We start from the raw sequence: 56,725 nt of genomic DNA on the forward strand, positions 1-56,725 counted from the left end.
CGTCAAACTGAAGGCGGCAGGCAACGTGGAAGAGGCCATGCGCCTGCTTGATACGGTGTTCGTGCCGGCGGCTGCGACCTACCAGAAGCTCATGCGCGAATTGGTCGACATCCAGCGCAAGGCCATCGATGATACCGCCAAGGAAATCGACAACATCGCCGCCCAGAGCCGCATCCTGATCCTGGTGCTGGAGGGCCTGATCCTGTTGCTGGGCATCGTGCTGGCGCGCGCCTTGACGCTGGGCATCACCAAGCCCCTGCAAACGGCGGTGGTGGTGTCGCGCAAGGTGGCCGAAGGCGACCTGGCCACCGAGGTACAGGTCAAGTCAAGCGACGAGACCGGGCAGTTGCTGCAATCCCTGAAGGACATGAATGACAGCCTGCGCGGCATCGTCACCAATGTGCGCTCGGGTACCGACACCATCAGCACGGCCTCGGCCGAGATCGCCGCCGGCAACCTGGACCTCTCCAGCCGCACCGAGCAGCAGGCCAGTTCGCTGGAAGAGACCGCGTCGGCCATGGAAGAACTGATTTCCACCGTGCGCCAGAATGCCGACAATGCCCGCCAGGCGGCGCAGCTGGCGCAATCGGCCTCCAGCGTGGCCGAGCAGGGCGGTGGCGTGGTCAACCAGGTGGTCGATACCATGGGCGCCATCAATGCGTCCTCGCGCAAGATCGTGGACATCATCAGCGTGATCGATGGCATCGCCTTCCAGACCAACATCCTGGCGCTCAACGCCGCGGTGGAAGCCGCGCGTGCCGGTGAACAGGGACGCGGTTTTGCGGTGGTCGCTTCGGAAGTGCGCTCGCTGGCCCAGCGCTCGGCGTCTGCCGCCAAGGAGATCAAGGAGCTGATCAATGACTCGGTGGAAAAAGTCGGCGACGGCAGCCGCCTGGTCGAGCAGGCCGGCGCCACCATGCAGGAAGTAGTCAGCAGCGTGCGCCACGTTACCGACATCGTCGCCGAGATCAGCGCGGCCAGTGCCGAGCAGACCAGCGGCATCGAGCAGATCAACCTGGCCATCACCCAGATGGATCAGGTGACCCAGCAGAATGCAGCGCTGGTGGAGCAGGCGGCTGCGGCTGCCGCTTCCATGCAGAACCAGGCGGGACGGCTGGCGCAGATGGTCAGCGTGTTCCGGGTCAGTGAAGGGGAAGCCGTGGTGCGCCGGGAGATCGATGTGACCCCGGCCAGCCCGACGCTGCCGCACTGAGCCTGCTTCAGCGCAGGCCCGCGCCGGGCTGCTTCCAGTAGTCCGGCTGCGCATAGGCGTGCCGCAGGAAATCCACGAAGGCGCGAATGCGCAGCGGCAGGTGCCGCCGCTGTGCAAACACCGCGTAGATGGAAGGTGCCGGGGCGGCGAATTTGTCCAGTACCGTCACCAGTTCGCCCGCCTCGATGGCCGCGCCCACTTCCCACATCGAGCGCCAGGCCAGGCCGCGCCCGGCCAGCGCCCAGTTGTGCAGCACCTCCCCGTCATTGCAGACCATGTTGCCCCCGACCTTGTAGACGCTCACCTTGCCTGATTGCTTGAGGGTCCAGCCGCGCTGGCTGCCTTCGCTGCTCATGGCCAGGCAGTTGTGGCGCGCCAGCTCATCAGGACTGGCCGGCGTGCCATGACGGCGCAGGTAGGACGGGGCGGCCACGATCACGCGATGGTTCTCGGCCAGCTTCACGCTCACGAGGTTGGAGTCCGTCAGGGTGGCGATGCGGATGGCCACGTCGATGCCTTCACCGATCACGTCGGCAATACGATCATTCAGGTTCAGGGTGAGCGTGACATCGCGGTGCTCGGCCAGGAAGGAAGGCACCAGTGGTGCCACGTGCTGGCGGCCAAAGCCGGCCGGGGCCGAGATCAGCAATTGCCCGCTGGCACGGGCGCTGCGTTCGGACACCGCCGATTCGGCATCTTCCAGGTCGGCCAGGATGCGCTGGCAGTCCTCCAGGAAGGCCGCGCCCTCGTTGGTGAGCACGATCTTGCGCGTGGTTCGCTGCAGCAGTTTGACACCCAGGCGCTCCTCCAGCGCATCGAGGCGCCGGCCTATCATGGCCGGGGCGATGCCTTCCGCACGGGCGGCCGCCGACAGGCTGCCACGGGCGGCTACCTCGGCAAAGGTCGAAATCTGCTTGAACTGATCCATGCTGTCACCCTCCCCACGCCTTTCTATCGGCGGCAAAGCCGCGCCGCAACTGGCGCGGCGCGATGCGGCCATTATCGGCTCACTTGTGACTAAAACGCAAAGATAAATTGATAAAAGCTTTCACTCATATCGATTTGGTTTAAATATACTGCGTACATAAAGTGTCTGATGCGATGCAAAAAGCTGCACGCTCTCAGGCACAATCATGAAAACAAGATCACCCAGTCCATTTTTCTTTTTGAGGAGTCCAGCATGACGCAACTGAAGCTGCCCACCGGCATGGAAATCTCCGGCGAGATCAAGCCGGGTTACGAGAACGTCCTGACCTTTGAAGCCCTGTCGCTGGTCGCCAAGCTCTCGCGCGCCTTCGAAAGCCGCCGCCAGGAACTGCTGGCCGCCCGTGCCGAGCGCGTCAAGCGCCTGGACGCCGGCGAGCGCCCCGACTTCCTGAAGGAAACCGAATCCATCCGCACCGGCGACTGGAAGATCGCCCCCATTCCCGAGGCCCTGAAGTGCCGCCGCGTGGAAATCACCGGCCCGGTCGAGCGCAAGATGGTCATCAACGCCTTCAACTCGGGCGCCGACAGCTACATGACCGACTTCGAGGATTCCAACTCCCCGGTCTGGGACAACCAGATCAGCGGCCAGATCAACCTGTATGACGCCATCCGCCGCACCATCTCGCTGGAATCGAACGGCAAGAGCTACAAGCTCAACGACAAGATCGCCACCCTGGTGGTGCGTCCGCGCGGCTGGCACCTGGATGAAAAGCACGTCACCATCGACGGCAAGCGCATCTCCGGCGGCATCTTCGACTTCGCCCTGTTCCTGTTCCACAACGCCAAGGAACAGCTGGCGCGCGGCGCCGGTCCGTACTTCTATCTGCCCAAGATGGAATCGCACCTCGAAGCCCGCCTGTGGAACGACATCTTCGTGATGGCCCAGAACGAAATCGGCCTGCCGCAAGGCACCATCAAGGCCACCGTGCTGATCGAGACCATCACCGCCGCCTTCGAGATGGAAGAAATCCTCTACGAACTGCGCGAGCACAGCGCTGGCCTGAATGCCGGCCGCTGGGACTACATCTTCTCCTGCATCAAGAAGTTCAAGAACGACAAGGACTTCTGCCTGGCCGATCGCGCCAAGGTCACCATGACCTCGCCTTTCATGCGCGCCTACGCGCTGCTGCTGCTGAAGACCTGCCACAAGCGCGGCGCGCCGGCCATCGGCGGCATGAGCGCGCTGATCCCGATCAAGAACGATCCGGAAAAGAACGCCATCGCCATGCAGGGCATCATCAACGACAAGCGCCGCGATGCGACCGACGGTTACGACGGCGGCTGGGTGGCCCACCCGGGCCTGGTCGAAGCCTCCATGAAGGAATTCGTGGCCGTGCTGGGCGACAAGCCCAACCAGTTCGAGAAGCAGCGTCCGGACGTCGAAGTGAAGGCGGCTGACCTGCTGAACTTCCAGCCGGAAACCCCGATCACCGAAGCCGGCCTGCGCTACAACATCAACGTCGGCATCCATTACCTGGGTGCCTGGCTGGCCGGCAACGGCTGCGTGCCCATCCACAACCTGATGGAAGATGCGGCCACCGCCGAAATCAGCCGTGCGCAGGTGTGGCAGTGGATCCGCAGCGCCAAGGGCAACCTGGAAGACGGCCGCAAGGTCACCGCTGACATGGTGCGCGCGATGATCCCGGAAGAGCTGGCCAAGGTGAAGCAAGTGGCAGGCGATGGCCCGACCTACGACCGCGCCGCCAAGATCTTTGAAGAAATGTCCACTTCCGAGACCTTCGCCGAGTTCCTGACGCTGCCGCTGTACGAAGAAATCTGATTCAGATCCGCTTCAGTTGAAATGAAAATCCCCGCCACTCGCAAGAGGGCGGGGATTTTTTTGTGCCCATCGCTTCACGTTGCGAAAGTACGAAAGCAAGAAAGTGAAGGACGAAAAAAATCCCCGACGAGTCGGGGATTTTTTATCAGCTTGAAAAGCTTAAGCAGCCGGAACGATGTTCGAAGCTTGCTTGCCCTTCGGGCCGGTGGTCACTTCGAAGGAAACGCGTTGGTTTTCCTTCAGGGACTTGAAGCCATTCGATTGAATAGCCGAGAAGTGAGCGAACAGATCTTCGCCACCTTCATCGGGAGTGATGAAACCAAAACCCTTTGCATCGTTGAACCACTTGACGGTACCAGTTGCCATTACGGACTCCTAAATTTAATTGATTGGGGCTTGCGCCCGGCTCTTTATCGTTACTCGGGAGGAATGACAGCGAAGAACCGCACTACCAGCTCGAATCCTAACGACGCGACGATTATACTCATTAAATCGAGAATGCAAGCCATTTTCGGCACGAAAGTTCAATTAAAAGTTTTAATGGTTTTTTTCGGTGCTTTAGATTTCCATGCATGCCGGGAAATGGTGCAATCCGTCGCCCGCAATCCCTTGTCTGGTGCGGCTTTCAGCGTGTCGGTCGATGTCCTACGAGGTCCTGTCCGTCAGTTTCTGACAGGCCGTTTCAGCCGTTTTGGCGGTGGATCAGCACAACCGCTTCGGTGGCAATCCCTTCTTCACGGCCCAAAAATCCCATTTTTTCGTTGGTTTTCGCCTTGATATTGACTTGCCCCTCGGTAATGCCGAGGTCGGCCGCAACGTTGGCGACCATGACCGGGATATGCGGTGCCATCTTGGGCGCCTGCGCGATGATGGTGGCATCCACGTTGCCCACGGCGTAGCCGGCGGCAGCCAGCCGCTTGGCGGCTTCGCGCAGCAGCACGCGCGAGTCGGCGCCCTTGAATTGCGGGTCGGTATCGGGGAAATGGCGGCCGATGTCGCCCAGCGCGGCAGCGCCGAAGAGCGCGTCGGTGATGGCGTGCAACAGTGCATCTGCATCCGAATGACCCAGCAGGCCCTTTTTGTGCGGGATGGTGACGCCGCCCAGGATCAGCGGGCGGCCTTCCACCAGGGCGTGGCAGTCATAGCCCTGGCCGATACGGAAGGGGAAGGGTGAAGAAGCGTTCATGCGTGCGGACCTTTCAGGAAGAATTCGGCCAGCGCGGCGTCCTGCGCCAGCGTGACCTTCAGATTGCGGGGGCTGCCCTCGACCAGGCGCGGACGCAAGCCCAGCATCTCGATGGCACTGGCGTCGTCGGTGATCTCGCCCAGGCGGCCTTGGGCTTGTGCCTGCTGCAAGGCGCGCTGCAGCAGGGCATAGGGAAACATCTGCGGGGTCTGCGCCGCCCAGAGGCCGGCGCGCGGGACGGTCTCCTGCGAGCGGGCAGGGGTGCCGCCATCGCCGCGCTTCAAGGTGTCGACGACCGGCACGGCCAACAGGCCACCGACTTCGTCGCCTGCCAGCGCATCGAGAAGACGATCCAGCAGCGCCGCATCCAACCCGGGACGGGCGGCATCATGGACCAGCACCCGGTCGGCGTCGGCGACCTGGTCACGGATGGCGTTGAGGCCATTGAACACGCTGTCCTGGCGCGTTGGTCCGCCGACCCGCAGGATGCTCACGCGTTGCAACAAATCCTGCGTCATCAGGGAGTCAATCCAGCCATCTTCGGCACTGACCACTACATAGGTATGCGCAATGCGTGCATGGGCCGCGAAGGTCTGCAGCGCGTGCAGCAGCATGGGCAGGCCTGCCAGCGGCATATATTGCTTGGGGATCTGGCCGCCCATGCGCGCGCCCACGCCTGCGGCGGGGATGAGCGCAACGTGGCGGGGCGGGGAAGACGCGGACTGCGAAGGGTTCATGCCATGCACCTGGCCCGGCGCCCGCCTGGCGGCGGCTTGCGATGGGGCCTTCGTTTATAATGGGAGGCTGAATTCTAATGCCAATCCCTTGCAAGCGACCGGCATTTTGCGGCGCTGCCAGCACGGCCGCCGCCACCGGGCCTGCGCCGTTGCTCTACTCGAATCAAGTCCAAACCAAGCCGATCCTCCCGATCCTGATGTCTTTTGACCCGAAAAAAAGCCTGCCCAAGGCAGGTGTGCGTTTCCAGCCTCCCGCCGTGCACGGTTCCGCCGATGCCTATCTGCTGGCCCAGGCCGCGCTGGCCCTGAAGGCCGAAGGCCGCATGCTGGCCGTGGTGGTGGCCGGGGCCACCGATGCCCAGCGCCTGCTGGCTGAAATCCCCTGGTTCCAGCCCAAGGACGGCGAGCGCCTGCGCTGCCACCTGCTGCCGGACTGGGAAACTCTGCCCTACGACGCCTTCTCGCCGCACCAGGACCTGGTCTCCGAACGCCTGGCCACGCTCTATGAAGTGCAGTCCGGCCAGTGCGACCTGCTGATCGTGCCGGCCACCACGGCCTTGTTGCGCATGGCACCGCCGCAGTTCCTGGCGGCTTATACCTTCTTCTTCAAGCAGGGTGAAAAACTCGACGAGGGCAAGCTGAAGTCCCAGCTCACCCTGGCCGGTTACACCCACGTGGGCCAGGTGATGTCGCCGGGCGAATATTCGGTGCGTGGCGGCCTGATCGACATCTTCCCCATGGGCTCGGTGCTGCCGTACCGGCTGGACCTGTTCGGCGACACCATCGAGACCATCCGCACCTTCGACGCCGATACCCAGCGCTCGCTCTATCCGGTGCCCGAAGTCCGCCTGCTGCCGGGCCGCGAATTCCCCATGGACGAGGCCTCGCGCCTGGCCTTCCGCAATCGCTGGCGCGAAGTGTTCGAGGGCGATCCCTCGCGCTCGGCCATCTACAAGGACATCGGCAACGGCATCGCCTCGGCGGGCATCGAATACTACCTCCCGCTGTTCTTCGAAGAGACGGCTACGCTCTTCCAGTACCTGCCGGCCAATGCCATGTTCGCCACCGTCGGCGACATCGAACAGGCCATCAAACGCTTCTGGAGCGATACCCGCTCGCGTTGGACCTTCCTTCATGCCGACCGTGAGCGCCCGGTGCTGGAGCCGCGCGCCATCTACCTGGACGATGAAGATTTCTTCACCCTGCTGAAACCCCACGCCCGCTGGGTGCTCAAGACCGATGATGCGCCTTCGGCCATCTCGGCTCCGCTACCCAACATCGCCGTCAACCGCCGTGCGGAAGATCCGCTGGTCAACCTGCGCAGCTTCCTGCTCAAGGGCGCCGAGCGCGTGCTGATCTGTGCCGAGAGCAATGGCCGGCGTGAAACCCTGCAGCAATATTTTGCGGAATACGACCTGCATCCGGCGCTGTGCGACGACTGGAACGGTTTCCTTTCCAGCACTGAGCCGCTGATGCTGGGCGTGGCCCCGCTGCACGCAGGTTTCGTCACCGCCGCTGGCCTGGCGCTGATCACCGAGACTGAGCTGTACGCCGGCAGCGGCCGCCGCGCCGGCAGCCGCAAGCAGCAGGCCGCCACCGATGTGGAATACATGGTGCGCGACCTGTCGGAACTGAAGATCGGTGACCCGGTGGTCCACAGCAGCCACGGCATCGGCCGCTACATGGGCCTGGTCAGCATGGACCTGGGGGAGGGCGAGACCGAGTTCCTGCACCTGGAATATGCCAAGGAGACCAAGCTCTACGTGCCGGTGTCGCAACTGCACGTGATCTCGCGTTACTCCGGCGCCTCGCCGGAAGATGCGCCGCTGCATGCGCTGGGCTCGGGCCAGTGGGAAAAGGCCAAACGCAAGGCCGCCCAGCAGGTGCGGGATACCGCCGCCGAACTGCTGAACCTGTACGCCCGCCGAGCGCTGCGCCAGGGCCATGCCTTCCAGTATTCGGCGCATGACTATGAAGCCTTCGCCGACAGTTTCGGTTTCGAGGAAACGGCCGACCAGGCCGCCGCCATCAATGCCGTCATCAAGGACATGACCGGCGGCAAGCCCATGGACCGCCTCATCTGCGGCGATGTCGGCTTCGGCAAGACCGAAGTGGCCTTGCGTGCCGCCTTCGTGGCGGTGATGGGCGGCAAGCAGGTCGCCATCCTGGCACCGACTACGCTGCTGGCCGAACAGCATGCCGCCACCTTCGCGGACCGCTTCGCCAACTGGCCGGTCAAGATTGCCGAACTGTCGCGCTTCCGCACCGGCAAGGAAGTCTCGCAAGCCATCAAGGGCCTGGGCGATGGCACCATCGATATCGTCATCGGTACCCACAAGCTGCTCTCCGATGAGGTGAAGTTCTCGCGCCTGGGCCTGGTCATCATCGATGAAGAACATCGTTTCGGTGTGCGCCAGAAGGAAGCCCTGAAGTCGCTGCGCGCCGAGGTGGATGTCTTGACGCTGACCGCCACGCCGATCCCGCGGACCCTGGGCATGGCGCTGGAAGGCCTGCGCGATTTCTCGGTGATCGCCACCGCGCCGCAGAAGCGCCTGGCCATCAAGACCTTCGTGCGCGCCGAGCAGGAATCGACCATCCGCGAAGCCTGCCTGCGCGAGTTGAAGCGCGGCGGCCAGGTCTACTTCCTGCACAACGAAGTGGAAACCATTGCCAACCGCAAGGCCGCGCTGGAGCAGCTGTTGCCGGAAGCCCGCATCGGTGTGGCGCACGGCCAGATGCACGAGCGCGACCTGGAAAAGGTGATGCGTGATTTCGTGGCGCAGCGCTTCAACATCCTGCTCTGTACCACCATCATCGAGACCGGCATCGACGTGCCGACCGCCAACACCATCATCATGCATCGCGCCGACAAGTTCGGCCTGGCGCAGCTGCACCAGTTGCGTGGCCGGGTCGGCCGTTCGCACCACCAGGCCTATGCCTACCTGCTGGTGCAGGATGTGCAGGGCTTGTCCAAGCAGGCGCAGCGCCGGCTGGAAGCCATCCAGCAGATGGAGGAACTGGGCAGCGGCTTCTATCTCGCCATGCACGACCTGGAAATCCGTGGTGCCGGCGAGGTGCTGGGCGATCACCAGTCGGGCGAGATCCACGAGATCGGTTTCCAGATGTATTCGGACATGTTGAACGAGGCCGTGCGCGCCCTGAAGGATGGCCGCGAACCGGACCTGGCGGCGCCGCTCTCGACCACCACCGAGATCAACCTGCATGCCCCCGCCTTGCTGCCCAATGACTTCTGCGGCGATGTGCATGAACGCCTCTCGCTCTACAAGCGCTTCGCCAACTGCGAGAAGGCCGACGCCATCGATGCCTTGCAGGAAGAACTGATCGACCGCTTCGGCAAGCTGCCTGATGCCGCCAAGGCCTTGATCGAAACGCACCGCCTGCGCATTGCCGCCAAGCCGCTGGGCATCATCAAGATCGATGCGCATTCGGAAGCGGCGCTGTTGCAGTTCGTTCCCAATCCGCCGATCGACGCCATGCGCATCATCGAGCTGGTGCAGAAGAACCGCCAGGTCAAGCTCAATGGCCCGGACAAGCTGCGCATCACGGCCAGCATGCCGGACCTCAATGCCCGCGTGCAGCAGGTCAAGGCGACCATGAAGGCGCTTACCGGCTGAACCGCTTCCCGGCCGCGCATTACCGAATCCCACCGCATCCATGAATCAACAGAACAACATGAACCTGATCCTGCAAGCCCCCAAGCACCACGCTGTTTCTTCTTCGGCCATCGAGACCATTGCGGAGTTGGCCGGTGGCCGCGCCGAACGCATCAGTGATAGCCACGTACCGGAGGCCGACGCCTGGCGCGTGGCTGGCGTAAGCCAGAGCGATGCACTCAAGGCCAGCATCGATGCGGCCTGCCTGCAGGCACGCCTGGACTATGCCTTCATCGAAGAGGGCCGCAAGCTGTCCGATTTCCGCCTGGTGGCGATGGACATGGATTCCACCCTCATCACCATCGAATGCATCGATGAGATCGCCGACATGCAGGGTTTGAAGCCGCAGGTGGCCGAGATCACCGAAGCCGCCATGCGCGGCGAGATCGAGTTCAACGAAAGCCTGACCCGCCGCGTGGCATTGCTCAAGGGCCTGGATGCGGGTGCGCTGCAGCGGGTCTACGATGAACGCCTGCAGCTGTCCTTGGGCGCGGAAAACATGCTCAAGGCAGTGCAGGCCGCAGGCCTGAAGACGCTGCTGGTCTCGGGCGGCTTCACTTTCTTTACCGACCGCATGAAGGCACGCCTGAACCTGGACTACACCCACGCCAACACCCTGGAAGTGGCCGACGGCAAGCTCACCGGCAAGGTGGTCGGCGGCATCGTCAATGCCGAGGAGAAGCGTTCGACGGTGGAGCGTATCTGCCGCGAGATTGGCGCCGAACCGGGCCAGGCCATCGTCATGGGTGATGGTGCGAATGACCTGCGCATGATGGGCATCGCGGGCCTGTCGGTGGCCTTCCGCGCCAAGCCGGTGGTGCGTGCCCAGGCCAGTGTGGGCTTGAATTTCGTGGGACTGGACGGCATCTTGAATCTGCTGGCCTGACCTCGGGGCCGGTTTCCCCTCACTTCAGGAGACACGATGAACCAGGAACTGGTATTCGATCCGCAGACCCAGACCGGCCGAGACCTGGTCTGGTGGCTCTATCTGGCACATGCCGCCTGCCTGGTATTTTCGCTGGGCATGCTGTCCTGGCTGCCCCTGATCGTCAATTACCTCAAGCGCGGCGACGTGCGCGAGACCTTCCTCTACACGCACCATCGCTGGCAGATCCGTTCCTTCTGGTGGTACCTGTTCTGGCTGTTCGCCGGCGGCGTGCTGTGGGCGACGGTGATCGGCATTCCCGTGGCGATCCTGGTGTTCTCGCTGGCCTGGATCTGGAAAGCCTACCGGCTCATCAAGGGCTTCCTCGACCTGCAGGACAACAAGCCCATGCCGGTCTGATGCGGCACTTGGATGCTTCCTGCGCTCAAACGGCACCTTCGGGTGCCGTTTTTGTTTCCTTCGGGCAAAGAAAGCTTGCGCAAGGGATAATAGTGATATTGAAAGATTTCAATGATAATCTCGAAGTATTACTAGATAGCATTAGAGCTAGAACCCAGCGAACTTTCGTTCACGCGCGCCCCTCTGCGAGCGCCGGGGCGGGGACGCTCACTCCAAAGGGGGAAACCTGCGCATGAAGAACTGGACGATCAAGCAACGCATCCTCGGGAGCTTCGGGCTCATCCTGCTGCTCATGGCCGTCATGGCCGGGATTTCAGCGGTCAACCTGGGGCGCATCGAGAAGAGCGCGACGGCCCTCCGCGAGGACTCCACCCCAGGCCTTTACTACAGTACCCAGATCAACGCCGCCTGGTATGAAAACCTGCTGATGACCCAGCAGATCATCCAGATCGATACCAGCGAGGCCGAGCGCCAGGCCGACCTGGCCCTGCTGCGCCGCAACGCCGAGCGCCTGGACCGCCTCCAGGAAGATTACGACAAGACCATCTTCAGCGATGGCGACCGCAAGCTCTTCGAGCAATTCAAGGAAACGCGGCAAAAGTATCGCGCCATCGTCAGCGAAGTCTTGAAGATGGACTTCAGCCAGCGCGCCCCCATCGACAAGATCGTCAATGACCAGATCCGTCCGCAATGGCGCATCGGCTACCAGTTGACGCAGCGCATGGTCGACACCAACAAGGCCATTGCCGAAGACGCCGCCCAGCGTATCGGCGACGCCGTCAACTCGGCCCAGTTCACCCTGATGACGGCGCTCATGGCCGCGCTGCTGGTGGCGCTGGTGTGTGGTTTCTTCCTGATGCGCGCCATCAACGAACCGCTGCAGAAGCTCATGGGCCTGCTCGACATCATGCGTTCGGGCGACTTCTCGCGCCGCGTGGCGCTGGACCGCAACGATGAATTCGGCATCCTCGGCAATGGTTTTGACCGCATGACCGATGAACTGACCGCGCTGGTCTCGCAGGCACAGAAGTCCTCGGCGCGCGTGGCCACGTCGGTCACCGAGATCGCCGCCACCGCCCGCCAGCAACAGGCCACCGCCGCCGAAACGGCCGCCACCACCACCGAGATCGGCGCCACCTCGCGCGAGATCCACGCGACCTCGCGTGACCTGGTGCGCACCATGAATGAAGTGTCGGTGGTCTCCGAACAGACTTCGGCGCTGGCCGGCAGCGGCCAGGCGGGCTTGACCCGCATGGGCGACACCATGCAGAACGTGATGGACGCGGCCGGTTCGGTCAGCGCCAAACTGGCCATCCTCAACGAGAAGGCGGGCAACATCAACCAGGTCGTCACCACCATTACCAAGGTGGCCGACCAGACCAACCTGCTGTCGCTGAACGCCGCCATCGAGGCCGAGAAGGCCGGCGAGCATGGTCGTGGCTTCTCGGTAGTGGCCACCGAGATCCGCCGGCTGGCCGACCAGACTGCCGTGGCCACCTACGACATCGAAGTCATGGTCAAGGAAATCCAGTCGGCCGTGGCGGCCGGCGTGATGGGCATGGACAAGTTCTCCGACCAGGTCCGGCGCGGCATGCAGGATGTGCAGACTGCCGGCAGCCAGCTCTCGCAGATCATTGCGCAGGTGCAGGCGCTGGCACCGCGCTTCCAGATCGTCAACGAAGGCATGCAGGCCCAGGCCAGCAGCGCCGAGCAGATCAACCAGGCGCTGGTGCAGCTCTCCGAGGCGGCCCAGCAGACGGTGGAGTCGCTGCAGCAATCGAGCCAGGCCATCGACGAACTCAATGTGGTCTCCAATGAATTGCGCAATGGTGTTTCGCGCTTCAAGGTGACGGACTGAGCACCGGACCGGTCCAGCCCAGCGTGCTCATGAGCCAGTCCCTGCATCTGCTGTTCTCCCTCGGGGAAGAGCGCTACGCCTTGCCCACCACTGCGGTGGCGATGGTGCTGCCGCTGACGCCCTGCAAATCGCTGCCCGGGGCACCCGCATGGGTGGCTGGCCTGCTGCCGCACGGCCGCAGCCACGTTCCCGTGATCGACCTGTCCATGCTGGCATTGGGGCGACCCGCCCCCGCCCGGGCGAGCACCCGCCTGGTGCTGGTGCATTACCAGGGCAGCCTGGCGGCACCGGTGTTGCTGGGCCTGATCCTGGAGCAGGCGACCGATACCCTGCGCATCGACCCGGCCGACTTCGCACCTGCGGCCATCCGCAATGACGGCGCACCTTACCTCGGGCCGGTCCTGCCCTACCAGGGCGGCCTGCTGCAGCGGGTGGAAGTGGGGGAACTGCTCGATCCGGCCGCATGCGCCTTGCTCTATCCCGAGGTGCCGGCATGAAGACCCTGCCGCTGATCGCCGACAAGCTCAAGGCCGCCATGGGACTGGACATCGCCACCGTTGGCAGCAGCCTCATCGAGCGCGTGGTGCGCGAGCGCATGGCCGCGCTGGCCATCGACGACGATGGCCTCTATCTGGCACGCCTGCAAGCGTCGGCGGAGGAACTGCAGGCCCTGATCGAACTGGCCGTGGTGCCGGAGACCTGGTTCTTCCGTGACCGCGAAGCCATCCTGGCCACAGCCCGCCTGGCGCGCGAACGGCTGGCGGCTCAGCCGGGCCATCCGGTGCGCATCCTGAGCGTGCCGTGCTCTACCGGTGAAGAGCCGTATTCGCTGGCCATGGCCCTGCTGGAGGCGGGCGTGATGCCGTCACAGTTCGTCATCGAAGCCTACGACATCCGTACCCGCTCTCTGGAGATCGCTGCCGCCGGGGTCTACGGCCGCAATTCCTTCCGGGGCCAGGACCTTGGATTCAGGGCTCGCCATTTCCTGCCCCTGGAGCAAGGCTGGCAATTGAGTGAAGCGATCCGCCAGCAAGTGCGCTTTGCCCCCGGCAATCTGCTGGCCCCGGATTTCTTGCGGCAGGCAGCGCCCTACGATTTCATTTTCTGCCGCAATGTGCTGATCTACTTCGAACGCGACGTGCAGCGCCAGGTCGTGACCCTGCTGGAGAGCCTCATGCAGGCCGGCAGCGTGATCTTCGTCGGTCCGGCCGAAGGCGGCATCCTGCTCAGTCCACGTCTGGAGTCGGCCGGCATTGCCCTGGCCTTCGGCTTTCGCAAGCGGGTGGCGGCCGAGCGGCCAGCCTGGCATCGCGCGATGCTGGCGGCGCCGCTGCCACCCTTGGCGCAGCCCGGTGCGCCGGGCGCGCCGCGTCCGCTCACGCCGCCGGCCTTCGCCACGGCAGGCGTGCAGCCCTTCGCAGCCCCTGCGGCGGCGCCGCTTTGCGCAAGCCGCCAGCCCTTGCTGGAGCGTGCGCGAGTGCTGGCCGATGAGGGGCAGCTCGCGCAGGCTGCCGGCTTGTGCGAGCAAGCCATGGCCGAGCAGGGACCCAGTGCCGAAGCCTTTTACCTGCAAGGCCTGATCCACGATGCCGGGGGAGACATCGAACAGGCCCAGCGCTGCTATCGCAAGGTGCTTTATCTGGCACCCCGTCACCACGCCGCTTTGCTGCAACTGGCCGCGTTGCTGCAGGCCCAGGGCGACGCGGCGGGTGCCGATCGCCTGCGCCAGCGTGCTGGCCGTGTGACGGCGAGCGAGGAGCCGCATCATGGCTGAACTGAGCGTGACATCATCCGGCACGACGCTGGAGGCCTGCTGGAGCCGCATCGGTACCAAGGGCGATGGCAGCTGCCCCGAGCTGGCGCATCACATCCGCTGCCTGAACTGCCCGACCTTTGCCCGCGCGGCATTGCTTCAGCTTGATCGCGTGGAGGCCTCCGATGAAGTGGCGCAGCGATGGCTGCACGCGGGGATGGCGATGGAAGAGGTGCAAGAAGATCAGGCGACACTGGCCTCGGCGCTGGTGGTGCGCATCGCCGGCGAATGGCTGGCCATTGCCACGTCGGTGGTGCAGGAAGTGACCGGGGCGCGGCCGCTGCACAGCCTGCCGCACCAGCGCAACAGCGCCATCGCCGGCGTGCTCAATATTCGCGGTGCATTGCGCATCTGTGTGTCGCTGGCGCAGCTGTTCCAGCTGCCGGCCCAGACATCGGCTCAGCATCTGCTGGTGGCGGCCCATGAAGGGCAGGTGCTGGTGTTCCCGGTGGAAGAGGTGGCCGGTGTGCACCGCTACCGGCATGACAGCCTGGCCCCGGTACCGACCACCCTGGCGCAGGCGGCCATCCAGTACACACGCGGCATGGTGGAGTGGCGCGGCCGTCCCATCGGCTTGCTTGACCATGAATTGCTGTTCTACGTACTCAACCGGAGCATGACATGAGTACGCCCGATCTCAGCCAGATGTCCATGCTGGACCTGTTCCGCTTCGAGGCGGAAAGCCAGATCTCCCAGCTCAATACCAGCCTGCTGGCCCTCGAACAGCAGCCGACGGCCGCCGAACACCTGGAAGCCTGCATGCGCGCCGGCCACTCGCTCAAGGGCGCAGCGCGCATCGTCGGCCTGGAAGCCGCGGTCAAGGTGGCCCACGTGCTGGAGGACTGCTTCGTGCTGGCGCAGCAGGGCAAGCTGCTGCTGGAGAAGAAACATATCGATGTGCTGCTGCACGGGGCCGACCTGCTGGGACGGATCGCCTCGCCACCGGACGGCGACGAGGCTTGGGCCGACCACGCCGGCAGTGCCGAGGTGCAGGCTTTCCTGCAAGCCTTGCCGGCCGTGATGAGTGGTGCAGACGCCCCTCCCTGGCCGGTACCGACGGCCGCAATGCAGGAGGCCCGCGCCGCCGAGGCGGCCCCGCAGCCGGCACCGCCTGCGCCGTCGGCCGCAGCCACGGAGCCGGCGCAGCCTGTCGCAACGGCACCCATCGCCAGCCAGGCTGCCGCCGCGCGCGCCGTGCGCGTGAGTGCGGACAGCCTGGACCGCCTCTTGAGCCTGACCGGTGAATCGCTGGTGGAGTCGCGCCGCCTGAAACCCTTCTCTGCCAGCATGTTGCGCATGAAGCGCGTGCAGCGCGAAGCCGTGCAGGCGCTGGACCTGCTGCAACAGAAATTGTCGTCCAGCCAGCTCGATGAATTTGCCCAGACCACGCTGGCCGAACTGCGTGCACTGATGCAAACCAACCAGCAACTGCTGGGTGAGCAATTGATTGCACTCGACGCCTTCGACCGGCGTTCGGTCAATCTCTCGCAACAGCTCTATGACGAGGCCCTGGCCTGCCGGATGCGGCCCTTTGCCGACGGCACTGGCGGCTTTGCGCGCATGGTGCGCGACGTCGGCCATGCGCTGGGCAAGTCGGTGCGGCTGGAGATCAGCGGCAACACCACGCAGATCGATCGCGACATCCTGGAGAAACTGGAAGCACCGCTGGGCCACCTGCTGCGCAATGCGGTCGACCATGGCATCGAGGACGCCGCTGCGCGCCGTGCCGCAGGAAAGCCGGAGCAGGGCGTGGTGCGACTGGAGGCGCGCCACAGTGCGGGCATGCTGATGATCGAGGTCGCCGATGACGGTGGCGGCATCGACCTGGACCGGCTACGCCGCACCGTAGTCGAGCGCGGCTTGTCTACCGAAGACATGGCCGCGCGCCTGTCCGACGCCGAATTGCTGGACTTCCTGCTCTTGCCCAGCTTCAGCCTGCGCGACACCGTCACCGAGATTTCCGGGCGCGGCGTTGGCCTGGACGTGGTGGCGGACATGCTCAAGCAAGTGCGCGGCACGATCCGTATCACCACGCGCAAAGGGCAGGGCAGCCGCTTCCTGCTGCAGTTGCCGCTGACGCTGTCGGTGATCCGCAGCCTGTTGGTGGAGATCGCCGGTGAACCTTATGCGTTTCCGCTGGCCTACGTGAATCGGACCTTGCGTTTGCCGGCCGAGGACTTGCAGACCCTGGAGGGCTATCAGCACTTCAGCCACGCAGGCCGCCAGGTTGGCCTGGTCAGCGCACACCAGGTGCTGCAGCGCGGCCAGTGGCGCGCGCGGGATGGCAGCGTGTGCGTGGTGGTCATTGGCGAAGAGGAACACAGCTACGGTATCGCGGTCGATGCTTTCCTGGGCGAGCGCATGCTGGTGGTGCAACCGCTGGATGCGCGCCTGGGCAAGATCCCCGACATCCTGGCCGGGGCGCTGATGGAAGATGGCGCGCCCTTGCTGATCCTGGACGTGGCCGATCTGCTGCGCACCGTGGAAAAGCTGACCGCTTCCGGGCGCCTGCAGACGGTCGGCCAGGACAGCGCCGACCAGGCCGCCGTGACCGTGCGCAAGAAAGTGCTGGTGGTCGACGATTCGCTGACCGTGCGCGAGCTGGAACGCAAGTTGCTGGCCAACCGGGGCTACCAGGTCACGGTGGCCGTCGATGGCATGGATGGCTGGAACGCCGTGCGTGCCGAGCATTTCGACCTGGTCATCACCGATATCGACATGCCGCGCATGGATGGCATCGAGCTGGTCACCCTCATACGCGGCGCGCCGCAATTGCAGGCGTTGCCGGTGATGATCGTGTCCTACAAGGATCGTGAAGAAGATCGGCAGCGTGGCCTGGCGGCCGGCGCCGATCATTATTTCACCAAGAGCAGTTTCCATGACGAAAGCCTGTTGCAGGCCGTCACGGATTTGATTGGAGAGGCCACAACGTGAAGATCGGCATCGTCAACGACACCCCCATGATGGTGGAAGTGCTGCGCCGGGTGATTGCCGAATCCGCCCGCCATGAACTGATCTGGATCGCCCGCGACGGTGAGCAGGCCGTGCAGATGTGCGCCTGGCAATTGCCGGACGTGGTGCTGATGGATCTGCTCATGCCCAAGATGGATGGCGTGGAAGCCACGCGCCGCATCATGCAGGACACCCCTTGCCCCATCCTGGTGGTGACCTCCGACATGGATACCAGCGCCGCCAAGATCTATGAAGCCATGGGTCATGGAGCCCTCGACGCCACCCAGACCCCGGCGCTCATCGGTGCGGCCGGCAAGCGCGATGCGGCGGCACTGATCGAGAAGATCGACAACCTCGGGCGTTTGAGTCCCGACGACATGGCCGCGCCGGTACGCCGCCCGGTACGCCCGCTGGCGCCGGCCGCCCATGGCGACCTGCCCCCGCTGGTGGCCATCGGCGCATCGGCTGGCGGTCCGGCGGCGCTCTCGACGCTGCTCAAGCAGGTGCCAAGCGAATTTGCGGGCAGCATCGTGATCGTGCAACACATCGATGCTGCCTTTGCGCCCGGCATGGCCCAATGGCTGCAGCAGCAGTCGGCCTTGCGCGTGCGCCTGGCGGTCGAAGGTGACCTGCCGCGCCGGGGAGAAGTCCTGCTGGCGGGCAGCAACCATCATCTCGTGTTCAAGGAAGGCAGCCGCCTGGGTTACGTCGACGGCGCGCCCACCGACGTCTACCGGCCCTCGGTCGACGCCTTCTTCCACAGCATCGTGCGGCACTGGGAAGGCAAGGCTACCGGCGTACTGCTCACCGGCATGGGCCGCGATGGCGCAGCGGGCTTGAAAGCCCTGCGTGAGAACGGCTATCACACCCTGGCGCAGGACCAGAAAAGCTGCGCCGTCTATGGCATGCCCAAGGCGGCCGTGGCGCTCAACGCCGCCGTCGAGGTCCTGCCGGTCAGTGCCATGGCGGCACGGCTGCAGGCGCTGCTGGCTGCAGCCTGACCCCATTGAAATGAAGGAAAGCATGATGAGTTCGGTGCAAGCAACCGACACCACGGCCAGCGCCCCGGCGTTGCCCGCGGACGACTACAAGATCATGGTATTGCTGGTGGATGACCAGGCCATGGTTGGCGAGGCGATCCGCCGCGCCCTGGCCAAGGAAGACAATATCGATTTCCACTTCTGCACCCGCGCTGATGAAGCCCTGGCCGTGGCCGAGAAGACCCGCCCCACGGTGATCCTGCAGGACCTGGTCATGCCCGGCGTGGATGGCATGACCCTGGTGCGTCAGTATCGTGCCAGCCCGGTGCTGGCCAATGTGCCGATCATCGTGCTGTCCTCCCGCGACGATGCCGAGATCAAGCGTGATGCCTTTGCCGGGGGCGCCAATGACTACATGGTCAAGCTGCCGGACGTGATCGAACTGGTGGCGCGGCTGCGCTATCACTCCCGCTCCTACATCAACCTGCTGCAGCGCGACGCCGCCTATCGCGCCCTGCGCGAGAGCCAGCAGCAGTTGCAGAAAACCAATTTCGAACTGCAGCGCCTCACCAATACCGACGGCTTGACCGGCATTGCCAACCGCCGCTATTTCGATGACTACCTGGGCGCGGAATGGCGCCGTGCGCGGCGTGACGGATTGCACCTGGCGCTGCTGCTGATCGATGTGGATTTCTTCAAGCTCTACAACGACAACTACGGCCACGTGGCCGGTGACGCCGTGCTGCGCCAGGTGGCACAGACCCTGGACAACAGCATCCAGCGTCCGGCCGACCTGTCGGCGCGCTTTGGCGGCGAAGAATTTGCCATGATCCTGCCGCGCACGCCGCTGGAGGGGGCGCAAGCCCTGGGCCAGAAACTGTGCCAGTTGATCGAGTCCAACCAGGTGCCGCATGCCCGTTCCGGCATCAGCCAGTGGCTGACGGTGAGCATCGGGGCGGCCTGCATGGTCCCCACCGAGCACCAGGAGATCAGCGAACTGATCGAGATGGCTGACCGCCGCCTGTATCTGGCCAAACAGCAGGGGCGCAATCGCGTGGTCTGGCAGGACGGCTGAACACGAAAAGAACAAGCAGGCCGGATGCAGCAGAGCTGCGCCGGCCCATCGATGAAGACACGGAAGGAAACCGGAATGCGTACCATCGCCAGCCTGGAAGAACTGAAATCGCTGGCGGGCCAGGAAGTGGCCTGCAGCGAATGGATTGCCGTCACGCAGGAACAGGTGGATCGTTTCGCCGATGCGACCGGCGACCATCAATGGATCCACGTTGACCCCGAACGCGCCGCGCGCGAGCTGCCTTACGGTGGCACGGTAGCGCATGGTTTCCTGACCCTGGCCTTGCTGCCGCGCATGCTGTCGGAGTCCATCAGCCTGGGTCCGGATGTGCGCATGCTGCTCAACTACGGGCTCAACCGCGTTCGTTTCCCGGCCCCCTTGCCGGTCGGCCGGCGGGTGCGCGGCCTGATCCGGCTGGAGTCCACCGAGGACATTCCCGGCGGCATCCAGTTGGCCTGGCTCATCACGGTCGAGTGTGAAGGATCGGACAAGCCGGTGTGCGTGGCCGAATTCCTGGTACGCCGCTACTGAGCATCCGGGCCGCCCCCCCCGGAAGGGGCCGCTCGCTTTCTCGCAGAAGCTCATGCATTGTGTGGCCTGAGCGCATCGCTGGCGGTTGCCTGCGTGGATTTTCACCAGGGCCGTCGCCCGAACTTGTCTTTCAGTGCTAATGTGCAATCATTCGGCCGCTCCCTTGTGGCGCTGCCGCCGCGTCCTTGCTGAACCCGCCGCTCATGATGTCAGAACGACCCCTCCATCAGGTTGACGCCGATCCGGATTGTCCCCGGAAGGAGCTCGCCTTTCTCCAGCAGACGCTGTCCTACATTGCCCGCGGTGCGCCGCTGGAGCAATTGCTGGGCCGCATCGCCAGCGCTTTCTCGGCCAGCTATCCGCAACGCTGCCTGGCCATCTTCCTGTTTGATCCCCAGTCCCGCCGCATGACGGTGGGCGCGGCACCGCGCCTGTCTGCGGCCTTCCTGGACGAACTGGGCCAATTGGACGTGCAAGACCCTGACTCGGCTCCGTTCTGGAACGGCCTGACCGCCCTCAGTGCGCGTCACGCCCGCAAGCTGCTGGAAGTGCTGCCGCTGCGCTCCTTTGCCGGCGAGGTGGCCGGCGTGCTGACCATTTGTACGGCCACCGATGCCGAAGGCGACGTATCGCACCGGCAACAGGCCTATCGGGATGCCGTCGGCGCGGCCGTCTCGATGGCCATGCTGGCCATCGAGCGCTCGCTGGTGCCGGTGCATGCACGGGTCGGCAGCGAGCCACCCGGCGAGGCGGATGAGCGCATGGCGCTGGCCATCGAAGGCAGCGGTACCGGCATCTGGGACCGCAATGCCGTCACCGGCGAGATGTATTATTCGCGCGGCTGGAAGGCCATCCTCGGGTATGAGGACTGGGAACTCTCCAGTCACCTGGAAGATGCCTACCAGCGCATCCATCCGGATGACCTGCCTTACGTACAGGAAACCATCCGCCAGCATTTCGCCTCGCGCTCCGACAGCTACCAGGTGGAGCACCGCATCCGCTGCCGCGACGGCAGCTACAAGTGGATCAGCAGCCGCGGCAAGGTCGTGGCGCGCGACGCCCAGGGCAATGCGTTGCGCATGATCGGCACCACGACCGACATTACCGAACTCAGGCGGCTCACCGACAAACTGGCCAAGAGCAGCCGCATGCTGGATTACCTGACCAGCGAGATCCCCGGCATGGTGTACCAGTTCCGGGTACCGCCTGGCGAGCGCGGCTATTTCACCTATGTCAGCGAGGGCGCGCGCGAGACCTATGGCCTGACCCCCCAGCAGCTGCTGGACTCGCCGGATGTCATCGATACCGTCCTCCATCCGGAAGACCTGTCGCTGTACCGCGCCTCGCGCATGGCGGCCCTGGCCGGCGCCTCGCACTGGATGCTGGAGTTTCGGGTGATCGCACCCGGCCAGCGCGTGCGCTGGCTGCGCGGCCAGGCACGCCCGCGCCGGCTGGACGATGGCACCACGCTCTGGCACGGCTACATCAGCGACATCAGCCAAAGCAAGGCCATCGAACTGGAACTGCAGGAGTTCGCCCTCACCGACTACCTCACGCAACTGCCCAACCGCCGCTGCTTCATGCAGCGCCTGCAGGAAGAGCACAGCCGTATCCAGCGCGGGGTGAGTGATACTGCTGCGGTGCTGATGTGCGACCTGGATCACTTCAAGCGCATCAACGACAGCCTGGGCCATGCCGTGGGTGACCAGGTCCTGAAACATTTTGCCCAGGTCCTGCAGCGCCAGCTGCGCAAGTCGGATGCGTCCGGACGGCTGGGGGGCGAGGAGTTTGCGGTCATCCTCTCCGGGGCCAACCTGCAGGCGGCCGCCGAATTCGCGACGCGCCTGCAGGCCAGCTTCGCCAGCCAACCGTTGCGGCACGAGGGACGTGAAGTGGAGGTGACGCTGTCGATCGGCATCGCCCTGATGCAGGCCGATTGTCCGGGCCAGGAGCACGTCCTGCGCGCCAGCGACGATGCCCTGTATCGTGCCAAGGAAAAAGGGCGCAACCGTTTCGAGTTTGCGCCCTTTGCCTGTCCCTGATCCGGGGTGCCGGGGACGGGCCTGAGCGCCGCCCCCGGTGATGTAGGATCAGCGTTTCTGGTACTGGCTCTTGCCGAACAACAGTTCCTTGGCCTTGTCATCCTGCAGCGGCTTGCGCTTGTCGGCCAGCACGGTCACGCCGCGCTGCACGGCCGGGCGTGCGCTGATGGCGTCGAACCAGCGCTTGACGTTGGGGAAGTCCGCCAGATCGATGCCCTGGTTCTTGTGCGAACGGGTCCAGGGGAAGCAGGCGATGTCGGCAATGGTGTAGTTCTCGCCGGCCAGGTAGGCGTGCTGGCCCAGCTGCTTGTCCATCACCTGGTACAGGCGGCGCGCTTCGTTGCTGTAGCGGTTCACGGCGTATTCGATCTGCTCCGGCGCGTACAGGCGGAAGTGATGCGCCTGGCCCAGCATCGGCCCGAGGCCGCCCATCTGGAACATCACCCATTGCAGCACTTCATACTTCTCGCGCACGGTCTCGCCCAGGAAGCGTCCGGTCTTGCCGGCCAGGTAGATCAGGATGGCGCCGGATTCGAACAGCGAGATCGGCGCACCGTCCGGACCATCGGGATCGACGATGGCGGGGATCTTGTTGTTGGGCGAAATCTTCAGGAATTCGGGCGTGAACTGGTCACCGGCACCGATATCGATGGCATGCGCGGTGTAGGGCAGGCCGCACTCCTCCAGCATGATGTGAACCTTGTGGCCGTTGGGCGTAGCCCAGCTGTAGACGTCGATCATGGCGTTCCTTTTTTGCGTGTCGTGTTGAGGGGGGAAGTCACGTTACGGAAAATATCTAAACGATTTGCGCACCAGCCGTGTTACAGCTTGGCCAGCCGGTCCAGCGCCAGTTGCAGCGTCTCATCCTTCTTGGCGAAGCAGAAGCGCACGATGCCCGATTCCTTGGGCGTGTTGTAGAAGGCCGAGACCGGAATGGCGGCCACGCCGATTTCACTGGTGAGCCACTTGCAGAAGTCGGCTTCGGACTGGTCCGAGATGGCGTCATACTTCACGCACTGGAAATACGTGCCCTGCGAGGGCAGCAGCTCGAAACGGGTGTTGGCCAGTCCGGCGCGGAAAAGATCACGCTTCTTCTGGTAAAACGCCGGCAGATCCAGATACGGTGCCGGGTTCTTCATATACTCGGCCAGACCATACTGCACGGGCGTATTGACGGTAAAGACATTGAACTGGTGCACCTTGCGGAATTCGGCGGTCAGTGCAGCGGGGGCCGCCACGTAGCCGACTTTCCATCCGGTGACGTGATAGGTCTTGCCGAAGCTGGAATTGATGAAGCTGCGTTCGGCCAGTTCCGGATGGCGCGCCAGCGATTCATGCGGCTGGCCGTCGAAGACCATGTGTTCATAGACTTCGTCGGAGAGGATCAGGATATCGGTGCCGCGCACGATGTCGGCCAGCGCCGCCACGTCAGCCGCGCGCATGACGCTGCCGGTCGGGTTGTGCGGAGTGTTGACCATGATCATGCGGGTCTTGGGCGTGACCGCTGCACGCACCTTGTCCCAGGGGATGCTGTAACCGGCTGAGCCGACTTCCATCTGCACGAACACCGGTATGCCACCGGCCAGCTCGATGGCCGGCACGTAGCAATCATAGACCGGCTCGATCACGATCACTTCGTCACCCGGATGCACCGCGCACAGCACCGAGGTCAGGATGCCCTGGGTGGCGCCGGCCGTCACCGTGATCTCGGAGACCGGATCATAGCGATGGCCGTAGAGCCGCTCCACCTTGTCGGCGATGGCTTCGCGCAGCGGCAGCACGCCGGCCATGGGCGGGTACTGGTTCAGGCCATCCTGCATGGCGCGGGTGACCGCATCCACCAGGGCCGGGTCGCAATGGAAATCGGGGAAGCCCTGTCCCAGGTTGACCGCGCCTTTTTCGCTGGCCAATGCAGACATGACGGTGAAGATGGTAGTGCCCACCTTGGGCAGCTTGGTGACGATGTTGGGGGTGCTCATTGCAGCGGACTCGTTCTTGTGATGATCGCAAGCCCGCTATTCTAGCCGCATTCGAGGGAGCCTTCAGGTGGCCGCATCAAGGAAGGCATCGGCACGCCAGAGCTGGGGCGGCACGATGGCAAACATCCCGCGCTTGACGGTGCGCTTGCCCAGCTTGAGGACGGCCTTGTCCTTGCTCACCAGCACGTGGGCCTGGCATTGCAGCGCCAGTTCTAGGAATTTCTGGTCGTCGCGATCGGTGCAGACGGGCAGGCCGAAGGTATTGACCTGGGCCAGCGGCAGGCATTGCAGCAGGCGGTCGAATTCGGCGCAGATCGCCGGTTTGGTCTCGGGGGTGACCGGCAGATGCGGATAATCCAGCACCGCCAGCCACTCGCTGCGGCAATCCTCACGGGTATAAGCCTCTACGGTCCCTTGTTCCAGCGCCGCCTGCAGCGCCGCCCAGCGCGGATCGCGGAAGACGAACAGGTCCAGGCAGACGTTGGTGTCCAGCACCACGCGCTGGCGCCTTAGGTTGGCGTCAGCGGGCGTGCCGGAAGGAAGGGAAGTTACAGGGGAGGGGAGTGGTGTTGCCTGGATGCTCATTGATCTGAAAACTAGTTGTCGATGCCACGTTGACCGGGCGGCGGCGTTTCGTGCTTGCCGAAGAGTTCGCCACCGGTTTCGAGCGCATCATACCCCTGATCGGTGACACGCCAGAAATTGTGCATGTCCACCGCCGCCAGTCCGCGGTCATAGAGCAGGCGCAGGTGATGCAGGATCACCTCCGGCGCGACCTGGCCGGGCAGGGCACTCTGGATCTTTTCCACGTCGCCGTAGAGGGTGCCGAAGGATGCCAGTTGCTTCAGGATTTCGCCCATGAGGGCTTTGTCGCGTTTCATGATGTCCTCCTTTGCCGATGGCCGGCGGGATCAGGCGGGCAGCCTGTCCAATTCGTCCTGCTCGTTCACCATGGACAACGAAATGCCGCCAAAGTGCCGACAGTCTGCCCAGGCAGTAGCACGTGTTGACTGCTGCAATGTGCTCCTGCCATTTGCTTGCTGTCAGTCTAGTTGATCAACGGCAAGTTTGCTGCCGAACTTGAACATTCGCCCAGCGCCTGCACCGGCCGGGTGTGCCGGCTCAGAACTGCTCCCAGTCGCCCTCATCGGCCGATGGGGTCTTGCCTGCTTTGACGGGCTTGGCTGCAGGCGCTGCGGGCAGTGCCGGTGCCGATGCCGTGGCGACGGTGCGCGCCATCGGCTTGGGCTGGGGCCGTGCCTGCGCGTTGGGCGACAGGGCGGCGGGCCGCGCAGGCGCCGGTGCGGCGGCAGAGGCGACATGGGCGCGTTCCAGCTTGAACACGCTCACCAGTTCCGACAGCTTGCCCGCCTGGTCCTGCAGCGAGCCTGCTGCTGCGGCGGCTTGCTCCACCAGCGCGGCATTCTGCTGGGTCACCTCATCCATTTGCGTGATGGCCAGGTTGACCTGTTCGATGCCATTGCTTTGCTCGGAGCTGGCGGCGGTGATCTCGCCGACGATGTCGGTGACCCGGCGCACGCTGGCCACCACTTCGGTCATGGTGCTGCCGGCCTCTTCTACCAGGCGGCTGCCGGCGTCGACCTTGGCCACCGAATCATCAATGAGGCTCTTGATCTCTTTTGCGGCGGCAGCCGAACGCTGCGCCAGGGTGCGCACCTCGGAGGCGACCACGGCGAAGCCACGCCCCTGTTCGCCGGCACGGGCTGCTTCGACCGCGGCATTCAAGGCCAGGATGTTGGTCTGGAAGGCAATGCCGTCGATGACGCTGATGATGTCGACGATCTTGCGCGAAGAGGCATTGATGGCGCCCATGGTCTCGACCACCTGCGACACCACGCTGCCGCCCTGGGTGGCCACATCGGAGGCCGAGTGCGCCAGCTGGTTGGCCTGGCGGGCATTGTCGGCATTCTGCTTGACGGTGGAGGTGATCTCTTCCATGGCCGAGGCGGTCTCTTCCAGGGAGCTGGCCTGCTGCTCGGTGCGGCTGGAGAGGTCGAGGTTGCCGCTGGCGATTTCGCGCGAGGCCGTGTTGATGGTGTCGGTGCCTTCACGCACCTGGGTGACGATACGCAGCAGGCTGTCGTTCATGGCCTTGAGTGAACTCATCAGGCGGCCGGTTTCGTCACGTCCTGCGGGATGGATATGCACCGTCAGGTCGCCTTCGGCCACCCGTTCGGCCACATGCATGGCATCCTGCAGCGGACGCGAGACGATCCGTGCCACCCAGGTCGCCAGCAGCAGGCCCAGGCCGATGCACGCCGCCAGCAGGATGCAGATCATCAGGCGCGAGCTCTCGTAGCGCTGCTGGGCGTCCTGGTCGGTTTTTTCGCTGGCGTCGATGTTGATGGCCACCGCCTTGTCCAGGTTCTCGAACAGGCGCAGGTAGACCGGCGTGACTTGCTTCAAGAGCAGCTCACGCGCTTCGTCGGTCTTCTGGCCCCGCACCAGCTTGGCCATTTCCTGGTGCTGCTTGATGAAGACCGCAAGGTCGGTCTTGATGGCCGTGAAGTAGGTGCGTTCGTCGGCCATGTTGACCAGTGGCTCGTACTTGTCGAGCGCCTTGTTGAGGGCCGCCAGAATGTCGGCGATGACCTTTTCGTTGGCTTCCACGTTGGCCTCGTTGCCCGGCAGCAGGTGCTGCAGCTGCACCGTACGTATCCTCGCCAGGGCGACCTTGGCCTCCAGCGGATGGCGCACGCTGGGCAGGGAGTTGGTGGCGATCTCGGTGGAGGCATCGTTCACGCGCGACAGTTGCACGATGGAAAAGCCGCCCAGGAGGGCAGTCAGCAGCAGGATGGCGGTGAAGGTCAGCAGCAGTTTGCGGGCGATGCGCAGGTCGTAGAACCAGTTCATGGCGTGTCCTTGGTGTTGGATCGGTTGGGATGCGGCGCGGCAATGCAGGCGGGAGCTTGGACCATGGCGGTCATGCAGGGGGGGCATGGCCATTGGCGTCCAATGTTTCAGTGTAGGAGCGGCGGGGCAGGGATCAAAGGCCCAACAGCCGGGTTTTTGCTGCCCAAATTTTCATATCGGTCGCGAAGCTGGCATCGCCGCACGGAAGCGCCGCGCTTTGGGTATCATGGCGGCCACCTTGTCCCAACCTGATCAATGGATGAACCCCTCATGCTGATTGTTTTGTCTCCCGCCAAATCGCTGGACTACGACACGCCGCCCACCACCGACCTGCACACCACGCCGGCTTTCGTGCCGCGTTCGGCGCAGCTCATCGAAGTGCTCAAGACCAAGTCGCCGGCCGAGATCGGCAGCCTCATGGGTATCTCCGACCAGCTGTCGGTGCTGAACGTGAACCGCTATGCCAGCTGGTCGCGCAAGTTCACCACCAAGAATGCCAAGCAAGCCGTGCTGGCCTTCAACGGCGATGTCTACGAAGGGCTGGACGCGGGCTCGCTCAATGCCAAGCAACTGGACTACCTGCAGAATCACGTGCGCATTCTCTCGGGCCTTTACGGCATGCTGCGCCCGCTGGACCTGATGCAGCCGTATCGCCTGGAGATGGGCACCAAGCTGGCCAATCCGGGCGGCAAGGATCTGTATGCCTTCTGGGGCAACGAAATCACCGATGCGCTCAATGGCGAACTGGCGTCGCAGAAGGCCCCGGTACTGGTCAACCTGGCGTCGGAGGAATACTTCAAGGTGGTCAAGCCCAAGCTGCTCAAGGCACAGGTGATCTCGCCCGTGTTCGAAGACTGGAAGGGCGGCAAGTACAAGATCATTTCCTTCTACGCCAAGCGCGCGCGCGGTTTGATGGCGCGTTATGCGGCCCAGAAGAACATCAGCCAGCCGGAAAAGCTCAAGGCCTTCGACGTGGACGGCTATGCCTTCGCGCCGGACGCCTCCACCGAGAGCAGCTGGGTGTTCCGACGCAAGCTGGAAGCCTGACGGCGCACGCATACCGGCTCAGGCCGCTTGCCCGGGCCGGACAACAAAAAACCCTCGCCATCTGCATGGCGAGGGTTTTTTATCGGGCGTTGCCGGTGTGCCGGTCTTACCAGATCTTCCACCAGGGCTTGGCCTTCTGCTTGGGGCCACCGGTGTACCAGGGGCTGTTGGGATAGGTTGCCTGGATGATGCGTTCGGTGTCTTCCTTCAGCTTGGTCTGGCCCAGGGCTTCGTAGGAGCGCATCAGGATGAACAGCGCCTCTTCATTGGCCGGGGAGTCCGGATATTGCTTGATGGCAGCCTGCGCACGGTTGGCGGCCGACACGTAGGCGCCACGGCGGAAGTAGTAGTTGGCTACGTGGACGTCGTACTGGGACATCGCATTGACCAGGTATTTCATGCGGGCAATGGCGTCCGGGGTGTACTTGCTGTCCGGGAAACGTTCAGCCAGCAGCTTGAACGAATCGAAGGCGTCACGCATGGCCTTGGGATCGCGCTCAGTGTTGTCCTGGTCGGTGAAGGTGTCGAAGATGCTGGTGCGATCATTGAAGTTGATCAGGCCACGCAGGTAATACATGTAGTCGACATTGGGGTGGTTCGGGTGCAGCTTGATGAAGCGGTCCACCGCTGCCAGGCCTTGCGCCTGCTCGTTCTGGCGGTAATAGGCGTAGGCGATGTCCATCTGCGCCTGCTGGGCGTAAGTGCCGAAGGGGTAGCGCGATTCCAGCTTCTCGAAGTACTTGATGGCCTTGTCGTAGCCGCCGGCATTCAGTTCATCCTTGGCTTCCGAGTATAATTTCGAGGCAGACCAGCCGACCGTCTCGTCTTTTTGTTCCGGCAAGAGGCCGCAGGCGGTGAGCGAGAGGGCAAAACCGATGATGAAGAACTTCAATAAGATTTTGTGCATGACTCTTGTGTGCTTGTCTGGGACTATCAGTTGTGCATGGCGCTGTGCGCCTACCCGAGCCGGCTGCATCGATACCCGAAATACAATCAACCCGATCCGGCGATTATAGCTGATGTCACGTAAGAAACCCCTTCCGATTACAAATGGCGATGAGCCTGTAAAGACCGACCTCCCGCTGGAGGACGATTTCGATGACGGCGAGCAAGCCGGCAACGAAAGCGTCTCCGGCCTGGAGCCCCTGAGTTTCCGCCTCGACGATGAGGTGATCGGCCAGCGGCTGGACAAGGTCCTCTCTGGCCTGATGCCCGAATTTTCGCGCAGCCGCATCCAGCAATGGATCGAAGACGGCCACGTCACCGTGGACGGTGCGCCCGCCAAGGGCAAGATGACCATGCTGGGCGACGAGCTGGTGGAGGTGGCGCCGCAATCGGTGCCGGCCGACCAGCCTTATGCCCCGGAAGCCATGGCGCTGGACATCCTGCACGAGGACAAGTCCATCATCATCTTGAACAAGCCCGCCGGCCTGGTGGTGCATCCTGCCGCCGGCAACTGGAGCGGCACGCTGTTGAACGGCCTGCTGCATCATTGCCCGGGCCTGGCCAACGTGCCGCGCGCCGGCATCGTGCACCGGCTGGACAAGGAAACCAGCGGCCTCATGGTGGTGGCCAAGACCCTGGCCGCCCAGACCGACCTGGTGCGCCAGTTGCAGGCGCGCAGCATGAAGCGCCAGTACCTGGCCCTGGTCTGGGGCCTGCCGCAGCTCTCCGGCACCATCAATGCGCCGATGGCGCGCCATCCGCGCGACCGCATCAAGATGGCGGTGTCGCAAAGCATGCGCGCCAAGCCGGCCGTGACCCATTACCGTCGCCTGGCCACTGGCGAGATCGACCGCAAGCCGGTCAGCCTGGTGCATTGCCGCCTGGAAACCGGCCGTACCCACCAGATCCGCGTGCACCTGCAGTCGCTGGGCTTCGCGCTGGTGGGCGATGCGCTGTACGGCAAGCAGCACCTGGCTTCGGTCTTCCCGCGCCAGGCCTTGCTGGCCGGCCGCCTGGGCCTGGTGCATCCGACCTCCGGCAAGTTCCGGCAGTGGGCCGCACCCTTGCCGGCGGATATCGAAGCCCTGCTCAAGAGCGCCAACATCGACCCGGCCCTGGCGGTCATCCCGGAGATGAGCGAGGAGGCCGACCCGGTCCTGGGCGACTATGACGAAGACGATGACGACTATTGAGCGAGCCCGCCCATGCAACTGCTGATCCCCGACTGGGCCGCACCCGGCAACGTCGCTGCCCTTACCACCCTGCGTGAAGGTGGTTTCAGTGCCGCACCCTATGGCGACGGCCAGGGTGGGGGCGGCCTGAACCTGGGAACGCATGTCGACGATGACCCCGCCCTGGTGGCGCGCAATCGTGCGCTGCTGCGGCGCTTGCTGCCGTCTGAGCCGGCCTGGTTGACGCAGGTGCATGGCGTGGCCGTGCTTGATGCAGCCGCATTGCCCGACCAGCCCACGGCCGATGCCTGCATCAGCAGTACGCCCGGCGCGGTGTGCGTGATGATGACAGCCGATTGCCTGCCGGTGCTGTTCTCTGATCGCGCCGGCACGGTGGTCGGTGCGGCCCATGCGGGTTGGCGCGGACTGGCCGCCGGTGTGCTCGAAGCCACCGTGGCCGCCATGCGCGCGCGTGGTGCGCAGGACATCATCGCCTGGCTGGGGCCGGCCATCGGGCCGGAACAGTTCGAGGTCGGGGCCGAAGTGCGCGAGGCCTTCCTGGCGCAGCAGTCCACGGCGCAACAGGCCTTCCGCGCTTATCCCGGCCGTCCCGGCAAGTACCTGGCCGACATCTATACGCTGGCCCGCCAGCGGCTGGCCGGCGTGGATGTGCATGAGGTCAGCGGTGGTGGACTGTGTACCGTCACTGATCCGCGTTTCTATTCATATCGGCGCGACAAGACCACCGGGCGCATGGGCTCGCTGATCTGGCTCAAGTGATGATGGCGGCTCTGCGGAGCCGCCATTTTTCTTGATCCCGGATGCTTCAGGCGTGGCGCTGCAAGGCCAGGATCAGCTCGCGCGTATGCCCTGGCAAGCCTTCCAGTCCGCGCACGCAGATGAGCAGCTGGCGCCGGCTCCAGCCGTCGGTGAGCGGGATGGCGCGAATGTCCATGTGCGCCGCGCAGTCCTGGGCCGCCGTCGCCGGCATCACGGCCACGCCGACCTGATGCTCCACCATGCGGCAGATGCCATCGAAACTGCGCAGCCGCACGCGGTATTGCAGGCGCCGGCCCGCGCGGGTGGCATGGCCGGAGAGGTGCTGCTGCAGCGCGCTGTCGCCGGACAATCCGACGAAATCCTCCCCCAGCAATTCGCTGAAGGCCAGGGACTTGCGCCGTGCCAGCGGATGCTTCTTTGACAGCACTGCCACCAGGTGGTCCTGGCGGAAGGGGTAGGTCTGCAGCGGTCCACTGTCGGTGGAGTCGGCGATGATGCCGACATCGGCCACCCCGTCGACGACCGCCTGCACCACTTCATAGCTCAGTTTTTCTTCCAGTTCGATATCGGTGTGCGGATGCCGCGCCAGGAAGCGCGCCAGCACCTCCGGCAGGAACTCGGTCATGGCCGAGGTATTGCACAAGAGTCGGATGTGACCCTTGAGGCCCTGCGCATACTGGCCAAGTTCATCGCGCAGTTGCTCCATCTGCTGCGCCATCATGCGTGCGTGATGGGCCAGGGCGCGGCCCGCATCGGTGGTCTGTACGCCGCGCCGGCCGCGCTCCAGCAAGGCCGTCCCCAGCGCATCTTCCATGTTGCGGATGCGCGCACTGGCCGAGGCCAGCGCCATGTGGGCGCGTTCGGCCCCGCCGGTGATGCTGCCGCTTTCCACGATGTGCAGGAAAAGACGCAGGTCGGACAATTCGAAGCGATGGCTCATCGGCGTACTGGTTGAAGGGAAGAAGGGGGCATCTCGACGTTGTGCCTTCGGCCAGGCCGAAGGCTGGCTAAGTGTATTCCACATTTCCAGCGCGGGCGAGGACTGGCAGACTGAGAAACCTTGCTACCCCCGCTGCCTTGTCATCCCGGTTCCATTCCTGCCATGCCCAGCCTGCTTTCCCTCGTCGACATGAATGCCACCGTGCTTGCCGTGAGCCTGGCCGTGTTCCTGTTGGCCGGCTTCGTCAAGGGCGTCATCGGACTGGGTTTGCCGACGGTGGCGGTCGGATTGCTGAGCCTGGTGATGCCGCCGGTGCAGGCAGCGGCGCTGCTGATCGTGCCGTCGATGGTCACCAATGGCTGGCAGCTGGCCACCGGCGGTGCGTTCCTGATGCTGGCCAAGCGCCTGTGGGCGCTGCTTGCGGGCGTGGTGGTCGGCACCCTGGCCGGTGCCGGGTTCATGCGCGCCGATGGCGGACGCCATGCCATCGTGGTGCTGGGCGTGGCGCTGATGCTGTATGCGCTGGCCGGCCTGGCGGCCTGGACGCCGACGGTGCAGCCTCGCCACGAGCGCTGGTGGTCGCCCGTCATCGGCCTGATGACTGGCCTCGTGACCGCCGCTACCGGCGTATTCGTCATCCCGGTGGTGCCGTACCTGCAGGCGCTGGGCTTGCCGCGCGATCAACTGATCCAGGCGCTGGGACTGTCCTTTACGGTGTCTACCGTGGCCCTGGCGGTGAACCTGGGGCAGGGCGGAGCCTTCAGCGCAGGCGTAGGCTGGGTTTCGCTGATCGTGCTGGTGCCAGCCTTGCTGGGCATGGCGCTGGGCACCCGCGTGCGGGGGCTGGTGCGGGCTGCCACCTTCCGGCGCTGCTTCTTCATCGGCTTGCTGCTGCTGGGCTTGCACCTGGCCTGGCACCTGCCCGACCTGCTGGAGGCGGGACGATGAGGCCGGTTTCCAGGCAGCCCTGCGGCTGGCAGATCGAAGGTCCCAAAGAGCGGCATGCCAATGAAGTCCACGTCTACGCCTGGCTCGATGGCAGCATGATCGCCATGCTTGATTGTGAGTTACGTGACAGTGGAGGGTTGAAGTTACGTATGGCCTATGTCTCGCCGCCCTGGCGTGGATCAGCCGTTTTGCGCGACATGCTTGCCGTACTGAAACCCCGCTATCGCCAGATTGTCTTGCGGCGGGTGGCGCGGCGCTGAACCGCGTCCTATTCTTTTGCTGAGTTTTGCTGCTCGCACCCGACGCATGATGCAGTGCGCAAACCGGCGCGGTTCGGGCGTCTCAAGCTCACGATGATGGTGCGCGCTGATCCCTTTTTCTAAGTTTTCAACGCCAGCCTTGCCGGCCCCTGCATTCACGCGTGCGGATCATGCGGCGTATCCAAGTTGGGATCGGACTCGCGTTTAACGGAACGGTCATCTTTGATTTCTTCCTTGCGCTCGGCTGCCAATTTCTTCATCTTTTGACGATTCCGCTTGCGTTGCGGCGTACCCATCAGGTATAAAACGATGGTCAGGGGAATTATCCCGTACAGCAGGAAAGTGGCGACGCCAGCGACCGCCGACTGTTCGGTGATCGACATCATGAAGACGACGTAGAGCCATGCGATAGCGACGATGACCATGGTGAAATGCGCGTCGAGACAAACCGTAACGATACGCGAAAATTGCAGATCCGAGCATGAACAAGCAGAATCCGCAGCAACCCTCTCCCGATGTATCCGCGTGGCTGGCACAGATGTCCGATCCGAAATTCTGGACCTCGCTGCAGTCCCAATTCCAATCCCAGTTCGAGCAATTCAAGTCGCATTTGCCGCCCATGCCCGCGATGCCGGGCATGCCGCAGATGCCGGGCTTCCAGGGTTTTCCTGGTGGCGCGATGCCGCCCGGTGCCGGGCAGATCGACCCAACGGTCCTGCTCAAGCAACTCGGCGACCTGGGGGCAAGCCTCGATCCCGCCGAGCTGGTCCGCCTGCAGCAGGACTACACCCGCGAATTCGGTGAGCTGTGGCAGTCGATGCTGGCGGCCAAGACGCCGGCCATCACCGACCGCCGCCTGTCGGCGCCGGCCTGGCAGGAACATCCTTACTTCGCGTTCCAGGCAGCGGCCTACCAGTTGAATTCCCGCTTCCTGCTGGCGCTGGCCGATGCGGTCAAGGGCACCGAGAAGGTGCGCCACAAACTGCGTTTTGCGGTGCAGCAGATGATCGATGCGATGTCTCCTGCGAACTTCCTGGCGACCAATCCGGTGGCACAGCAGAAGATCCTGGAGACGCGCGGCGAGAGTCTCACGCAAGGCATCGCCCAGCTGCTGGCCGACCTGCAGAAGGGTCACATCTCCCAGACCGATGAAACGGCGTTCGAGGTCGGCCGCGATGTGGGCGCCAGTGCGGGTTCGGTGATCTTCGAGAACGAGCTGTTCCAGCTGATCCAGTACGCGCCGCTGACCAAGACCGTGCATTCGGTGCCGCTCCTGATCGTGCCGCCCTGCATCAACAAGTTCTACATCCTCGACCTGCAGCCGCAGAATTCGCTGGTGCGCTATACGGTAGAGCAGGGGCACACGGTGTTCCTGATTTCCTGGCGCAACGCCGATGCGGCCGTCGAGACTGCCACCTGGGAAAACTACGTGGACGACGCCGTGGTGCGTTCCATCCATATCGTCCAGGAGATCAGCAAGCAGCCGCAGATCAACGCCCTCGGCTTCTGCGTCGGCGGCACCATCCTTTCCTGCGCGCTGGCGCTGCTGGCTGCGCGCGGTGAAGATCCGGTGGCCAGCCTGACGCTGTTGACGACCTTCCTCGATTTCTCCGACACCGGTGCCATCGACGTCTACATCGACGAGATGCAGCTGGCCCTGCGCGAGCAGATGATCGGCCAGCGTGGCCTGATGGCCGGGCGCGATTTTGCCAGCGCCTTCTCCAGCCTGCGTCCCAACGACCTGCTGTGGAACTACGTCGAATCGAATTACCTGAAGGGCGAAAAGCCCAGCGCCTTCGACCTGCTGTACTGGAATGCCGACAGCACCAACCTGCCGGGTCCGATGTTCTGCTACTACCTGCGGCACATGTACCTGGAGAACGCACTCAAGGAGCCGGGCCGCCTGACGGTGGGCGGCGAGAAGATCGACCTGCGCAAGATCACTGCGCCGGCCTTCATCTATGCCTCGCGCGATGACCACATCGTGCCCTGGAAATCGGCCTACGCCTCGCTGGACCTGATCAATGCCGGCAAGCGCAGCAACAGCCGCTTCGTGCTGGGGGCCTCGGGCCACATTGCCGGCGTGATCAATCCGGCTTCCAAGAACAAGCGCAATTACTGGGTCAACGACAAGGCCAAGGCCGGCAGCGATGCCGATGCCTGGATGGCTGGTGCCAGCGAACACCCCGGCAGCTGGTGGGGCGAGTGGGCTGCTTTCCTGGCCAAGCATGGCGGACGGAAGGTGGCCGCACCCAAGAACCCTGGTTCGACGCGCTACAAGCACATCGAACCGGCGCCAGGACGCTACGTCAAGGCCAAGGCCGACCAGCTGGTGGCCTGACACGAATCAGCCAGCCGGCCACTACGACTGACAGAAGCCGGCGGCATTGATGAAAAGAGGGCGGTGACCCATGCGGGCCCGCCGACAGAGAGAGACGGCTGGCAGCGCTTCCGCGGCGCAGCAGGGCCTGACAAGACAAAGGAAAGTTCTTCGGGCGAGGGACTTCCACCAATGCGGCGCACAGCAGACGCGAAAGAGGGGAGCAGGGCTTTCCCCGATAAATCATCATCCCAATAGGAGGCAGCACAATGAGCAAGCGTATCGCATATGTGACCGGTGGCATGGGCGGCATCGGAACCGCCATCTGCACCCGTCTGTGCAAGGACGGCTACACCGTGGTGGCCGGCTGCGGCCCCAATTCCACCCGCAAGGACACCTGGCTGGCGGCCATGCGCGCCCACGGCTACGACATCCATGCATCCGAGGGCAACGTCTCGGACTGGGAATCCACCAAGGCAGCCTTCGAAAAGGTGCGCGCCGAGATCGGCGAAGTGGACGTGCTGGTCAACAACGCCGGCATTACCCGTGATGGCCAGTTCCGCAAGATGAGCAAGGCAGACTGGGACGCCGTCATCGATACCAACCTGAATTCGCTCTTCAACGTTACCAAGCAGGTCATCGAGGGCATGTGCGAGCGTGGCTTTGGCCGCATCATCAACATCTCCTCGGTCAACGGCCAGAAGGGCCAGTTCGGCCAGACCAACTACTCTACCGCCAAGGCCGGTATCCACGGCTTCACCATGGCGCTGGCACAGGAAGTGGCGACCAAGGGCGTGACCGTCAATACGGTCTCGCCTGGCTACATCGGTACCGACATGGTGCGCGCGATCCGTCCGGAAGTGCTGGAGAAGATCGTCTCCGGCATTCCCGTCAAGCGCCTGGGCGAGCCGGAGGAAATCGCCTCCATCGTCGCCTGGATCGCCTCGGCTGAAGGCGGCTACGCCACCGGCTCGGACTTCTCGCTCAACGGCGGCCTGTACATGGGCTGATGACGTCGTCGACGGCCACGCACGCGGCAGTGCCGCAAGCGTGGCCGTTTTTACGTGTGCCGCAGGCTGGGATTTTGTCAGTCTGGCACGTCAGGGCTCCCCTTTTGCCGCTCTTCACCCCTATAATGGCTTGCGTTGCTGCCCTGCAAAAAGCAGGCGGCAGACAGCAGGAGAGAGAAGAAGCAAGGAGAGGACAGCGCAATGTCCCGGACGCCTGCGGGTGAGGACTGCATCGAAGCCACCCGCCACCGCTGCAAACCAAGGCCGGCAAGACGGCTGCAATGAGAGAGAGACTGGACTTCAGATGACTACTGCAAAAAATTCGGCAGATCGCTTGATCAAGAAGTACCCCAACCGCCGACTTTACGATACCCAGACCAGTTCCTACATTACGCTCACCGACGTGAAGCAACTGGTGCTGGACAATGAAGAATTCACCGTGGTCGATGCCAAGAGCGGCGACGACCTGACCCGCAGCATCCTGCTGCAGATCATCCTGGAAGAAGAGTCGCACGGCGTGCCGATGTTCTCCAGCGGCGCGCTGTCGCAGATCATCCGCTACTATGGCCATGCCATGCAGGGCATGATGGGCAACTACCTGGAAAAGAACATCCAGACTTTCATCGACATCCAGAACAAGCTGGCTGAAAATTCCAAGGGCTTCTATGAAGGCAAGCCCTTCAGCCCCGAGATGTGGACGCAGTTCATGAATGTGCAAGGTCCGATGATGCAAGGCATGATGAGCAACTACATCGAACAGAGCAAGAACCTGTTCATCCAGATGCAGGAGCAGATGCAGAGCCAGACCAAGAACATGTTCGGCACCTTCCCCTTCGGTGCTCCCGGCACGCCGCCGGACCAGAAGAAGTAAACGTCCATTCTGCCGCTTGCCGGTACCGGCTGGTACCGGCAAAACTTCAGCGGCCCTTTGAAGCGAAGCCGGATGGATCGCTTGGCCTGCCGGAGTCGGTGCTGTCGTCTGGCATCCAGGCAAGCATCGTCGCCAAGCCGTTCATTGCTCCAGGCTCTCATTTTCCCTTTCTTCCCCCGTCAGCATGACAACAGGCAAAGCCGCAGGCAGTGCCGTGAGTGCATGCGTCGTGCCAGCAAGCGCTTGATGATGCGAAATTCACTCTGACCAACGCTGATGCGGACGATGTCGGCCGGCTCAGAAGTGGTGGGCGTGCGACTGGATCAGGTCGATCAGGAAATCCGCCGTCGCGCGAATGCGGGGTGCCCTGCGCACATCGGCATGCATGACCAGATAGAGCGGGCAGGGCGGTGGCGTCTCCTGCATGGGGACGGCCACCAGCCGAGTCTCTTCTGCCACCATGAAACGCGGCAAGAGCGCCAGGCCGATCCCGGACACCGCAGCGTGGCACATGGCATGAATGTCATTGGTCCGCAACGCGTATCGAGGTCGGTCCGCCTGGTTCTCCAGCCAGGCTTTCTGGCGGCAGGGGCTGTCCTGGTCGAGGCCGATGAAACTGCGCTCCGATTGCGGCCGCTCCAGCCACGCCGGCGTTGCATAGACGCCGTAGCTCACGTTGCACAACAGGCGCGCCACCAACTGAGGGCTGCCAGGCTCGACCATGCGTAATGCGATATCCGCTTCTCCGCGCGTCAAGTCGACGCCGCGTGTCTCCCCGATCACCTCCAGCTCGATATCGGGATATTTCTCCTGGAAAGCAGGCAGTCGGGGAACGAGAAAATCACTCATCAGAATCGGCGGTGCCGACACACGCACCTTGCCCGACAACGTGGTGCTGGTCAGCGCGGCGCGCCACAGTGAGTGCATTTCCTGTTCCAGCAGTTCGGCCTGTTTGGACAGTTCGGCGCCTTCCTTGGTCAATACCCATCCTCGCGCCAGGCGATCAAACAGTTTGACCCTCAGCGTCTTTTCAAGATTGTCCACGTGACGCGCGACCGTCGAATGCTCGACCTTCAGCACCCTGGCCGACGCTGACAGGCTCCCCTCACGGCTCAAGGTCAGAAAGTATCGAACATCGTCCCACTGCAAAGTATTCATCGGGGTATTTACGCCCAGAGGGCGACTATTTTTTGGGAATTCCTGCCGCGAAATCGTCGCATTAAAGTCATGGCTCGATTTTGTTCAAGGAGGAACTACAGCATGAAGATTTTGCATATCAATTCGTCCTCGCGTGGCGCAGAGAGCCGTTCGTTACAGCTTGCAGACGTGTTCCTGCGTGAACTGCAGAAGCGCAAGGCCGTTGAAGTGGACCGGTTCGATCTGTTCTCCGGCGAGCTGCCCGAATTCGGCGAGCTGGCCGTCGGTGCCAAGATGGCGATGTTTGCCGGCGTCGAAGCGACGTTTGAACAAAAAGCCGCATGGGCTGGCATCAAGGCGGTATTTGATCGGTTTGCGTCTGCCGATGCTTACCTGATCAATGTTCCCCTCTGGAACAACGGACTGCCCTACGTCCTCAAGCAATTCATTGATGTCGTCACCCAGCCGGGCTGGGCATTCGGCTTCGATCTCGAGACGGGATACAGCGGCCTGCTCAAGGACCGAAAGGCTTGCATCATACATGCGAGCGGTGTGTATCACCGTAGCATTCCGGCGAATTTTGGGTCGGACTTTAGTACTCCCTATCTGTCGGACTGGCTGCAGTTCGTGGGCTTGGAGGAAGCCGATATTCACCAGATTCACTATGCGCCTACGGTCGTCAATGCCGATCCGGAAGGGACCCGGCAACAGGTGGAGCAGCAGGTGGCCGGCATCGCCTCCCGCTTCTGATCCTGAAGCAGCTCCACGAATGAGACCGCACCGATTGCCGTCAAGACAGGACAGAAATAGGCAAATTCGAGCGCCGGGAAGCGGACGATGTACAATAGCGCCCTGATTTTTAAAGCATTTTTCGCTTTTTCCCGTATTTTCGGCCGTTTGCGGCCCGTCTCACTGAGCCTTCTGCCATGTCCAACCCGTCTTCTCCCGCCACCCCGGCCTTGCCCAAGGTCGGCTTCGTCTCCCTCGGCTGCCCCAAGGCACTGGTCGATTCCGAACAGATCCTGACCCAGCTGCGCGCCGAAGGCTACGATACCGCCAAGTCCTACGACGGCGCCGACCTGGTGATCGTCAATACCTGCGGCTTCATCGACGCCGCCGTGCAGGAGTCGCTGGATGCCATCGGTGAAGCCCTGAACGAAAACGGCAAGGTCATCGTCACCGGTTGCCTGGGCGCCAAGAAGGATGCTGACGGCGACGACATCATCCAGAAGATCCACCCCAAGGTCCTCGAAGTGACCGGCCCCCACGCCGTGGGCGAAGTCATGCAGGCCGTGCACAAGCACCTGCCCAAGCCGCATGCCCCTTTCATCGACCTGGTGCCGCCGCAGGGTGTCAAGCTGACCCCCAAGCATTTCGCCTACCTGAAGATTTCTGAAGGCTGCAACCATCGCTGCAGCTTCTGCATCATCCCCTCCATGCGCGGCGACCTGGTCTCGCGTCCCATCGCCGACGTCATGCTGGAGGCCGAAAACCTCTTCAAGGCCGGCGTCAAGGAATTGCTGGTGATCTCCCAGGACACCAGCGCCTATGGCGTGGATGTGAAGTTCCGTACCGGTTTCTGGAACGGCAAGCCGATCAAGACCCACATGACCCAGCTGGTCGGTGCCCTGGGCGAACTGGCCCAGCAGTATGGCGCCTGGGTGCGCCTGCACTATGTGTATCCGTACCCGCACGTGGACCAGATCATTCCGCTGATGGCCGAAGGCAAGATCCTGCCCTACCTGGACGTGCCGCTGCAGCATGCCCATCCGGACGTGCTCAAGCGCATGAAACGCCCCGCCAATGGCGAGAAGAACATCGAGCGCATCCAGGCCTGGCGCGCCCTGTGCCCGGACATCACGATCCGCTCCACCTTCATCGCCGGCTTCCCCGGCGAGACCGAGGCTGAATTCGAGTACCTGCTGGACTTCCTGAAGGAAGCCGAGATCGATCGCCTGGGCTGCTTCGCCTATTCCCCGGTGGAAGGTGCGACCGCCAACGAGATCGCCAATCCGGTGCCGGAAGAAGTGCGCGAAGAACGCCGTGGTCGCGTCATGCAGTTGCAGGAAGAAATCTCCAAGAAGCGCCTGCAAGCCAAGGTCGGCAAGACCCTGCGCGTGCTCATCGATGAAGTGGACCGCAATGGCGGCACCGGCCGCACCTATTCGGATGCACCGGAGATCGATGGCGTGGTCTACGTCAAGCCGCCGTTCGAACCCCATCGCAAGCTGGAAGTGGGCCAGTTCGTCGACGTGCGCATCACCGCCGCCGATGCCCACGACCTGTGGGGCGCAGCTGAGTGATGCGCTCGCTCCTGACGGCGCTGGTGCTGTGCTGTGCCAGCGTGCTCACGCCGGCGCGGGCGGCCACCGCCGGCCCCGCCGCCAATGCGCCTGAAGGTTCCCTGCAGAAGACCCTGATGACCCACGCCCTGGTGCTGCGCGGCCAGATCGACGGGCGCGACATCCAGCTCTCGTTGCAGCCCAAGAAGAATGAGGACGGTCTCGAAGGGCGCTACTTCTTCTTCGGCGGCTCACCCGAAATCCTGGTGGCCGGCGAGGTCGAGGGCGATGACCTGTTGATGGAAGAATCGATCAACGGCAAGGATGTCTCCGGTCAATGGGAAGGGCACCGCCAGGGCCAGTCCATCACCGGGACCTGGTCCAGCGCCGATGGCAGCATCAGCAAGCCCTTTGCCTTGCAGTTGCCCTGAGCGCCGGCAGGCCGCGAAGGCCAAACGACGGCGCTGACAGGCGATATGAAACAGGCTTCATGCTGTTACGCCATTGTCGCCATTTCACGGGCCATCCGGCCGCTTCTGTTGCTTTCGATGTGAACAAGCTGCGCGTATAGTGAGACCTTTGCGCCCCGTCCCTGGGGCGCCATCGTTTCCAGAGGCAGATCCGTGTCCGATTCCAAAGCAACGTCCCCCGCATCCTCTCTCCCGCTCGACCCCCAGACCGCACTGGTCCACAGCAGCTACCGCGCCCCGGAGGGGTTTGAAGCCTTCCCGGTCGGCATCCATCATGCCTCTACCGTGCTCTTTCCCAACGTGGCCGCCATGCGTTCGCGCGACTGGCGCGAAAAGCTGGGCTACACCTACGGTTTGCACGGCACCCCGACCAGCTTCGTGCTGGAAGCGCGGCTGGCCGAGATCGAGGGGGGTACCTATTGCCGGGTCACGCCCAGTGGCCTGGCCGCCATCGCCATGGTCAACTTCGCCTTCTTGAAAAGCGGCGACGATGTGCTGCTGCCGGATAACGTGTATGGCCCCAGCAAAGACCTGGGCCAGTGGCTGGAGCGCGATTTCCAGATCACCGCACGCTTCTATGATCCGATGATCGGTGCCGGCCTGGCCGACCTGATCCAGCCCAATACCCGCCTGGTGTGGACAGAGGCGCCGGGCTCGGTGTCCATGGAAGTGCCCGATATCCCGGCCCTGTGCCGCGCCGCCCATGAGAAGGGCGTGCTGGTGGCCATCGACAATACCTGGGCCGCCGGCATCGCCTTCAAGGCCTTCGAGCACGGCGTCGACATCGTCATGCAAGCGGTCACCAAGTACCAGTCCGGCGGCTCGGATGTGCTCATGGGCGCGGTCATCGTGCGCGACCAGGCGCTCAACGAGAAGCTGGAACTGGCCCACATGCGCCTGGGCTTCGGCGTGGGCATGGATGACGTCTACATGGTCTTGCGCAGCCTGTCCTCGATGCGCCTGCGTTTCGAGGCCCACGACGCGGCCGCGCGCAAGGTCGCGGCCTGGCTCAAGCAGCGCCCGGAAATCGTGGCGGTGCTGCACCCGGCCTTTGAGGATTGCCCCGGGCACGCCCACTGGAAGCGTGACTTCACGGGCGCGGGCGGTTTGTTCTCGGTCATTTTCGATTCCCGTTACAGCGAAGAGCAGACCGACCGCTTCGTCGACAGCCTGCAGCTCTTCAAGATCGGCTACAGCTGGGGCGGGGCGCATAGCCTCTGCGTGCCCTACCGCATGCGTGGCATGCGCCGCCAGTGGCAGCGTGAAGGCGTGCTGGTGCGCTTCAACATCGGGCTGGAAGCGCCCGCCGACCTCATTGCCGATATCGAGCAGGCGCTGGGCAAGCTGTAAGCCGCTCTCCCGCCTGGTGCCACGTCAGCGCGCAGCAGGCGGGCAGGGGGGGGCTGCGCATCCCATTGCTCAGTTTGCACGCAAGAAATTGAATAAAGGTAAATGTCGCATCTGTTTATCGATTTGAGACCTCCAGGCGCGTCATAAAATGGTAGTAATTCTCGATACGGGGTTGCACATCTTCAGGTTCGATGTGAGGACGTTGCGCAAAAGTCTTCAGCTTGCGTAAATCCTTGCAAGTTTTCTTCATCGACCTGCTGAAGGAAACTACAGTTGAACTCAGCAGTCTCATGAAAAATCTGGATGAGCTAGTCGTCCCCCAGCAACATTCGAAGAGAAAACCTCGAAGATTTACAATTTATTTTGTTTCTTGTGTGACAACTTTGTTTTGTCATTTCAACCAAGAAAGCTTTTGATCGGGAAATTCCTGATTGTCGCTGAAAGTCGCGAGCCTGCTCAGTCTTCCTCGCACAGCACATGAAAGTTCATCAATATCCTCCCTCGCTGTAGGACAGACTCCTACAAGATGCTCCGGTCCGTTTCTGTCGAAAAATACCGACCAAGTCTAATTTCCCGCCTGTCCGCCCCCCCTCAGAATTGGCTTGCAGTCAAGTAAATGTAAGCGATTGTAAGCAGCTCGACGCAGCATTGCGCCGGGTGAGCCGTAGGAAGTTCTTACCGAGGTGGGGTGCAAATGAATACCAACGACATGATGGCGGAGATCCGCGATGCCAACCTGAGCTATCTCATGCTGGCGCAGCAAATGATCCGTTCGGACAAACCGACCGCAATCTTCCGTCTGGGCATCAGCGCCGAAATCGCCGATCTGATCGAAGGCCTGTCCAACGTGCAGATCATGAAACTGGCGGCGACCAACATGATGTTGACCCGTTTCCGTTTCGACGACGGCGCCATCCTCGGCATGCTGACCAACTACAACAAGGACAAGAGCCTGGCGCAGTCACACGCGGCCATCCTGATGGCGTGTCAGCCCGGCGAACAAATTTCGTAAAACAACAAGACAAAAAGCATGGCCGGCGTGGCCAGGGACAGTCAACGCGCCGGAGGGGAAGACGTTCTACACAGTTATTCAGTTTGAGTCTTGCATTCATGCCTGAAAGTTCGCCCGCCCAAGGTCGGCGAATTGGGGTCAGGCAGTTTTATTACGAAATCACCGGGGGGTAGCACCATGGCTAAGAAGAGCGTTGTCACAGAGGCGCAGGAAATTCAGCTGGCCATTGAACTGATCAACCTGGGGGCGCGCCTCCAGTTGCTGGAATCGGAAACTTCGCTGTCGCGTGAGCGCCTGCTGAAGCTGTACAAGGAATTGAAGGGCGTCTCGCCGCCCAAGGGCATGCTGCCGTTCTCGACGGACTGGTTCATCACCTGGCAGCCCAATATCCATTCGTCGCTGTTCATCAACATCCACCGCTATCTGGTGGAGCATGCCCGCATCAGTGGCATCGAGGCAGTGATGAAGGCCTACAAGCTGTATCTGGAGCAAGTCGGCTACAACGATGCCGGTGAGCCCGTGCTCTCGCTGACCCGTGCCTGGACGCTGGTGCGCTTCTTCGAAAGCAAGATGCTCATGACCACGCCTTGCTGCAAGTGCCATGGCCACTTCGTGGTGCATCGCCTGGACTTGCACCAGGACTACCTGTGCGGGCTGTGCCACATGCCGTCGCGTGCCGGCAAGACCAAGAAGGCCAAGGATGCGGTCATCATGGGTCTGGTCGAAGGCGCGCTGCCGGTCGCCGCTTCCGCGCCCCTGGCTGCCGAACCGGTGCTGGCCGCGGTGGCCTGAGCCAGCAGGGATGCACCAGTGCCTTGCTGCGTGCGAGCAGCAGGGCGGTAATGGGCCAGGGTGTTCAACCAAAAAAGAATAAGGCCGATTGCCTCGATGTCCGAACCTGAGAATCACCCCGGCGCCGGGCGCAGGCCCCTGTGGCAGGCGCCGGCCATCCAGGCCCTGTTGCTGTTCGTGCTGGGCCTGGTCGGTGCCAATGTGGCCGATGTGCTGCTCCAGCGCGCAGGCCTGGCGCCTCTTTCCCCCCTCCAGACTTCCTTGCTGCATGGTGTCTTGGCCGCCCTGCTGGCGCGCCTGCGCCGCATGGCGGCGTGGTGGTGGCTGATCCTGCTGGTATTCCCGGTGGCTGCATTGGGCGCGGGCCAGCTGCACCTGCCGTCGTGGGTGTTCCTGGCGGTGTTCCTGTTCATGCTGGTGCTGTTCTGGTCGACCTTTCGCAGCCAGGTGCCGTTCTATCCTTCCGGGCAGACTGCCTGGGATGCGGTGGCCGGACTGCTGCCAGAGGGGCGGCCGATCCGCTTCATGGATATCGGCAGCGGCCTGGGCGGTGCCGTGCTGGACCTGTCGCGCCGCCGGCCCGACAGTGAATTCACCGGTATCGAGATTGCACCCCTGCCATGGCTGGTAAGCCGGGTCAGGGCGGCGCTGGCGGGCAATCGCTGCCGCTTTGTACGCGGCGACTACCTGCTGCTCGATTTCGGCAACTATGACGTGGTGTTTGCCTACCTGTCGCCAGCGGCGATGGAGGCGCTGTGGCACAAGGCGCGCGCCGAGATGAAGCCGGGAACGCTGCTTCTGAGCTACGAATTCCATATCCACGGGACCACCCCGGATGTGGTGGTCGAGCCGGAGGACGGGGGCAGGGTGCTGCATGGGTGGCGCATGTGAGGGTGCGCAAGCAAGGAGAGCCTTTACAGGGGCTGCGAGACGCGACGTATCAAGTTTGCGCCAATTCAGCCGTAAATCGAAAAGGAAGGGCGTTTTTCGGATATGTATTCCCCCATTTGCTTGACTGGAATACCTGTAATCTGACGAACGTGAAAATACACTCAACGCCACAGGGACGGGAGTAGGCACTTGCTAGTCATCATTGGATATATCGTGGTCATGGGGTCCGTCTTCGGCGGCTTTGCCCTGTCGGGCGGCCACCTGGGGGCACTGTTCCAGCCACTCGAACTGCTCATGATCGGCGGCGCCGCGCTGGGCGCTTTCCTGGTCGGTAACAACAACAAGGCGATCAAGGCCACCATGAAGGCCTTGCCTACGGTCTTCAAGGGCAGCACCTACACCAAGGCGCTGTACATGGAGCTGATGGCACTGCTCTTCGAGATCCTCACCAAATCCCGTAAAGAGGGTTTGATGTCGATCGAAGGCGACATCGAAGAGCCGGAAAGCAGCCCCATCTTCAGCAAGTATCCGGGCGTGCTGGCGGACCATCACCTGATCGAATTCATGACCGACTACCTGCGCCTGATGGTCTCGGGCAACATGGATGCGTTCCAGATCGAAAACCTGATGGACAACGAAATCGAGACCCATCACCACGAGGGCGAGATTCCGGTGCACTGCATCGCCAAGCTGGGCGACGGCATGCCGGCTTTCGGTATCGTGGCAGCGGTGATGGGCGTGGTGCACACCATGGAATCGGTGGGCATCCCGCCCTCCGAGCTGGGTATGCTGATCGCGCACGCGCTGGTCGGTACCTTCCTCGGTATCCTGCTGGCCTACGGTTTCGTGGGCCCGCTCTCGAGCTTGCTGGAACAGAAGCTGCACGAATCGACCAAGATCTACCAGTGCGTGAAGGTGACGCTGCTGGCCAGCCTCAATGGCTATGCCCCGGCACTGTCGATCGAATTCGGCCGCAAGGTCCTGTTCTCGACCGAACGTCCGACCTTCCTTGAACTGGAAGAGCACGTCAAGCAGGCCAAGGGCAAGTAAGCGGTCGGCAGGCCGGCCCGGGGAGGCCGGCAGGCAGGGCGATTCACACAGACATCAGTATTGAAGCAGGAGCACAGGCATGGCCGACGAAGGTCTACGTCCCATTATCGTCAAGCGGATCAAGAAAGGCGGCGGGGGTCACCACGGTGGCGCCTGGAAGATTGCCTATGCCGACTTCGTGACCGCGATGATGGCCTTCTTCCTGCTGATGTGGCTGCTGGGTTCGACCGCCAAGGGCGACCTGAATGGTATCGCCGAATACTTCAAGACGCCGCTGAAGGTGGCCATGGCCGGTGGTTCCGGCAGTGGTGACGCCAACACGGTGCTGCCCGGCGGCGGCAAGGACTTGACCCGCCAGGACGGCCAGCTGCGCAAGGGCGAGAACGATGTGGTCTCGCGCAAGCAGAACCTGAAACAGGCACAGCAGGAGCTGGAGCGCGCCGAGCGCACCCGCCTGGAGGAACTGAAGTCGCGCCTGGAAAAGGCCATCGACTCCAACCCGACCTTGAAGCAGTTCAAGAACCAGCTGTTGATCGACATCACTTCGGAAGGCCTGCGCATCCAGATCGTGGACGAAAAGAACCGTCCCATGTTTGCCCTGGCCAGTGCGCAGTTGCAGCCCTACACCAAGGAAATCCTGCACGAGATCGGCCGCACCCTGAACGATGTGCCCAACAAGATCAGCCTGTCCGGCCACACCGATGCGACGCCTTATTCGCGCGGCGAGAAGGGGTACAGCAACTGGGAATTGTCGGCTGACCGTGCCAATGCCTCGCGCCGCGAACTCATTACCGGCGGCATGGATGAATCGAAGGTGCTGCGGGTGGTGGGCCTGTCCTCGGCGGTGCTGCTGGACAAGGAAGATCCGTTCAACCCGATCAACCGCCGCATCAGCATCATCGTGATGAACAAGAAGGCCGAAGAGCTGGTGGAAAAGGATAGTGGCTCCTTGAACGTGCCCACCGACGCCACCGATGACGACGTGCAGCAGGGACTGAGCGCGCCGCCGAAGAACTGACGGCAGGCACCGGGACGGGGTGGCTTGCGCAGGGTTTGCCAATGAAGCAGAAGTGTTCCAATTGAACAGGGGAAGAGAGCCGGATATGCCGACCAAGACCATGCTGCAGGAGCTCAAGCGCTTGTTGCTCGATACTGCCAGCGGCGGCAGCCGCCAATTGACGGAAGTGGAGTCGGACCTGGTCCAGACCAACATCCTGCTGGGCGAAGCCATCGGCAAGCTGGGCAACAGTTTCATGGAGCTGCACCGCGCGGTCCAGGCACAGCAGACCATCCTGGAAGGCCTGATGAATGGCAGCGGCCAGTTCGACAGCGACAGCATCGATCAGCTCAAGGTGACCCAGGGTGAAGTCAGCCACTATGTCAACGCGGCCGTGACCGGCCTGCAGTTCCAGGACATGACCAGCCAGTTGCTGGAGCGTATCGTACGCCGCGTGATCGGCCTGCGTGAGGCGCTGGGGGTCCTGAGTGCGAACAGCTTCGAGATCGTCCCGGAGCAGGGCCAGTCCGACGAAGAGGTCAGGGAATTGCTGGCCAGCACGGTGCAGGCCATCGAAGAGCGCCTCAACATGCTCGACACCGGGCTGTGGAAGGCAGTGCGCCAGACCCGCATGGAAAGTGGCGACATCGAGCTGTTCTGAGCGGTGGCTGGCTGAGTGGTACAAGATTGAACTAGGTCATTCCGGCCTTGGCTGGGCGATAGGTCGGTGGCCAAGGGTGCGGCATAATGCATACGCGCATGAGCCTTATTGAAGAAACAGGGAGTAACGATGTCCAAAACGATTCTCGCAGTAGATGATTCCGGGTCACTGCGTCAGATGGTGGTATTCAGTCTGAAAGCTGCGGGTTACAACGTGACCGAGGCGGTCGACGGGGTGGACGCGCTGGAAAAGGCCAAGACGCATACCTTCGACCTGGTCCTGACCGACCAGAACATGCCGCGCATGGACGGCCTGACCCTGATCCGCTCCCTGCGCGAGCTGACCAGTTACGCGCGCGTGCCCATCCTGATGCTGACCACCGAGTTCAGTGACGAGATGAAGGCCAAGGGCAAGGCCGCCGGCGCCAATGGCTGGCTGGTCAAGCCCTTCGACCCGCAGCGCCTGACCGAGGTGGTGCGCAAGGTGATCGGCTGATCTGTTGCCGGGACAAGAAGAAGATACGTACTGCATCCAGCATGGAGCCCAGGCATGAGCATTGATATGAGCCAGTTTTTCCAGGTCTTTTTCGACGAGGCCGAGGAAGGGCTCGCGGAAATGGAAAAGCTGTTGTTGGCCGTCAATGTGGCGTCTCCCGATCCGGAAGACCTCAACGCGGTGTTTCGTGCCGCCCATTCGATCAAGGGTGGTTCGTCCACCTTCGGCCTGACCGACATCGCTGAAGTCACGCACGTCCTGGAGTCGCTGCTGGATCGCATCCGCCAGGGCCAGATGAAGCTGACCTCGGAACACGTAGATGCCTTCCTGGCTGCCAAGGATGTGCTCAAGTCCATGCTGGACGGGCACAAGCACGGCGCCACGGTCGACCAGGATGCCGTGGGCGACGTGCGCATGCTGTTGGAGGCGCTGTCGCAGGGCAAGAGTTCCAGCGCCGCTGCGGCGGCCGAAGCGGCCGTGGTCGGTCCCGGTGGCGTGCACCGCTACCGGCTGGACATGCCGGTGATCGCCGACAAGGATGCCGAGGCCCTGGCCGACGAGCTGTCCATGCTCGGCAAGCTGGAAAAATCCAAGTCGCCCGAGGGGAACTGGATTTTCATCCTCGACACGGCCGAACCGATCGATGACGTGGTCGCCATCTGCGCCTTCATCGTGAACGTGGCCGACCTGAAGATTTCGCAAGCCGTTGAAGCCGCCAAGAGCAGCGACGAAGAGCGCGGCTATGGTTTCTTCGACAATTTCGTCACCCAGGAAGAGCGCGAGCGCGCCCAGGGTTATGGTTTCTTCGATAACCAGACCGCCATCGAAGACAAGGAGCGCGAGCAGGGCTACGGTTTCTTTGCTCCCTTCGTGCCGCTGGACATCAGCGCCAAAAAGAACGATGGCGAGGCGGCTGCCCCCGCCGGTGGCAACGGTCATGGCGGCAATGGCGGCAATGGCAACGGCCATCACGACGACGGCCACCTGCATGGTGACCATGGCGGCGAGAAGAAGGCGGCCAAGGGTGGCACCGGCCAGGAATCCTCGTCGATCCGTGTCAGCATCGAAAAGGTCGACCAGCTCATCAACCTGGTGGGCGAACTGGTGATCACCCAAGCCATGATCGAGCAGCGCGTTGGCAAGCTCGATCCCATGCATCACGAACACCTGCTCAACAGCGTCAGCCAGTTGAGCCGCAATACCCGGGATCTGCAGGAATCGGTGATGTCGATCCGCATGATGCCGATGGATTACGTCTTCTCGCGCTTCCCGCGCATGGTGCGCGACCTCGCGCACAAGCTGGGCAAGCAGGTCGAGTTCGTCACCCACGGCGCAGCCACCGAGCTGGACAAGGGCCTGATTGAACGCATCGTCGATCCGCTCACCCACCTGGTGCGCAACAGCATCGACCACGGCATCGAACTGCCCGAGGCGCGCCGCGCCGCCGGCAAGGGCGAAGCGGGCGTGCTGGCACTGTCTGCCGAGCACCAGGGCGGCAACATCATCATTGAAGTCACCGACGACGGTGGCGGCCTGAACCGCGACAAGATCCTGGCCAAGGCCAAGCAGCAGGGCATGCCGGTGACCGACAGCCTGACCGATGCCGAGGTCTGGCAACTGATCTTCGAGCCCGGCTTCTCTACCGCCGAGCAGGTCACCGACGTTTCCGGCCGTGGCGTGGGCATGGATGTGGTCAAGCGCAACATCCTGGCCATGGGCGGCGCGGTCGATATCCGCTCCAGCAAGGGCTTCGGCACCACGATTTCGATCTCGCTGCCGCTGACGCTGGCGATCCTGGACGGCATGTCGATCCGGATCGGTGAAGAAGTTTACATATTGCCGCTTGGATATGTGGTTGAATCTTTGCAGCCTTTGCCGCAAGATATCAAAGAGATCTCCGGTCAGGGCCAGGTGCTGCGCGTGCGCGGCGAATATCTGCCGCTGATCCCGCTTTATCAGATTTTCAACATCGAGCCTTCATTTACCGATCCCTCGCAAGGATTGGTGGTCATTTTGGAGTCAGATGGGAAAAAGGCGGCACTTTTCGTGGATGACCTGATCGGACAACAGCAAATCGTTGTGAAGAACCTGGAATCCAACTATCGAAAGGTCGCTGGCATTTCCGGTGCTACCATTCTGGGCGACGGCGGCGTCGCCCTGATTGTCGATGTGGCAGCCTTGCTGCGATCCAGCCGCCAACTGAATGACGAATCTGTATTTTCCTGATTTTTAAAGGGCCTCAACATGTCTGACACTGCAACCAAGAATCTTTCCGGCTTCGGCGAAAAGACCGACAGCAACGGAAACGAATTTCTCGCCTTTACCCTGGGCAAGGAAGAATACGGCATCGATATTCTGAAGGTTCAGGAAATCCGCGGCTACGAAGCCGTGACCCGCATCGCCAATTCGCCCGACTTCATCAAGGGCGTCGTGAACCTGCGCGGCATCATCGTCCCCATCGTGGACATGCGCATCAAGTTCCAGCTGGGCGAGCCGACCTATGACCAGTTCACCGTCGTCATCATCCTCAACATCGGCGGCCGCGTCGTGGGCATGGTGGTCGACAGCGTGTCCGACGTCATCACCCTGACCCAGGAACAGATCAAGCCGGCACCGGAGATGGGCACCACCTTCGACTCCGACTACCTGATCGGCCTGGGCACCCTGGAACAGCGCATGCTGATCCTGGTGGACATCGACAAGCTCATGTCCAGCGCCGAAATGGGCCTGATCGAAAAGCTGGCTGCCTGATTCATTGAGGCTCTGCAGCCTGGCAGTACGGGATCCGGAGGAGACGCAGTCCGGATCTGGCGCCCGTCGTCATTCGGTACCGCAGGAAAAGCGGGCATCATAGCCCGATACAGAAGAGAAAAAGGCATCCGCCGTGTGGTGGATGCCTTTTTTATGGGCGCTTTCCAGCGCCTGTGAAGTTTTGTGCGCGCCGGCTTTGCCCGGGACCGCGCGTCCTGCCTCCCGGCAGGACTTTGCTTCATCTCTCAGTGGAAATGCTCGACCGGAGGAGGCGTATCTTCCGGCATTTCCGCATGCACCAGTTCACCTTCGCGGTCAGGGAAGAGCGGTGCGCCACAGTCGTCGCAAAACTCCATGGTGAAGCGTTCTGCATGATGCTTGATGTGCACGATGCCGCATTCGCGCAGCACCGTCAGGATCTGCTGCAGCGGGCTGGTTGGCATGCCCTCCAGCAGACCCGCACCGGTCGGGATCATCATGGGCAAGTCTTCGCCACTCTCCTGTTCATACAGCGGCCAGACCGTGCCATAGACGACGGTGGGATCGCCGCCGATGGAAAAACCGATGCGGTATTCATCGATCTGGCCATTGATGTCCTCGGAAAAGCCGCCGATGCTGGCGTGCAGCTCGGAGGAGGAAATGTCCAGGGTCTGCGTCAGGAAGTAATCGGCAGCGCGGATGGACGCCGGGCGGATGCGCTTGTCGGCCTCGCGGCAGCCGAAGAAATAGGCTTGCGGCAGCAGCAGCTCGACGCTGCAGCCTGGCAGAAGACGCGTGAAGAGCGGCGTGGCCTGCTGGGTCCAGGCCTCGAAGGCGGCCTCTTTCCTGGCCGAGAAGTGACTCTGCTGTTCACTTTCCTGCCAGTGGAACAGCGCTGCGCCGGCCGGCACCACGACGGCAGCGATCACGTAGCGGGTGTCGGCAAGGAAAGCGGCGGTCGGCGGTTGTTCGCCGCGCAGCTGCACCGGGCCGGCTTTCAGGGCGGTCTGGCCCATCTGGCGGGTCAGGGCAAAAACGTCGGCGTGTACGCGCGGCAGCTGCTCGATCGAGAACAGGCTCGGGGCCAGCGCCAGGCGGGCATCCTTGGCCAGGACGTGGGCATGGAGGTGCGCGCCGATGGCGGTGAGCAGCTCGCTGCCGATGGGGCCGGAGGCGATGGCGAAGCGAGTCCAGGCCAGTACCGGCAGCACCAGCAGCTGCACGTCGTAATCCTGGCCCTCGTGTTCCAGCGAGGTGGCCTCGCTGCCGGCCTCGACGGCTTCGATCAGGATGTCATAGGCATCCAGGTCGGCCTTGAAGAGATGATCCAGGGCAGCATCGATGAGGCCTTGCTGGCCGGCCCGCAGCAGCTTGTTGAGCAGGGCGTCCAGCGGCTTGAGCCAGGCGCGCTCTTCGAGCCGGCTGGAGGCTTGCGCGATGGCTTGCGCAAAAGTCACCAGATGCTGGCTGTCGGCAGAAAGCTTGGAGGAGGAACGTTTGGCGGGACGACGCATGTAGGCTATCTGTAGGTGTGGAAACGAAACCGCCTATTGTAGATGATTTGTCAGCCCTGTCAGCCGCCGCGGCCTTTGCGCAGCGCCAAGGGGCAATAAAAAACGCCGGACGAATCCGGCGTTTTCCTTGCTGCAGGGTAGGACGTGCGCTGCTTAGGCTGCCAGCAGTTGACGCAGCACGAACGGCAGGATGCCGCCATGCTTGTAGTAGTCCACTTCGATCGGGGTGTCGATACGCAGCAGCAGCTTGACTTCCTGGGTCTGGCCGTTCTTGCGGTGGATCACCAGGGTGGCTTCCTGTTGCGGCTTGATCTCGCCTTCCAGGCCCTTCAGGTCGAAGCTTTCTTCACCGGTGATGCCCAGCGACTGCACGCTGTCGTTGCCCAGGAACTGCAGCGGCAGCACGCCCATGCCGACCAGGTTGGAACGGTGGATACGCTCGAAGGAACGTGCGATCACGGCCTTCACGCCCAGCAGCTGGGTGCCCTTGGCAGCCCAGTCGCGGGAGGAGCCGGTACCGTACTCTTCGCCACCGAAGACCATGGTCGGGGTGCCTTCAGCCACGTACTTCATGGCGGCGTCGTAGATCGACATTTCTTCACCGGAAGGCTGGTGAATGGTGATGCCGCCTTCGACGCGGGAGCCGTCTTCCTTGGCCGGGATCATGAGGTTCTTGATACGCACGTTGGCGAAGGTGCCGCGCATCATGATCTCGTGGTTGCCGCGGCGCGAGCCGTAGGAGTTGAAGTCAGCCTTCAGCACGCCATTGGCTTGCAGCCACTTGCCGGCTGGGCTGGATTCCTTGATGGAACCGGCCGGGGAGATGTGGTCGGTGGTGATCGAGTCGCCGAACACACCCAGGGCACGCGCGCCGCTGATGCCGGTGGCGGCAGCCTTGGGCTCTTCGCTGAAGTTCTCGAAGAACGGCGGCTCGGCGATGTAGGTCGAGCTCGGCCAGTTGTAGACTTCGCCCTTGGCGACGCCCTTGATGGCTTCCCACAGCTTGCCGGGAGCGCCCTTCACATCGGCGTAGTTTTCCTTGAAGGTCTTGGCGTTCATGGCGAACTTCAGCAGCTTTTCGATCTCTTGCGAGGTCGGCCAGATGTCGCCCAGGTAGACGTTCTTGCCGCCCTTGCCCTTGCCGACCGGTTCGGTCATCAGGTCACGGGTGACATTGCCGGCGATGGCGTAAGCCACGACCAGCGGAGGCGAGGCCAGGAAATTGGCGCGGATGTTCGGGTGGATACGGGCTTCGAAGTTGCGGTTGCCCGACAGCACGGCGGCGGCCACCACGTCGTTCTTGACGATGGCTTCGTTCATGGCCGGGGTCAGGTCGCCGGCGTTGCCGATGCAAGTGGTGCAACCGTAGGCGGTCACGCCAAAGCCCAGCTTTTCCAGGTACGGCAAGAGGCCTGCCGCTTCCAGGTACTTGGTTACCACGCGCGAGCCAGGGGCCAGCGAGGTCTTGATGTGCGGGGCCACCTTCAGGCCGGCTTCCACGGCCTTCTTGGCCAGCAGGCCAGCGGCCAGCAGCACGCTCGGGTTGGAGGTGTTGGTGCAGGAGGTGATGGCGGCGATCAGCACGTCACCGTTGTGCACATCCACGCCATCGGCGTTCTTGTAGGACGCGGTCAGGTCTTCGGCCTTCTTGTTGAAGCCGTTTTCAGCGGTCGGCTTGGTGAACAGGTCCGAGAAGGTGGACTTGACGTTGCCGATCTCGATGCGGTCTTGCGGACGCTTCGGACCCGCCAGCGACGGGGCGACGGTGCCCAGGTCCAGGGAGACTTCCTGGGTGTAGTCGATCTGGCCGGCCTTGGGCACGCCGTACAGGCCTTGTGCCTTGAAATAGGCTTCGAAGGCGTCGATTTCAGCCTTGGTGCGGCCGGTGCCCTTGAAATAGTCGATGGTAGCGTCGTCGACCGGGAAGAAGCCCATGGTGGCGCCGTATTCCGGTGCCATGTTGGCGATGGTGGCGCGGTCGGTCAGCGACAGCGATTCGGTGCCTTCGCCGAAGAATTCGACGAACTTGCCCACGACCTTGGTCTGGCGCAGCAGTTCGGTGATGGTCAGCACCAGGTCGGTGGCGGTAACGCCTTCGCGCAGGGCGCCGGTCAGGTTCACGCCGACCACGTCCGGGGTCAGGAAGTAGACCGGCTGGCCCAGCATGCCGGCTTCAGCTTCGATGCCGCCCACGCCCCAGCCGACCACGCCGATGCCGTTGATCATTGTGGTGTGGGAGTCGGTGCCGACCAGGGTGTCAGGGTAGTAGACACCGGCCTTGTTGTGCACGCCGCGTGCCAGGTATTCCAGGTTGACCTGGTGCACGATGCCGAAGCCCGGGGGCACCACGCCGAAGGTGTCGAAGGCTTGCATGCCCCACTTCATGAACTGGTAGCGCTCGTTGTTGCGCGAGAATTCCAGCTTCATGTTCAGGTCCAGTGCCTTCTTCTCGCGGAAGTGGTCGATCTGCACCGAGTGGTCCACCACCAGGTCCACGGGGACCAGCGGTTCGATGTTCTTGGGGTTCTTGCCCAGCTTGCTGGCGACGTTGCGCATGGCGGCCAGGTCGGCCAGCAGCGGCACGCCGGTGAAGTCCTGCAGCACCACGCGGGCCACCACGAAGGGGATCTCATCCACGCGGGCGGCCTTGGCGCCCCAGTTGGCCAGTTGCTTGACGTGTTCTTCGGTGACCTTCTGGCCATCGCAGTTGCGCAGCACCGATTCCAGCACGATGCGGATCGACACCGGCAGGCGCGAGATATTCACGCCCAGCGACTTTTGCAGGGCGGGCAGGGAGTAGAACTTGCCCTTCTTGGAACCGGAAATCGGGAATTCCTTCAGGGTGTTCAATGTGTTGCGAGACATGGCCTCTTCTCCTTAATTTGGCAATTTAGTGATGCTAGCTAGTCGAATCCGGTTTGCGCTGCAATGGTGAACTGCGGGGTGCTGCCTGATTCTGTGATTCTGTGTTGCTTGATACGCGATGAGCTGGCGGTTGCCTGCCGGCTCAGTTCTTCTGGGGTGCCGCAGCGACGGTGGTTGCCGGTGCTGCTTCGGCGGCCTTGATCTGCTCGGCGTTCTTGCATTCGTTGGCCAGCTGCTGGCCCTTCTTGGAATCCAGCAACAGGCCCTTGGCCGGGATGCCGATCCAGACCAGGCCCATCTTGCGGTTTTCGAAGCGGTTGGCGCCGGTGGTGGTTTCCACGCGGGTCAGGCGGTGGATGCGCTTGTCCCAGCGGATGGCGATGTGCTTGTCGTCGGCTTCGTTCTTCCAGATGGTCAGCTTGTGGCCCATTTCGCACTGGAAGTCGGCCGACAGGGTGCCGCCCAGGTCGGGTTCGCTGTCGTCATCTTCGGCCTCGGAAGAGAACGGCATCTTGGCTGCCGGTGCTGCGGCGGCTGCAGCGGCAGCGGCCTTCTTGGCAGGCGCCTTCTTGACGACCTTTTTCTTGGCGGCCGGTTTGGTATCGGTTTCGGCGTGCGCCGCAGTGATGCCGGCGGTGGCGAAGAGTGCGCCCAGCAGGGCGATGAGAGTCAGGTGCTTTTTCATGGACGTCGGTCGAAACAAGTTTACTGCGTGGTTGAGGGGGAGTCGCCGCGGGCGAACCAGGGTGCAGTCTCCGGTGGCAGCGCGATGCCGGTGGCGTGCGCGCGTTGCAGGATACTCCAGTAATAGCGATAACTGGCGCGGTCGTGCAGGTTGCCCTGATGCTGGATCGGGCCCCACTGCACCGCCTGCGCCTTGAGCAAGATCTGTGCCGCCAGCTCGGCTTCTTCGGTGGCCGGGGACATGGCTTGCACGATCGGGCCGATCTGGTCCGGATGGATGCTCCACATCCGGGTATAGCCAAACTCTTGTGCCGCGCGGCGCGCATCGTCAGCCACGGCGGCGGGATTCTTGATGTCGGTGGTCACGTTGTGCGACGGCACCTTGCCGTGCGCATGGCAAGCGGCGGCAATCTCCAGCTTGGCGCGGCGCACCAGCGGATGGTCAAACTGTCCGGGCGAGCGCATGGCGCTGCCGGGAATGGCCCCGTAATGGGCCGAGACGAAATCCATCACCCCGAACGACAGCGACTGCACCT

52 protein-coding genes (2 of these 52 only partly in view) are annotated in these 56,725 nt (G+C 63.0%); 35 read left to right on the forward strand and 17 right to left on the reverse strand.

Features of this window, described 5'->3' with window-relative positions; genetic code table 11:
- A protein-coding gene (locus tag FYB76_RS10405) for a methyl-accepting chemotaxis protein (protein ID WP_154133600.1) crosses the window boundary here: on the forward strand, nt 1-1,213 show its 3' portion. It extends 398 nt beyond the left edge of the window; 1,213 of the gene's 1,611 nt are visible here — the last part of the coding sequence; its start codon lies beyond the left edge, outside the window; its stop codon occupies nt 1,211-1,213.
- Nucleotides 1,214-1,220: 7 nt separating this feature from the next.
- On the opposite strand, the gene FYB76_RS10410 is transcribed toward FYB76_RS10405, so the two are convergent.
- Entirely contained in the window at nt 1,221-2,141 is a 921-nt protein-coding gene (locus tag FYB76_RS10410) for a LysR family transcriptional regulator (RefSeq protein WP_154133601.1), read from the reverse strand.
- 252 nt (nt 2,142-2,393) lie between these two features.
- Between FYB76_RS10410 and aceB the strand changes: the two genes are divergently transcribed.
- Nucleotides 2,394-3,980, forward strand: coding sequence for a malate synthase A (gene aceB / locus FYB76_RS10415; protein ID WP_088753312.1), 1,587 nt, complete (start codon nt 2,394-2,396; stop codon nt 3,978-3,980).
- Between the two features lie 159 nt (nt 3,981-4,139).
- Here the strand turns inward: aceB and FYB76_RS10420 are convergent, their stop codons facing one another.
- The 3 genes from FYB76_RS10420 to ispD all read right to left on the reverse strand — a co-directional run bounded on the left by FYB76_RS10420 (nt 4,140) and on the right by ispD (nt 5,903).
- Nucleotides 4,140-4,346: a cold-shock protein gene (locus FYB76_RS10420; protein WP_006464465.1), complete on the reverse strand. Its 207-nt coding sequence runs from the start codon at nt 4,344-4,346 to the stop codon at nt 4,140-4,142.
- 316 nt (nt 4,347-4,662) lie between these two features.
- A complete protein-coding gene (ispF, locus tag FYB76_RS10425; RefSeq protein WP_088753313.1) occupies nt 4,663-5,166 on the reverse strand; it encodes a 2-C-methyl-D-erythritol 2,4-cyclodiphosphate synthase in 504 nt (167 codons plus the stop codon).
- Nucleotides 5,163-5,903 carry a 2-C-methyl-D-erythritol 4-phosphate cytidylyltransferase gene (ispD, locus tag FYB76_RS10430; protein ID WP_154133602.1) on the reverse strand — a complete coding sequence of 247 codons (741 nt, stop codon included), beginning with the start codon at nt 5,901-5,903 and terminating at the stop codon, nt 5,163-5,165. Before ispD ends, ispF begins: the two co-directional genes overlap by 4 nt.
- 197 nt (nt 5,904-6,100) lie before the next feature.
- On the opposite strand from ispD, the gene mfd reads away from it, so the two are divergent.
- From mfd to FYB76_RS10490, 12 genes are all read left to right on the forward strand, one after another.
- On the forward strand, nt 6,101-9,538 hold the full coding sequence (mfd, locus tag FYB76_RS10435; protein WP_154133603.1) for a transcription-repair coupling factor: 3,438 nt from the start codon (nt 6,101-6,103) through the stop codon (nt 9,536-9,538).
- A 40-nt stretch (nt 9,539-9,578) separates the two neighbouring features.
- Nucleotides 9,579-10,463: a phosphoserine phosphatase SerB gene (gene serB, locus FYB76_RS10440; RefSeq protein ID WP_154133604.1), complete on the forward strand. Its 885-nt coding sequence runs from the start codon at nt 9,579-9,581 to the stop codon at nt 10,461-10,463.
- Between the two features lie 36 nt (nt 10,464-10,499).
- Complete coding sequence (locus FYB76_RS10445) at nt 10,500-10,862, forward strand: hypothetical protein (RefSeq protein ID WP_088753317.1); 363 nt, start codon at nt 10,500-10,502, stop codon at nt 10,860-10,862.
- A gap of 232 nt (nt 10,863-11,094) precedes the next feature.
- A complete protein-coding gene (locus FYB76_RS10450) occupies nt 11,095-12,720 on the forward strand; it encodes a methyl-accepting chemotaxis protein (RefSeq protein WP_154133605.1) in 1,626 nt (541 codons plus the stop codon).
- Nucleotides 12,721-12,749: 29 nt separating this feature from the next.
- Entirely contained in the window at nt 12,750-13,217 is a 468-nt protein-coding gene (locus FYB76_RS10455; protein WP_154133606.1) for a chemotaxis protein CheW, read from the forward strand.
- Nucleotides 13,214-14,494: a protein-glutamate O-methyltransferase CheR gene (locus FYB76_RS10460; RefSeq protein ID WP_154133607.1), complete on the forward strand. Its 1,281-nt coding sequence runs from the start codon at nt 13,214-13,216 to the stop codon at nt 14,492-14,494. Before FYB76_RS10455 ends, FYB76_RS10460 begins: the two co-directional genes overlap by 4 nt.
- Nucleotides 14,487-15,158 (forward strand): chemotaxis protein CheW, encoded by a 672-nt coding sequence (locus FYB76_RS10465; RefSeq protein WP_154133608.1) that lies wholly within the window; start codon nt 14,487-14,489, stop codon nt 15,156-15,158. Before FYB76_RS10460 ends, FYB76_RS10465 begins: the two co-directional genes overlap by 8 nt.
- Nucleotides 15,155-17,467 carry a hybrid sensor histidine kinase/response regulator gene (locus FYB76_RS10470; protein ID WP_154133609.1) on the forward strand — a complete coding sequence of 771 codons (2,313 nt, stop codon included), beginning with the start codon at nt 15,155-15,157 and terminating at the stop codon, nt 17,465-17,467. The genes FYB76_RS10465 and FYB76_RS10470 overlap by 4 nt, the downstream gene beginning before the upstream one ends.
- Entirely contained in the window at nt 17,464-18,486 is a 1,023-nt protein-coding gene (locus FYB76_RS10475) for a chemotaxis response regulator protein-glutamate methylesterase (protein WP_088753323.1), read from the forward strand. The genes FYB76_RS10470 and FYB76_RS10475 overlap by 4 nt, the downstream gene beginning before the upstream one ends.
- A gap of 25 nt (nt 18,487-18,511) precedes the next feature.
- Nucleotides 18,512-19,540 (forward strand): diguanylate cyclase domain-containing protein, encoded by a 1,029-nt coding sequence (locus FYB76_RS10480; RefSeq protein WP_088753618.1) that lies wholly within the window; start codon nt 18,512-18,514, stop codon nt 19,538-19,540.
- A 75-nt stretch (nt 19,541-19,615) separates the two neighbouring features.
- Nucleotides 19,616-20,071, forward strand: coding sequence for a MaoC family dehydratase (locus FYB76_RS10485; protein ID WP_154133610.1), 456 nt, complete (start codon nt 19,616-19,618; stop codon nt 20,069-20,071).
- Between the two features lie 206 nt (nt 20,072-20,277).
- A complete protein-coding gene (locus tag FYB76_RS10490) occupies nt 20,278-22,113 on the forward strand; it encodes a diguanylate cyclase (RefSeq protein ID WP_229296944.1) in 1,836 nt (611 codons plus the stop codon).
- 48 nt (nt 22,114-22,161) lie between these two features.
- Here FYB76_RS10490 and FYB76_RS10495 read toward each other — a convergent pair whose 3' ends face one another.
- The 5 genes from FYB76_RS10495 to FYB76_RS10515 form a co-directional block, all read right to left on the reverse strand.
- Nucleotides 22,162-22,854: a glutathione binding-like protein gene (locus tag FYB76_RS10495; RefSeq protein ID WP_088753325.1), complete on the reverse strand. Its 693-nt coding sequence runs from the start codon at nt 22,852-22,854 to the stop codon at nt 22,162-22,164.
- 80 nt (nt 22,855-22,934) lie between these two features.
- Complete coding sequence (locus FYB76_RS10500) at nt 22,935-24,092, reverse strand: pyridoxal phosphate-dependent aminotransferase (RefSeq protein ID WP_154133611.1); 1,158 nt, start codon at nt 24,090-24,092, stop codon at nt 22,935-22,937.
- 63 nt (nt 24,093-24,155) lie between these two features.
- Nucleotides 24,156-24,677 carry a putative toxin-antitoxin system toxin component, PIN family gene (locus FYB76_RS10505; RefSeq protein ID WP_088753327.1) on the reverse strand — a complete coding sequence of 174 codons (522 nt, stop codon included), beginning with the start codon at nt 24,675-24,677 and terminating at the stop codon, nt 24,156-24,158.
- An 11-nt stretch (nt 24,678-24,688) separates the two neighbouring features.
- On the reverse strand, nt 24,689-24,973 hold the full coding sequence (locus tag FYB76_RS10510) for a hypothetical protein (protein ID WP_088753328.1): 285 nt from the start codon (nt 24,971-24,973) through the stop codon (nt 24,689-24,691).
- A gap of 241 nt (nt 24,974-25,214) precedes the next feature.
- Nucleotides 25,215-26,966: a methyl-accepting chemotaxis protein gene (locus FYB76_RS10515; RefSeq protein WP_154133612.1), complete on the reverse strand. Its 1,752-nt coding sequence runs from the start codon at nt 26,964-26,966 to the stop codon at nt 25,215-25,217.
- Between the two features lie 270 nt (nt 26,967-27,236).
- Here FYB76_RS10515 and yaaA point away from each other — a divergent pair, with 270 nt between their 5' ends.
- Entirely contained in the window at nt 27,237-28,013 is a 777-nt protein-coding gene (gene yaaA / locus FYB76_RS10520; protein ID WP_088753331.1) for a peroxide stress protein YaaA, read from the forward strand.
- Between the two features lie 106 nt (nt 28,014-28,119).
- On the opposite strand, the gene FYB76_RS10525 is transcribed toward yaaA, so the two are convergent.
- Nucleotides 28,120-28,920 (reverse strand): outer membrane protein assembly factor BamD, encoded by an 801-nt coding sequence (locus FYB76_RS10525; protein ID WP_154133613.1) that lies wholly within the window; start codon nt 28,918-28,920, stop codon nt 28,120-28,122.
- Nucleotides 28,921-29,032: 112 nt separating this feature from the next.
- Here FYB76_RS10525 and FYB76_RS10530 point away from each other — a divergent pair, with 112 nt between their 5' ends.
- Nucleotides 29,033-30,151, forward strand: a complete 1,119-nt coding sequence (locus FYB76_RS10530) for an RluA family pseudouridine synthase (RefSeq protein ID WP_088753333.1) — start codon at nt 29,033-29,035, stop codon at nt 30,149-30,151.
- 12 nt (nt 30,152-30,163) lie between these two features.
- Complete coding sequence (gene pgeF, locus FYB76_RS10535) at nt 30,164-30,910, forward strand: peptidoglycan editing factor PgeF (protein WP_154133614.1); 747 nt, start codon at nt 30,164-30,166, stop codon at nt 30,908-30,910.
- A 46-nt stretch (nt 30,911-30,956) separates the two neighbouring features.
- On the opposite strand, the gene FYB76_RS10540 is transcribed toward pgeF, so the two are convergent.
- Nucleotides 30,957-31,850 (reverse strand): LysR substrate-binding domain-containing protein, encoded by an 894-nt coding sequence (locus FYB76_RS10540; protein WP_154133615.1) that lies wholly within the window; start codon nt 31,848-31,850, stop codon nt 30,957-30,959.
- 162 nt (nt 31,851-32,012) lie between these two features.
- Between FYB76_RS10540 and FYB76_RS10545 the strand changes: the two genes are divergently transcribed.
- Both FYB76_RS10545 and FYB76_RS10550 read left to right on the forward strand, forming a co-directional pair.
- Nucleotides 32,013-32,798, forward strand: coding sequence for a sulfite exporter TauE/SafE family protein (locus FYB76_RS10545; RefSeq protein WP_154133616.1), 786 nt, complete (start codon nt 32,013-32,015; stop codon nt 32,796-32,798).
- Nucleotides 32,795-33,058: a hypothetical protein gene (locus tag FYB76_RS10550; RefSeq protein WP_154133617.1), complete on the forward strand. Its 264-nt coding sequence runs from the start codon at nt 32,795-32,797 to the stop codon at nt 33,056-33,058. Before FYB76_RS10545 ends, FYB76_RS10550 begins: the two co-directional genes overlap by 4 nt.
- A 155-nt stretch (nt 33,059-33,213) precedes the next feature.
- Here the strand turns inward: FYB76_RS10550 and FYB76_RS10555 are convergent, their stop codons facing one another.
- A complete protein-coding gene (locus FYB76_RS10555; protein WP_088753338.1) occupies nt 33,214-33,483 on the reverse strand; it encodes a hypothetical protein in 270 nt (89 codons plus the stop codon).
- A 56-nt stretch (nt 33,484-33,539) separates the two neighbouring features.
- On the opposite strand from FYB76_RS10555, the gene phaC reads away from it, so the two are divergent.
- The 3 genes from phaC (at nt 33,540) to phaR (ending at nt 37,259) form a co-directional block, all read left to right on the forward strand.
- Nucleotides 33,540-35,399, forward strand: a complete 1,860-nt coding sequence (phaC, locus tag FYB76_RS10560) for a class I poly(R)-hydroxyalkanoic acid synthase (protein ID WP_154133618.1) — start codon at nt 33,540-33,542, stop codon at nt 35,397-35,399.
- 248 nt (nt 35,400-35,647) lie between these two features.
- Nucleotides 35,648-36,388: a 3-ketoacyl-ACP reductase gene (locus FYB76_RS10565; protein WP_058896064.1), complete on the forward strand. Its 741-nt coding sequence runs from the start codon at nt 35,648-35,650 to the stop codon at nt 36,386-36,388.
- Between the two features lie 304 nt (nt 36,389-36,692).
- Entirely contained in the window at nt 36,693-37,259 is a 567-nt protein-coding gene (gene phaR / locus FYB76_RS10570; protein WP_008329998.1) for a polyhydroxyalkanoate synthesis repressor PhaR, read from the forward strand.
- A 297-nt stretch (nt 37,260-37,556) separates the two neighbouring features.
- Here the strand turns inward: phaR and FYB76_RS10575 are convergent, their stop codons facing one another.
- A complete protein-coding gene (locus FYB76_RS10575) occupies nt 37,557-38,417 on the reverse strand; it encodes a LysR family transcriptional regulator (RefSeq protein WP_154133619.1) in 861 nt (286 codons plus the stop codon).
- Nucleotides 38,418-38,519: 102 nt separating this feature from the next.
- On the opposite strand from FYB76_RS10575, the gene FYB76_RS10580 reads away from it, so the two are divergent.
- From FYB76_RS10580 to FYB76_RS10640, 13 genes are all read left to right on the forward strand, one after another.
- Nucleotides 38,520-39,146, forward strand: a complete 627-nt coding sequence (locus FYB76_RS10580) for an FMN-dependent NADH-azoreductase (protein WP_154133620.1) — start codon at nt 38,520-38,522, stop codon at nt 39,144-39,146.
- 176 nt (nt 39,147-39,322) lie between these two features.
- Nucleotides 39,323-40,699, forward strand: a complete 1,377-nt coding sequence (gene rimO / locus FYB76_RS10585; RefSeq protein WP_034334006.1) for a 30S ribosomal protein S12 methylthiotransferase RimO — start codon at nt 39,323-39,325, stop codon at nt 40,697-40,699.
- Nucleotides 40,699-41,109 carry a hypothetical protein gene (locus tag FYB76_RS10590; RefSeq protein WP_154133621.1) on the forward strand — a complete coding sequence of 137 codons (411 nt, stop codon included), beginning with the start codon at nt 40,699-40,701 and terminating at the stop codon, nt 41,107-41,109. Before rimO ends, FYB76_RS10590 begins: the two co-directional genes overlap by 1 nt.
- A 192-nt stretch (nt 41,110-41,301) precedes the next feature.
- A complete protein-coding gene (locus FYB76_RS10595; RefSeq protein WP_088753342.1) occupies nt 41,302-42,498 on the forward strand; it encodes a cystathionine beta-lyase in 1,197 nt (398 codons plus the stop codon).
- Between the two features lie 694 nt (nt 42,499-43,192).
- Nucleotides 43,193-43,510, forward strand: coding sequence for a flagellar transcriptional regulator FlhD (flhD, locus tag FYB76_RS10600; protein WP_034334003.1), 318 nt, complete (start codon nt 43,193-43,195; stop codon nt 43,508-43,510).
- A 177-nt stretch (nt 43,511-43,687) separates the two neighbouring features.
- A complete protein-coding gene (gene flhC, locus FYB76_RS10605; RefSeq protein WP_088753343.1) occupies nt 43,688-44,302 on the forward strand; it encodes a flagellar transcriptional regulator FlhC in 615 nt (204 codons plus the stop codon).
- A gap of 96 nt (nt 44,303-44,398) precedes the next feature.
- Nucleotides 44,399-45,193, forward strand: coding sequence for a class I SAM-dependent methyltransferase (locus tag FYB76_RS10610; RefSeq protein ID WP_154133622.1), 795 nt, complete (start codon nt 44,399-44,401; stop codon nt 45,191-45,193).
- A gap of 189 nt (nt 45,194-45,382) precedes the next feature.
- Nucleotides 45,383-46,243 carry a flagellar motor stator protein MotA gene (gene motA, locus FYB76_RS10615; protein ID WP_088753345.1) on the forward strand — a complete coding sequence of 287 codons (861 nt, stop codon included), beginning with the start codon at nt 45,383-45,385 and terminating at the stop codon, nt 46,241-46,243.
- Nucleotides 46,244-46,322: 79 nt separating this feature from the next.
- The gene (gene motB, locus FYB76_RS10620) at nt 46,323-47,261 is read left to right on the forward strand and encodes a flagellar motor protein MotB (protein ID WP_088753346.1); all 939 of its coding nucleotides are present in this window, start codon (nt 46,323-46,325) and stop codon (nt 47,259-47,261) included.
- 85 nt (nt 47,262-47,346) lie between these two features.
- The gene (locus FYB76_RS10625; RefSeq protein ID WP_088753347.1) at nt 47,347-47,901 is read left to right on the forward strand and encodes a chemotaxis protein; all 555 of its coding nucleotides are present in this window, start codon (nt 47,347-47,349) and stop codon (nt 47,899-47,901) included.
- A gap of 129 nt (nt 47,902-48,030) precedes the next feature.
- Nucleotides 48,031-48,396 (forward strand): response regulator, encoded by a 366-nt coding sequence (locus FYB76_RS10630; protein ID WP_006463269.1) that lies wholly within the window; start codon nt 48,031-48,033, stop codon nt 48,394-48,396.
- A 54-nt stretch (nt 48,397-48,450) separates the two neighbouring features.
- A complete protein-coding gene (gene cheA / locus FYB76_RS10635; RefSeq protein ID WP_088753348.1) occupies nt 48,451-50,622 on the forward strand; it encodes a chemotaxis protein CheA in 2,172 nt (723 codons plus the stop codon).
- Between the two features lie 18 nt (nt 50,623-50,640).
- A complete protein-coding gene (locus FYB76_RS10640; protein ID WP_006463271.1) occupies nt 50,641-51,147 on the forward strand; it encodes a chemotaxis protein CheW in 507 nt (168 codons plus the stop codon).
- A gap of 245 nt (nt 51,148-51,392) precedes the next feature.
- Here the strand turns inward: FYB76_RS10640 and FYB76_RS10645 are convergent, their stop codons facing one another.
- The 4 genes from FYB76_RS10645 to FYB76_RS10660 form a co-directional block, all read right to left on the reverse strand.
- A complete protein-coding gene (locus FYB76_RS10645; protein WP_154133623.1) occupies nt 51,393-52,640 on the reverse strand; it encodes a DUF2863 family protein in 1,248 nt (415 codons plus the stop codon).
- 153 nt (nt 52,641-52,793) lie between these two features.
- Nucleotides 52,794-55,505 carry an aconitate hydratase AcnA gene (gene acnA / locus FYB76_RS10650; RefSeq protein ID WP_154133624.1) on the reverse strand — a complete coding sequence of 904 codons (2,712 nt, stop codon included), beginning with the start codon at nt 55,503-55,505 and terminating at the stop codon, nt 52,794-52,796.
- Between the two features lie 142 nt (nt 55,506-55,647).
- Entirely contained in the window at nt 55,648-56,190 is a 543-nt protein-coding gene (locus tag FYB76_RS10655; RefSeq protein WP_088753351.1) for a hypothetical protein, read from the reverse strand.
- Nucleotides 56,191-56,210: 20 nt separating this feature from the next.
- On the reverse strand, nt 56,211-56,725 hold the 3' portion of the coding sequence (locus FYB76_RS10660; RefSeq protein ID WP_154133625.1) for a CoA ester lyase. The gene runs 487 nt beyond the window's last position; the window shows 515 of its 1,002 coding nt (coding positions 488-1,002); its start codon lies beyond the right edge, outside the window — the gene reads right to left on this strand; its stop codon occupies nt 56,211-56,213.

The organism is Herbaspirillum sp. CAH-3, assembly GCF_009668275.1.
GTDB lineage: Bacteria > Pseudomonadota > Gammaproteobacteria > Burkholderiales > Burkholderiaceae_D > Herbaspirillum > Herbaspirillum aquaticum.

Excerpts from the sequence above, each read along its gene's own strand:
- FYB76_RS10645 (WP_154133623.1), bottom strand. The coding sequence starts at position 52,640 with ATGCGTCGTCCCGCCAAACGTTCCTCCTCCAAGCTTTCTGCCGACAGC.
- FYB76_RS10420 (WP_006464465.1), bottom strand. The coding sequence starts at position 4,346 with ATGGCAACTGGTACCGTCAAGTGGTTCAACGATGCAAAGGGTTTTGGT.
- FYB76_RS10455 (WP_154133606.1), top strand. The coding sequence starts at position 12,750 with ATGAGCCAGTCCCTGCATCTGCTGTTCTCCCTCGGGGAAGAGCGCTAC.
- serB (WP_154133604.1), top strand. The coding sequence starts at position 9,579 with ATGAATCAACAGAACAACATGAACCTGATCCTGCAAGCCCCCAAGCAC.
- FYB76_RS10525 (WP_154133613.1), bottom strand. The coding sequence starts at position 28,920 with ATGCACAAAATCTTATTGAAGTTCTTCATCATCGGTTTTGCCCTCTCG.
- FYB76_RS10505 (WP_088753327.1), bottom strand. The coding sequence starts at position 24,677 with ATGAGCATCCAGGCAACACCACTCCCCTCCCCTGTAACTTCCCTTCCT.
- flhC (WP_088753343.1), top strand. The coding sequence starts at position 43,688 with ATGGCTAAGAAGAGCGTTGTCACAGAGGCGCAGGAAATTCAGCTGGCC.
- motB (WP_088753346.1), top strand. The coding sequence starts at position 46,323 with ATGGCCGACGAAGGTCTACGTCCCATTATCGTCAAGCGGATCAAGAAA.
- FYB76_RS10485 (WP_154133610.1), top strand. The coding sequence starts at position 19,616 with ATGCGTACCATCGCCAGCCTGGAAGAACTGAAATCGCTGGCGGGCCAG.
- phaC (WP_154133618.1), top strand. The coding sequence starts at position 33,540 with ATGAACAAGCAGAATCCGCAGCAACCCTCTCCCGATGTATCCGCGTGG.
- rimO (WP_034334006.1), top strand. The coding sequence starts at position 39,323 with ATGTCCAACCCGTCTTCTCCCGCCACCCCGGCCTTGCCCAAGGTCGGC.
- FYB76_RS10630 (WP_006463269.1), top strand. The coding sequence starts at position 48,031 with ATGTCCAAAACGATTCTCGCAGTAGATGATTCCGGGTCACTGCGTCAG.
- phaR (WP_008329998.1), top strand. The coding sequence starts at position 36,693 with ATGACTACTGCAAAAAATTCGGCAGATCGCTTGATCAAGAAGTACCCC.
- FYB76_RS10510 (WP_088753328.1), bottom strand. The coding sequence starts at position 24,973 with ATGAAACGCGACAAAGCCCTCATGGGCGAAATCCTGAAGCAACTGGCA.
- FYB76_RS10445 (WP_088753317.1), top strand. The coding sequence starts at position 10,500 with ATGAACCAGGAACTGGTATTCGATCCGCAGACCCAGACCGGCCGAGAC.
- acnA (WP_154133624.1), bottom strand. The coding sequence starts at position 55,505 with ATGTCTCGCAACACATTGAACACCCTGAAGGAATTCCCGATTTCCGGT.
- FYB76_RS10500 (WP_154133611.1), bottom strand. The coding sequence starts at position 24,092 with ATGAGCACCCCCAACATCGTCACCAAGCTGCCCAAGGTGGGCACTACC.
- cheA (WP_088753348.1), top strand. The coding sequence starts at position 48,451 with ATGAGCATTGATATGAGCCAGTTTTTCCAGGTCTTTTTCGACGAGGCC.
- FYB76_RS10545 (WP_154133616.1), top strand. The coding sequence starts at position 32,013 with ATGCCCAGCCTGCTTTCCCTCGTCGACATGAATGCCACCGTGCTTGCC.
- FYB76_RS10565 (WP_058896064.1), top strand. The coding sequence starts at position 35,648 with ATGAGCAAGCGTATCGCATATGTGACCGGTGGCATGGGCGGCATCGGA.
- FYB76_RS10470 (WP_154133609.1), top strand. The coding sequence starts at position 15,155 with ATGAGTACGCCCGATCTCAGCCAGATGTCCATGCTGGACCTGTTCCGC.
- FYB76_RS10640 (WP_006463271.1), top strand. The coding sequence starts at position 50,641 with ATGTCTGACACTGCAACCAAGAATCTTTCCGGCTTCGGCGAAAAGACC.
- mfd (WP_154133603.1), top strand. The coding sequence starts at position 6,101 with ATGTCTTTTGACCCGAAAAAAAGCCTGCCCAAGGCAGGTGTGCGTTTC.
- FYB76_RS10465 (WP_154133608.1), top strand. The coding sequence starts at position 14,487 with ATGGCTGAACTGAGCGTGACATCATCCGGCACGACGCTGGAGGCCTGC.
- FYB76_RS10480 (WP_088753618.1), top strand. The coding sequence starts at position 18,512 with ATGAGTTCGGTGCAAGCAACCGACACCACGGCCAGCGCCCCGGCGTTG.
- FYB76_RS10450 (WP_154133605.1), top strand. The coding sequence starts at position 11,095 with ATGAAGAACTGGACGATCAAGCAACGCATCCTCGGGAGCTTCGGGCTC.
- FYB76_RS10555 (WP_088753338.1), bottom strand. The coding sequence starts at position 33,483 with ATGGTCATCGTCGCTATCGCATGGCTCTACGTCGTCTTCATGATGTCG.
- FYB76_RS10575 (WP_154133619.1), bottom strand. The coding sequence starts at position 38,417 with ATGAATACTTTGCAGTGGGACGATGTTCGATACTTTCTGACCTTGAGC.
- ispF (WP_088753313.1), bottom strand. The coding sequence starts at position 5,166 with ATGAACGCTTCTTCACCCTTCCCCTTCCGTATCGGCCAGGGCTATGAC.
- flhD (WP_034334003.1), top strand. The coding sequence starts at position 43,193 with ATGAATACCAACGACATGATGGCGGAGATCCGCGATGCCAACCTGAGC.
- FYB76_RS10625 (WP_088753347.1), top strand. The coding sequence starts at position 47,347 with ATGCCGACCAAGACCATGCTGCAGGAGCTCAAGCGCTTGTTGCTCGAT.
- FYB76_RS10580 (WP_154133620.1), top strand. The coding sequence starts at position 38,520 with ATGAAGATTTTGCATATCAATTCGTCCTCGCGTGGCGCAGAGAGCCGT.
- pgeF (WP_154133614.1), top strand. The coding sequence starts at position 30,164 with ATGCAACTGCTGATCCCCGACTGGGCCGCACCCGGCAACGTCGCTGCC.
- FYB76_RS10610 (WP_154133622.1), top strand. The coding sequence starts at position 44,399 with ATGTCCGAACCTGAGAATCACCCCGGCGCCGGGCGCAGGCCCCTGTGG.
- yaaA (WP_088753331.1), top strand. The coding sequence starts at position 27,237 with ATGCTGATTGTTTTGTCTCCCGCCAAATCGCTGGACTACGACACGCCG.
- FYB76_RS10490 (WP_229296944.1), top strand. The coding sequence starts at position 20,278 with ATGTCAGAACGACCCCTCCATCAGGTTGACGCCGATCCGGATTGTCCC.
- FYB76_RS10410 (WP_154133601.1), bottom strand. The coding sequence starts at position 2,141 with ATGGATCAGTTCAAGCAGATTTCGACCTTTGCCGAGGTAGCCGCCCGT.
- FYB76_RS10530 (WP_088753333.1), top strand. The coding sequence starts at position 29,033 with ATGTCACGTAAGAAACCCCTTCCGATTACAAATGGCGATGAGCCTGTA.
- FYB76_RS10590 (WP_154133621.1), top strand. The coding sequence starts at position 40,699 with ATGCGCTCGCTCCTGACGGCGCTGGTGCTGTGCTGTGCCAGCGTGCTC.
- FYB76_RS10515 (WP_154133612.1), bottom strand. The coding sequence starts at position 26,966 with ATGAACTGGTTCTACGACCTGCGCATCGCCCGCAAACTGCTGCTGACC.
- FYB76_RS10495 (WP_088753325.1), bottom strand. The coding sequence starts at position 22,854 with ATGATCGACGTCTACAGCTGGGCTACGCCCAACGGCCACAAGGTTCAC.
- aceB (WP_088753312.1), top strand. The coding sequence starts at position 2,394 with ATGACGCAACTGAAGCTGCCCACCGGCATGGAAATCTCCGGCGAGATC.
- ispD (WP_154133602.1), bottom strand. The coding sequence starts at position 5,903 with ATGAACCCTTCGCAGTCCGCGTCTTCCCCGCCCCGCCACGTTGCGCTC.
- FYB76_RS10655 (WP_088753351.1), bottom strand. The coding sequence starts at position 56,190 with ATGAAAAAGCACCTGACTCTCATCGCCCTGCTGGGCGCACTCTTCGCC.
- FYB76_RS10460 (WP_154133607.1), top strand. The coding sequence starts at position 13,214 with ATGAAGACCCTGCCGCTGATCGCCGACAAGCTCAAGGCCGCCATGGGA.
- FYB76_RS10540 (WP_154133615.1), bottom strand. The coding sequence starts at position 31,850 with ATGAGCCATCGCTTCGAATTGTCCGACCTGCGTCTTTTCCTGCACATC.
- FYB76_RS10550 (WP_154133617.1), top strand. The coding sequence starts at position 32,795 with ATGAGGCCGGTTTCCAGGCAGCCCTGCGGCTGGCAGATCGAAGGTCCC.